The following is a 56,046-nucleotide window of genomic DNA, read 5'->3' as shown; positions in this document are numbered from 1 at the left end:
GGGATTCGTTCCTCGTGGAATTAGCCGCTCGGCGCGTCGCCGGAATCATCCGGCACCATGCCGGAGCCGGGTGTCTTGCTGTTGTCGTTCAACTTGGGATCGCGCGTGGCCTCGCGAGAGGGCGAGCCCTCTCGCTTCGACTTGTGCACCGTTTGCGCGCGCTGCTTGTCCCGCGGCTGCTGTTCACCGCGCTGATCTCTGATCATGCCTTGGTCGGAATGGGCCATGATATGCTCTCGCCTCTCTCGTGTCGTCTCGAAGCGCTTACGCGCCTGAGCCTCGAAGGTTCCGAGAGCAAGAGAGGCTGCGGCTAGCTGTGGGCCGCGTGGACTGCGGCCGATGCATTTTCATGATGCACCTGCCGCATCGTCGTCACCGTCGCAAATGCGACCGAGACGCCAAAGGCGAAAATGAGAGAAAGAAGAGCCAGACGTGGGCGTGTAGCCATCGCAAACCTCCTTCTGGAATTAAATTCCTGGAATCAAAAAATAACGCGATCGACTGCTCCCGAATAATGAATTGGTGGCTTGCGTTCCGTGAGCCGTCTCACACGCAGATTCACGGAAACGAGAGCGTCACGCCTCCTGCCTTTGACGGCTGCGGGCCGCAACGGGCGGCACCTCGCCGTCGAGCCAGTCCTGCTCGTTCGCGAGTGCCGTCCACGCCTCCGCCATGCGCAAGAAGCGGTTGTGAGCCGGCTGTCCTTGGGACCGTTCAGCGAGCTGAAGGCAGTTGTCGGCGTTGTCTCTGAAAGTGTCGGATCGTTTCATGAAGGTAAAATTGGGGACGGAACCTGGGCGCTGCAACAGCCCTTACGAGATCGTAACATTTGCGGAACTTTGGTCACCATCCGCTATTGGCATACATGCGGATTCTTGTCGCGATAGTCCTCGCCTCCATCAGCACTGCAGCGCTTGCCGATAGCACCGCCGAGCACAGTCCGGCCGGCCGCGCGCCGACCGCAACCGAGGTCATCAGCGACCTCTACACGTTCAGCCGCTTCCAGCAGGGTCTGCTGGAGAGCACCGACCTGAAGGGCAATGCCGAGGTCAAGAACCTCGCCGCTCTGCGTGCCGAAGAAGCAGCCCAGCGCGACAAGGCCCTGAAGCCGATCCAGGAGGCGATCGGCACTGAACCGCGCGTCGCCAAGACGACCCCGGCGGGCGCGAGCCTGGTCGAGCCCGAAACCTCGGACGGGCCAACTTTCGTCAAAAGCTTCTATGCCGCGCAGATTCCCGAATATGAATCGGTGATCGACCTGCTGGAACGCTATCTCAAGGCACCCGATGATGCCGCGCTTGCGGCGTTCGCGCGCGAGCAGCTCCCGATGTTGCGCTCGCAGGTCAAGGACGCCGAGCGCACCATGGCGGACAAATAGCCCCTTTACTTGTCGTTCGGATGATGTTGCTGGCTCTCCGGCCGCACCGTACGGTCGCTCTCCGGCATTCTATCCCGGCCGGCATCCCCATTGTCATCCTTGCCGCCCGAGCTCGAGGTGCCGCTACCGCTGGGGTTCGACCGGGTCGACGTGCCCGTGGTCGGCGTATCCGCCCGTGGCGTGGCGGAGCTTGCGGCGGGATCGCCGGTCACGGCGCCGCGACCGCTGGGCGCACCGCTCTGCGCCAAAGCCGATCCGGCAAACACCATCACAGTCACGACGACGGCAAATCCGGCTTTCATATGCGCTCTCCCTGCATTTGCGGGCTAACGGGAGGGCCGCCACTCCGTTCCTGAAGCCAACTGCCCCTTGCAATGGCGCGTTGAAGTGGGGACCTTCGGCCCGAAAATCTCGGAACCCGATGGAACCATTTCGGTCCGTCGCGATTGTTTTCATTGGGCTGAGCAAAGCAGGTTCCATTTCCTGGTGCCGTACGTTGGCGCTTGATTTCGAATTGGGCTGAAGCTCTATCTTGATCAATCGCGTCTTGCCTGGGATTCGGCCGGCGCCTGCGGGGGAATGAGTATGAGCGACGTCGAAACCGGAACTGCATCACGCTCCGGTCGTCGCGGCCCAAAGCCAAAGAACAACGGTATGTCGGAGCCGGATTCCCGGGCAGAATTGCTGCTTGCCCTCCAGGCCATGCGCAACGGCGATTTCTCGGTGCGCATGAGCGGCGACTATCTCGGCATTGACGGCAAGCTCGCCGACACTTTCAACGAAATCATCGCCGCCAATCAGCGCATGGCGCAGCAGCTCGAGCTGGTCGGCCAAGTGGTGGGCCGCGAGGGCAAGACGCGGCAGCGCGTGAAGTTCGGCCTCGCCTCCGGCTCCTGGGCCGATATGGAAGGCTCGGTCAACACATTGATCGACGATTTGTTGTGGCCAACTCGCGAGGTGACGCGCGCGGTCGCAGCCGTGGCGCAAGGCGACCTGATCCAGACCGTCAAGCTCGACGTCGACGGCCGTCCGCTCCGCGGAGAATTCCTGCAGTCCGCGACCATCGTCAACACCATGATCAAGCAGCTCGGCGTGTTCACCTCCGAGGTGACGCGCGTCGCGCGTGAGGTCGGCACCGAGGGCAAGCTCGGCGGCCAGGCCCAGGTGCCGGAAATGACTGGCGTCTGGAAGGATTTGACCGAGAGCGTCAACTCGATGGCGAACAACCTGACCAACCAGGTTCGCAACATTGCCGAGGTGACGATCGCTGTGGCCAACGGCGACTTGTCGAAGAAGATCACGGTGGACGTCCGCGGCGAGATCCTTCAGCTCAAGGAAGCCATCAACACGATGGTGGACCAGCTCCGCTCCTTCGCTTCCGAAGTGACGCGCGTGGCGCGCGAGGTCGGCACCGACGGCAAGCTCGGCGGCCAGGCCATCGTGCCCGGCGTCGCCGGTACCTGGAAGGACCTGACCGATTCCGTGAACGCGATGTGCGGCAACCTCACCGCCCAGGTGCGCAACATCGCCAACGTCACCACCGCCGTTGCGCGCGGCGACTTGTCGCGCAAGATCACGGTGGACGTGCGCGGCGAGATCCTGGAGCTGAAGGACACCATCAACACCATGGTGGACCAGCTCAACTCCTTCGCCTCCGAAGTGACGCGCGTGGCGCGCGAGGTCGGCACCGAGGGCAAGCTCGGCGGCCAGGCCCAGGTGCCTGGTGTCGCCGGCACCTGGAAGGACCTCACCGACAACGTCAACTTCATGGCGTCGAACCTGACGGCCCAGGTCCGCAACATCGCCGACGTCGCGACCGCCATCGCGGGCGGCGACCTCTCGAAGAAGATCACGGTGAACGTGTCGGGCGAGATCCTTCAGCTGAAGGAAACGCTGAACACCTGCGTGGACCAGCTCAACGCCTTCGCCGGCGAAGTGACGCGTGTGGCGCGCGAGGTCGGCACCGAAGGCCGCCTCGGCGGCCAGGCCAACGTGCTCGGCGTCGCCGGCACCTGGAAGGATCTCACCGAGAGCGTCAACTCGATGGCGTCGAACCTGACCGCGCAGGTCCGCAACATCGCCGAGGTGACGACGGCGGTTGCCGGCGGCGACTTGTCGAAGAAGATCACCGTGGACGTGCGCGGCGAAATCCTGGAGCTGAAGGACACCATCAACACCATGGTGGACCAGCTCAACGCCTTTGCCGGTGAAGTGACGCGCGTCGCGCGCGAAGTCGGCACCGAAGGCAAACTCGGCGGCCAGGCCCAGGTGCGCGGCGTCGCCGGCACCTGGAAGGACCTCACCGACAGCGTCAACTCGATGGCGTCGAACCTGACCGGGCAGGTCCGCAACATCGCCGAAGTCGCGACCGCGGTGGCCAAGGGCGATTTGTCGAAGAAGATCACCGTCAACGTGTCCGGCGAAATCCTTCAGTTGAAGGAAACGCTCAACACCATGGTGGACCAGCTCAACGCCTTCGCCGGCGAAGTCACGCGCGTTGCGCGCGAAGTCGGCACCGAAGGCAAGCTCGGTGGACAAGCCGAAGTGCCCGGCGTCGCCGGCACCTGGAAGGACCTCACCGACAGCGTCAACTCGATGGCTGGCAACCTCACCGCCCAGGTCCGTAACATCGCCGAAGTGGCGACCGCGATCGCCGGCGGCGACTTGTCCCGCAAGATCACGGTGGACGTGCGCGGCGAGATCCTTCAGCTCAAGGACACCTTGAACACGATGGTCGACCAGCTCAACCGCTTCGCGGGCGAGGTGACGCGCGTGGCGCGCGAGGTCGGCACCGAAGGGCGCCTCGGCGGCCAGGCCAACGTGCCCGGCGTCGCCGGCACCTGGAAGGATCTCACCGACAGCGTCAACTCGATGGCGGGCAACCTCACCGCCCAGGTCCGCAACATCGCCGAGGTCACCACCGCCGTGGCGCGCGGCGACCTCTCGCGCAAGATCACCGTCGACGTGCGCGGCGAAATCCTGGAGCTGAAGAACACCATCAACACCATGGTGGACCAGCTCAACGCCTTTGCCGGCGAAGTCACGCGCGTCGCGCGCGAGGTCGGCACCGAAGGCAAGCTCGGCGGCCAGGCCGAGGTGCCCGGGGTTGCCGGCACCTGGAAGGACCTCACCGACAACGTCAACTTCATGGCCTCGAACCTGACGGCCCAGGTCCGCAACATCGCCGAGGTCGCAACCGCGATCGCGGGCGGCGACCTCTCGAAAAAGATCACGGTGGACGTGCGCGGCGAGATCTTGCTGCTCAAGGACACCTTGAACACCATGGTCGAGCAGCTCCGCTCCTTCGCGGCCGAAGTGACGCGCGTCGCGCGCGAGGTCGGCACCGAAGGCCGGCTCGGCGGCCAGGCCGTGGTCCCCGGCGTCGGCGGCACCTGGAAGGACCTCACCGACAACGTCAACCTTTTGGCCGCGAACCTCACCACGCAGGTCCGCAATATCGCCGAGGTCACCACTGCGGTGGCGCGCGGCGACTTGTCGCGCAAGATCACCGTGGACGTGAAGGGCGAAATCCTCGAGCTGAAAAACACCATCAACACCATGGTGGACCAGCTCAATGCCTTCGCCGGCGAAGTGACCCGCGTCGCGCGCGAGGTCGGCACCGAAGGCGAACTCGGCGGCCAGGCCCAGGTGCCCGGCGTCGCCGGCACCTGGAAGGATCTCACCGACACCGTCAACTTCATGGCGGCGAACCTGACCGAGCAGGTCCGCGGCATCGTCAAGGTGGTGACCGCGGTCGCCAACGGCGACCTCAAGCAGAACCTGACGGTGAAGTCGAAGGGCGAGGTCGCGGCGCTCGCCGACACGATCAACAACATGACCGAGACGCTCGCGACCTTCGCCGACCAGGTGACGTCAGTGGCGCGCGAGGTCGGCGTCGAGGGACGGCTGGGCGGTCAGGCCGACGTGCCCGGCGCCGCCGGCACCTGGAAGGATCTCACCGGTAACGTCAACCTCCTGGCGGCCAACCTCACCTCTCAGGTGCGCGCGATCGCGGAGGTCGCAACCGCGGTGACCAAGGGCGACCTGACACGGTCGATCCAGGTCGACGCCCGCGGAGAGGTCTCGGAGCTCAAAGACAACATCAACACGATGATCACGAACCTCCGTCTGACGACGGACGTGAACACCGAGCAGGACTGGTTGAAGACCAATCTTGCGAAATTCACCAACATGCTCCAGGGCCAGCGCGACCTCACCACCGTCGGCCGGCTGCTGCTCACCGAATTGTCGCCGCTGGTGAACGCGCATACCGGCGTGATCTATCAGGTCGAAAACGAGGATAGTCCGCAGCTTCTGCTGCTCGCTTCCTATGCCGGCGACGGCATCTATCCGTATCAGCGCGTGCTGCCGCTCGGCGACGGCCTGATCGGCCAATGCGCGATCGACAAGCGTCCGCGCGTGATCGCGGACATTCCGGCCGACGTGGTGCCGATCAATTCGGCACTGCTCCGGGTCGCGCCGAAGAACCTCGTGGTGCTGCCGGTGCTGTTCGAAGGCCAGGTCAAGGCGGTGATCGAGCTGGCCTCGCTCACCTCGTTCACGACCTCGCAGATGACGTTCCTGGAGCAGCTCACCGACTCGATCGGCATCGTGCTCAACTCGATCGAAGCGACGATGCAGACCGAAGGTTTGCTCAAGCAGTCGCAACAGCTCGCCGGCGAACTCCAGACCCAGCAGCGCGAGTTGCAGCAGACCAACGACCAGCTCGAACAGAAGGCGCAGCAGCTCGCCGAGCGCAACGTCGAGGTCGAGCGCAAGAATCAGGAGATCGAGCAGGCCCGCCGCGCACTGGAGGAAAAGGCGACCGAGCTGGCACTCACCTCGAAGTACAAGTCCGAATTCCTCGCCAATATGAGTCACGAGCTGCGCACGCCGCTGAACTCGATCCTGATCCTCGGACAGCAGCTCACCGACAATCCGGACGGCAATCTCACCGGCAAGCAAGTCGAATTCGCCCGTACCATCCACGGCGCCGGCACCGACCTGCTCAATCTCATCAGCGACATTCTCGATCTCTCCAAGATCGAGTCCGGCACCGTGACGGTCGACGCCGAGGAAATTTTGACCGCGAACCTGCTCGATACCGTCGGGCGGCCGTTCCGTCACGAGGCGGAAAACCGCAACCTTTCGTTCAAGATCGACCTCGATCCGAATCTCGCGCGCAGCCTCGTCACCGACTCCAAGCGCCTGCAGCAGGTTTTGAAGAACCTGCTCTCCAACGCCTTCAAGTTCACCGCCGAGGGCGAAGTGCGCCTGAAGGTCGCCGCCGCGGTCGGCGGCTGGGGGACGGATCATCCCGTGCTGAACTCGGCGCCGGCCGTGATCGCATTCGAAGTGTCCGACACCGGCATCGGCATTCCCCTGGAGAAGCAGAAGCTGATCTTCGAGGCGTTCCAGCAAGCGGATGCGGGCACCAGCCGCAAATATGGCGGCACCGGCCTCGGCCTTGCGATCAGCCGCGAGCTCGCAAGCCTGCTCGGCGGCGAGATCCACCTGCGCAGCTTGCCGGGCAAGGGGTCGTGCTTCACGCTATACCTGCCGCTGAAATATTCCGGTCCGACGCTCGCACCGCGCCCTGCGCCCCAGCAACACAGCCAGCCGCCGGCGCTGCAGCCCGCCACGCCCGAACAGCAGCGCGTCATCGAGCAGCTCGCCGACGACCGGCTCAACCTCGAACCCGGCGACAGCATCCTGCTGATCGTCGAGGACGATCCGCATTATGCGCGTATTCTGATTGACCTTGCCCGGGACAAGGGTTTCAAGGTGCTGGTCGCCGCACGCGGCGCGGAGGCGCTGGAGCTTGCAAAGCAGTACCAGCCGCGCGCCGTCTCGCTCGACGTGTTCCTGCCTGATATGCTCGGCTGGACAGTGCTAAGCCAGCTCAAGCACAATCCGCTGACCCGCCACATCCCCGTGCAGGTCATCACGCTCGACGAGGACCGCCAGCATGCGCTGGCGCGCGGCGCCTTCTCCTTCGTCAACAAGCCGACGACGACCGAGGGCGTCTCGGCCGCGCTGACGCAGATCAAGGAATATGCGCGGCCGCGGCGCAAGCGGCTGCTGATCGTCGAGGACAACGAAGCCGAGCAGCTCTCGATCCGGGAGCTCCTGCATCACGACGATATCGAGATCGTGACGGCCGGCACCGGCGCCGACGCGCTCTCGATGCTGCGTGAGTCCCCCTGCGATTGCGTCGTGCTCGACCTGCGGCTGCCCGACATGAGCGGCTTCGAGGTGCTGGACCAGATCCGCAACGACGAGGCGCTGTCGAACGTCCCGGTCGTCGTCTTCACCGGCCGCGAGCTGTCCGCCGAGGAAGATGCGGAACTCCACACCATGGCGCGCAGCATCGTGGTCAAGGGCGTGGAATCACCGGAGCGCCTGCTCGACGAGACCGCGCTGTTCCTGCACCGCGTGATCACGGAATTGCCGGTCGAGAAACAGCGCATGCTCGAGAAGCTGAACAGTTCCGACGACGACCTGATCGGCAAGACCGCCCTCCTCGTCGACGACGACGCCCGCAACATTTTCGCGCTGTCGAGCGTGCTGGAACGGCGCGGCATGAAGGTGCTGACGGCGACCACCGGCAAGGAGGCGGTGACGCTGGTCGAATCCAATCCGGAGATCGCCATCGTGCTGATGGACATCATGATGCCGCAGATGGATGGCTATCAGACCATCGGCGTTATTCGTGAAGATCCGGCCTTCGCCCGTGTTCCGATCATCGCGTTGACGGCCAAGGCCATGAAGGGCGACCGCGAGAAATGCCTCGAAGCCGGCGCGTCCGACTACCTGGCCAAACCCGTCAACACCGATCAATTGCTGCTTGCAATCCGCATGTGGCTGCACCGCTGAGTTGGATGCCCGTATGGACCACCAAAAGGTCAACATCCTCCTCGTCGACGACCAGCCGGCCAAGCTGCTCGCCTATGAGGTGATCCTGAAGGATCTGGGCGAGAATCTCGTGATCGCCTCGTCGGGTCGGGAGGCTCTGGAGGTGCTGCTCAAGACCGAGATCGCGGTGATCCTGGTCGACGTCTGCATGCCCGAACTCGACGGCTTCGAACTTGCCGCGATGATCCGCGAGCATCCGCGCTTCCAGAAGACCGCGATGATCTTCATCTCGGCCATTCAAGTCAGCGACATCGACCGCCTGCGCGGCTACGAGATGGGCGCGGTCGACTACGTCCCGGTGCCGGTCGTGCCGGAGGTGCTGCGCGCCAAGGTCAAGGTGTTTGCCGAACTCTACCGCAAGACGCGCGAGCTCGAACGGCTGAACCAGGATCTCGAGGACCGCGTGCGTGCACGTACCGCCGAGCTTGAGAATTCTACCGCAAAGCTGCGCGAGAGCGAAGAGCGGCGCAGCATGGCGATCGCCGCCGGCAAGATGGGCTCCTGGGACTGGGACTGGATTACCGGCGACTGGATCTGGGACGAGGGGCAGTATCGCATCTTTGGCGTTGGCCCGGAGAGCTTCGAGGTGAACCCGGCCAACGTTCAGGCGCTGTTGCATCCTGATGAGGTCGATCAGTTGCGCAAGGCGATCGGCGAATTCAACAAGGGCACGCGCGCCTATGAAACGGAGTTCCGCATCGTGCGGCCTGACGGCGATGTGCGCTGGTGTGTCGGCACGGCCGCCGCCACGGCCGACGATAGCGGTCGGGTTCTGCGCGTCAGCGGCGTGACGGTGGACATCACTGAACGCAAGCGCGCCGAGGAGCGGCAGAACCTCCTGGCGCGGGAAGTCGATCATCGCGCCAAGAACGCGCTGGCACTGGCGCAATCGATCGTGCGCCTCACCCGCGCGGACGAGGTCAAGGCCTATGTCAACGCCGTCGAGGGGCGGATTAATGCACTGGCGCGCGTGCATACGATCCTGTCGCTGTCGAGTTGGCAGGGCGCCGAACTCTCGAAGCTAATCGACGAGGAGCTTGCGCCCTATTCCCTCGGCGGCCAGATCAAATTGGCAGGCTCCGAAGTTCAGTTGCTGCCGGCGACCGCCCAGACGCTGGCACTGGCGCTGCATGAGCTTTTCACCAACTCGGCAAAGTATGGCGCGCTCTCGACGCGGTCGGGACGGCTCGCGATCGGCTGGCAGGCCGAGGACGAGCTGCTCACGCTGACCTGGGAGGAGACCGGCGGCCCGCTTGTCAGGCCCCCGAAGTCCCGCGGCTTCGGCACGCGGAGCCTGCTTGCGAGCGTCGAGTCCCAGCTCGGTGGACAAGCGCATTTCGATTGGCGCGCCGAGGGCCTGCTGTGCCGCCTGGAGGTGCCGTTGATTCGCAAGACTGCCGCGACAACGACACCAGGCAAATTCGAAGACGCCAGCTCCGCCGAATTGCAGCGCGCATCCGGCTAGCCGGAGGACGCATTCGTCATGCGCTGCGCCGGACGCGGTTCGCGCGCGACGCGTCCTTCGAGCCAGGCTTCCGTTCGGGCGAGCTCGCGCAGCGCTTTTGCATAGCGGCGAGCAGCACTTCGCTCCGCGCCGCGGGGCAGCTTGCGCGCTTTGCCCAGGATGTCCGCGGCGGCGTTGCGATAGGCCAGCGAGCGGTAAAGAAAGACCACCTTATCCATATCGAATGTTCCCGTGGTGTGACGTGTTCATCCTCGCAAAGCCGGCATGAACGTCGGATGAAGCGGGCAATGACAATTCCTTCATCCGGATGGAACCGGCGAGCGTCGCAGGCGTTGGATGCGAGATCGGGATAGAGTTCCATGCGCACGAAAAAGTCGTCGGACCTGATCTCTCCCAGCGGCCTCGTCAAGCTGATGACGCATGCGATGATGGGCGCAGCCCTCGGCCTCGCTTTCAGCCTCGTGCTCGTTCTGACCAATCCAGCCGTCGCCAACCTGCTCAGCCACGGCGGAAGCCAGGCCGCTGTCGCTTTCGCCCTCACATTGGCGACGACATTCGCGATCGGCGCGACACTCACCGGCGTCGTCTTCATCCTCGCAGAGGACAAGGAATCTTGAAGGGTGCGTGATGCAGCGGAGCTCCTGTGTTCGGAACTCCTGTGACCGAGCGCGGTTGGCTGCCTGCGTCAATTCAACTCAGGGAGTTCCCCCATGAAGACAACCAAGCTCGCCCTCGCCGTGATGTTGGCAACCGGCCTCGCCGCCGCGCCGTTCGCCGTGCAGGCAAAGTCGCACAAGGCGAAACATGGATCCTCCATGTCGTCGTCGCAGACCACGGGCGCCAACACCAAATCCTCCAAGGGCGCCGATCCCTCCGGTCAGGGCGGCTCCGGCCCCGGCTCCGACCAGGGCGGCACCATGACGCACAACAAGGGTGGCATGAGCAACACCAAGTAGCTGCTCGGCGAAATTCAAGGAGGCCCCGCCATCGCGGGGCCTTTTTGCTTTGCTGAACCCTTCTCAGGCCGCTTCGCCAACCTCCGGCATCGACAAGCCCGCATGTCGCCCTGCGCGCGTACGCTTCAACGACGGCCGCCGGTGAGGTCGGGATGACAGCCCGCACGATCTGATTTCACGAGATGATCGAGCTGTCCGCTCTTGCGCACGATCAGGAGCTGGGCCGCGGCGTCGTCGAGCCCCTCGCGTTGCAGCTGCCGGATGGCCGAGCCCAGTTCGAGAATCTCGGCGCGCAGTCTCAAGATCCGGTACGTCGCCGGGTCTTCTTCCACGGCACACTCCCAAAGCTTTCAATGGCGCGCGATAGCACGCACGGGATTGCCGGCTTTCTTCGCGGAACGAAGGCGCATCCTGTCGCGGACATCCGGCAGGACATCGCCGCCACCTGCAGCCTTCCATTCGCCGATCAGAAGATTGATTTTCCAGCGCAGATCCATTTGCGCCAGGGCCTTCTCCGTGCAGTCGCGATCGCGGTCGACGAGCTCGCGCACGGACGCCTCGACATCGGCCATTTCCAGCCTCAACGCACTGATTTTACGTCGAATTTCATTAATTCTGTTGTCCATGACTTGTTAGAACAAAATAAGAACATATAGTCAAGTCACGATTTCAGGTCCGGAGAAGCGACATGCAGGTTCAGGGTAAATACGATGCCAGGGCTTTCCTCACAGAGCAGATGACCCGGACACAGGGCCTCAGGCTGAAACGGCTCAGCGAAGAGGCCTATCAACCCGCGCAATATGCGCGGGACCTGTCCTCCAGTGAGGCAGCACGGCGCATCCAGGTGCTGGAAGCGGAGATCGAGCTGGCGAATTCGTTCTAGGGTCTGTTGGGATTCAGGATTCTCATCGGGGCTTGGTTGTGATTCAAGCTTGGGATGGACCGATTCGTTTTGACTGACGCCCAATGGGCGAAGATGGAGCCGCATTGTCTTGGCAAGCCGGGAGATCCGGGCCGCAGCGGCAAGGACAACCGACTGTTTGTCGAGGCCGTTCTGTGGATCGCCCGAACCGGCAGTCCCTGGCGGGATCTGCCGGCGATGTTCGGCCACTGGAATAGCACATTCACGCGCTTTCGCGACTGGGTGAAGGCGGATGTCTGGAAGCGGCTGTTCGAGGCCATCTCCGACGATCCCGACATGGAATACGCCATGGTCGACGCCACCATCGTCAAGGTCCACCGCCACGGTCAGGGCGCAAAAGGAGGGACGCAAAGCCAGGCGATCGGCCGCTCGAAAGGCGGCATGACCACCAAAATTCTGGCGCTCACCGATGCGCTCGGCAATCTCGTGCGCTTCGTGCTCCTGCCGGGACAGCGTTTCGATACGGTGGGCGTGCCGCCGCTCATCGAGGGATTGGCCTTCAACGCGCTGATCGCTGATAAGGCCTTCGATAGCAACGCCATCATCGCCGAACTCGAAGCGCGTGGCGCCAAAGTCGTCATCTCCCAGCATCCGCGCCGTGCACAGCCTCTCGCCATCGACAAGGAGATGTACAAATGGCGGCATCTCATCGAGAACTTCTTCGGCAAGCTCAAGGAATTCAAGCGCATCGCAATGCGCGCCGACAAGACCGACCAGAGCTTCACTTCAATGATCTATCTGGCCGCGGCCGCGATAAACTCCAGATGAATCCCAACAGACCCTAGGCTGTCCGCTCAATCCAGGACGTTGCCTGCCCGCTTTCGGAACCATGCCTGTCGCGGATGGTTCTCCCCGGCCAAGGGAGAACATGCATGGCACGCAAGGCAAAGAAGCGCCGCTACTCGCGCAGCTCCGGCAGCGATGTCGAAAGCGAGGTGAAACGCTACAAGAAGAGCAGCGCGAAGAGCGGACCTGGCGGTCGAGGCGGACGCGTGAAGAGCCGCAAGCAGGCAATCGCGATCGGCCTGTCGAAGGCACGCAAGAAGGGCAAGAAGGTCCCGAAGAAGGCCGCGAAAAAGACCTCCAAGAAGAAGACCTCCAAGAAGACGAAGAAGACTTCGAAGAAAACGTCCAGGAAAACTTCGAAGAAAACGTCGAAGAAAACATCGAAGCGCAAATCCTCCAGATAGTCGCGCTGAACTCTGTCAGGTCATGCTGCCCGGCATGAAGCAGCGGATCGAAACGCCAAACGCGGTCTTCACCGGCCACACCATGGTTCGGCCGGCCCGGTTCGGCTCGGTGATCACGGCTTCGTCCGGGACCTCCACCCACTCCCCGTCGAAGCCGCACCCGATAATGCCCGTTGTGCGAGTCCCAGTCGGGATCGGCGACGGCAAACCCATCCGCATCCGAGCAGCACGGACCGAGATGGCTGCGCAGGCCGTCGAACCACGGCTTGAGGGGTGAGTCCGCGTAGCGGCCGTCGTCGCGCCCGAGAGCGTTTCCACCCCACAGCACGAATGGCGCCACGAGCAGCGCAGTCCTCAGCGAGAGCTTCAATCGATCCATGTCGGCACCGATCAAATGCGAACTGCCGGCCAGCTAGCTCAGCGGCGGCAAGTTCGAAGTTCCACGCTTGCAATCGTCCCGGCGGCTTCATTGCCGCCGACTCCATACGAGATCCGCAATTGTGATGAGCGAACACGGCTTTTTCGGACGAACCGGGTCATCCTCTCTGCCGTTAACGAGAATGTTATCGGCGGCCATCCGGAATCCTGAAGGCAATCGGGATAGGGGGACGCCTCGCGGCGTCGCCCCTCCCACACCACCGTACGTACGGGTCCGTATACGGCGGTTCGGTGGATTATTATGCGGGTCTCGGAGCCGCGATGGAAGCCAAGCCGAGTGACCTGAAGAAGACAGTTTGCAAGGCAATGTTAAGCGCAGGGCTCGCCGCCAACCGCCAAGGGCCATGTGGGCTGCCGGCAGTTTGAGCCGCCAGATCCCGGCCGACACCACGGCGTCGCAGTTCGGCAAAGCGAGTGCGACCACGCTTCCACTGCTTCCAGGCGATGGCGCGCAACCGCCGCCTGATCCACTGATCGAGTGCGCTCAACACCGACGGGGTTTGGCAGAAGCCGAAGTATCCGCGCCAGCCGACAAGGTAAGTGGACAGCTCCTTGGCGATCTGTTCGAGGCTTCGTCCGCACGTGCGTCGCGTCAGCTCCCGGACTCTCGCTTTGAAGCGGGTAATCGCCTGCGGTGCGATACGCCGCCGCGGCTCCTTCCCGCCTGTGAAGCTGAAGCCCAGGAACTTGCGGACGCTCGGCTTGGCAACCGCGCTCTTGGCCTTGTTGACCTTCAGCTTGAGGCGCTTTTCGAGGAACTTCTCGATGCCGGCCATCACCCGCTCGCCGGCCTTTCGACTGCGCACATAGATGTTGCAATCATCGGCGTAGCGCACGAAGCGGTGGCCGCGCTTCTCCAGCTCCTTGTCCAGCACATCCAGCATCAGGTTCGACAACAGCGGCGAGAGCGGGCCGCCTTGCGGCGTACCTTCCTCCGTCGCGCTGACCAGTCCCCCTTCCAGCACGCCCGCGGTCAGAAAGCCGCGGATCAGCTTCAGGAGGCGCTTGTCAGCAACCCGCTTGGCAACCAGCCCCATCAGGATGTCGTGGTTGACCCGGTCGAAGAACTTCTCCAGGTCGATGTCCACGACAAAGCCGTGCCCGGACGCGATGTACGCCTGCGCCTGTTCCACAGCCTGATGCGCCGAGTGCTTCGGCCGGAAGCCGAAGCTCGTTCCGGAGAACGTTCCGTCCCAATCCGCCTGCAGCACCTGCAGTACCGCCTGTTGGATGAAGCGATCGAGCACCGTGGGGATGCCGAGCGGCCGAGTGCCGCCCGATGCCTTCGGTATCTCGACGCGTCGTACCGGTTGCGGCTTGTAGGTGCCCTCCAGCAACTGGGCTCGGATCGTGGGCCAGTGCTCCTTCAGGTAGGTCGGCAGCTCATCAACGGACATGCCGTCGATGCCTGCCGCACCTTTATTGCGCTTCACTCGCGCCAACGCTTCCTTCAGATTCTCACGCTCGACCACTGCTTCCATCAACGGCCCTGCGACCGCCGGGCGTTCGAGACTGGCTTTCGCCGCACGTGCTTCGGCCTCTTGGGCGGCGGCCTTCGGGGCTTCACCCCTCGCTCCGGTGCCCAAGTTCAGTTCGATCTGTTTCTTCTGCCGCATGGCTCGCACGAGATTACCGCTCTACTGGCCTCTTCCACCGTTCAGGCCTTCGGCAGCGCGCCGCCGCCTACTATGCCCTCGGCTGACTTCTGCACTGCGGTCAGGCCGCCTTGCGACGGCCTCAGTCCCGTTGCCGGGACACAGCACAGACCTCCCGAGGTAAGACCGACCGCCTTCACCGCACCCCCGCCGGATTTACCACCCCGGTCCTTGATGACTGTGGACTTCGCGATCAGTTGCTCGCTCGTCCGGCCGGGTAGGCCTCGTTATCCGGTGCTTGTCCATCGGGCCGCGGCTTTGCTCCACGCTGTCTTCAGACCCCACCTCACGATGACGCCCTTGCGCTTCGCTAATCCTTCGCCGCCATCAGGCTGGATAGAGGACTTCCACCTCCAAGCTGTCGTTCATACTCGGCACACAACAGGAAAGGCGGCCCGTGGGCCGCCTTTTTGGATTTGCGCGGATCGACGTTCGACTTATGCGAGCGGCACCGCGACGAATCGGGTCGCCTGCGCGTTTCTGATCTGCAGCAGCACGCTGCGCTTGCCGGACGATTTCGCCTGCGCCAGCTCCGAACGGACATCACCGATATTGGCGACGGCCTTGCCGCCGACGTTGAGGATGACGTCGCCGGTCTGGATGCCGCGCTGCGCGGCCGGCCCTTGCGGATCGACTTCAGTGACGACGACGCCCTTCTGGCCGGCGCCCTGGACGTCGCCGGCCGGAGCCAGGCTGAGCCCGAGACGCGGCGTGCCGGCATCCGGCTGCGCCTTGCCCTCGTCGGCCTTAGCCTGCCGCTCGTTCGGCAATTCGCCGAGCGCCAGCGTCACCGTCTTGCTGTCGCCCTTGTGGACGACATCGAGCTTCACGGACGTGCCCGGTGCAAGCGTAGCGATAGTGCGGGCGAGATCGCGGGAGTCCTTGATCGCGGTGCCGTTGACGGCGGTGATGACGTCGCCCGCCTCGATGCCCGCCTTCGCTGCCGGGCTAGCGTCCTGCGGATTGTCCACGATCGCGCCGCGAGCCTCCTTGAGGCCGAGGCTGTCGGCGATATCCGATGTCACCGGCTGCACCTGCACGCCGAGCCAGCCGCGTGTCACCGCGCCCTTGTCCTTCAACTGTGCGACGACGAGCTTTGCGGTCGAAGCCGGAATGTCGAAGCCGATGCCGACCGAGCCGCCGGAGGGCGAGAAGATCGCGGTGTTCACGCCAATCACGTTGCCATTCATGTCGAACGCCGGACCGCCGGAATTGCCCTTGTTGATCGGTGCGTCGATCTGGATAAAGTCATCGTAGGGACCGTTGCCGATGTCGCGGCCGCTGGCCGAGACGATGCCGGCGGTCACGGTGCCGCCGAGGCCGAAGGGATTGCCGACCGCGACCACCCAGTCGCCGATGCGCGGCTTCTGGTCGGAGAACTTGACGAACGGAAAATCCTTCTTGCCCTCGACCTTGATCAGCGCGAGATCGGTCTTCGGATCGGTGCCGACCACCTTCGCGGTATAGGTCTGGCCGTCATCCATCGTCACCTGCACCGACTCGGCGTGGTCGACGACGTGGTTGTTGGTCACGGCATAGCCGTCGGCGGAGATGAAGAAGCCGGAGCCCTCACCCGTGATCGTCTGGTGGCGCTGGCGCGGCATTCCGTTCATGCCACCCGGACCACCGAAGCCGAATTGCCGTGAGAATTGGTCGAACGGCGTCGCCTCGTCCGAATCCATCCGGTTCTGTTGCAGCATCGCGCTCTTCTCGCTGTCCTGGTCGATTTTGACCCGCACCGAGATGACGGCGGATTTGACCTTGCTGACGAGATCGCCGAAGCCCTGCGGTGTCGTGGCGGTCTCCGCGGCCTGGGCGGGCGCAATGAAGGAGGTCGCGCTGAACGGCGAAGAGCCGGGAGCAGTCGCCAGCACGGCCAGGCCAAGCGCGGCCACGGTGCCGAGCAGCGCGAGCCGGCGCGGCCTCAGGATCTTGCGGGACGTGGTGGTGTCGGAATTGACGCGATCGTTCATGTCGATATGTCCATGTTGGGTAAGTCGCCTTGCACCCAACATGGCGGTCGCCACCTTACGGCGTCCCGTCCACGCGATTAAATCTTGGCAAAGAAGACACGGAGGCCGGACGAAATGTCACGCCGCGGCAGGCCTCTCCCACGCCGTGGCCGCGACAGCGTCCTCGTCATGTTGCGCATTGCACGCATCGTAATGTGCCTTGAGTTCGACTTCGGCGAGATATTCAAAATGTTCGGCCTGGCCGAGCAGTTCCCAGTTCTGGAGCGGCCGGTAGGCGGCCTGCTGACGACAGAGGGACGCCAGCGCGCGGTAACGACGTACGTTCTCCATGAGAGCCTCCCTCGCGTTCACAGGGGTTATGGCCCTTATTTGCGTCAGGGCGATGGCGGTCGTGCAAAACATTTGCTGCGCCCGCAGCGCGCCCGGCTCGGTTGCGTCTAGGAAATGCGTATTCGAGCGAAAGTTCCAATCAGCGCGGACTTGACGCTCGAAATCCTGTCGCAGGCCAACGGCTAGGCGTAGAGGCGCCGCTCCACGGTCACGCCGACGACGTCGAGATAGCACTCGATCAATTCGGGCCGGCCGATGAGATAGCCCTGCATCTCCTCGCAGGCCTCGCGCGCCAGGAAGGCGCGCTGCGCTTCCGTTTCCACCCCCTCGGCGACGACCGGGATATGCAGAGCGTGCGCGAGGCTCAAAACCGCGCGGACGATCTCGGCCGATTGCGGGCTCGCCTCGAGATTGGAGATGAAGCTGCGATCGATCTTGATCTTGTCGAACGGAAACGACTGGAGATAGGACAGTGAGGAGTAGCCGGTGCCGAAATCGTCCATCGCGATGCGGATGCCGAGCGCCTTCAGCCGCCGCAGCAGATTAAGCGCGCGGGTGAAATCGCCGATCAGCACGCCCTCGGTAATCTCGACCTCGAGCCGCGTCGGGCTAAGCCCCGTCTCCAGCAGGATCTGGTGGATCGAGCCTTCGAGATCGCCAGCCTGGAACTGGACCGGCGACAGATTGACCGCCACCTGCAACGGCCGCGGCCACGACGCCGCCTCGCGGCACGCTTCCCGCAAGGCCCACTCGCCGATCTGGATGATCAGACCGTTCTCCTCGGCGAGCGGAATGAACTGGTCGGGCGGCACAAAACCCCGCGTCGGGTGGTTCCAGCGCAGCAGCGCCTCGAAGCCGATGACCTCGCCGTTGATCCGCGCCTGCGGCTGGAAGTAGACGAAGAGCTGGTTCTGCTCCACCGCCTGCCGCAGGTCGTGCAACAGCAACCTGCGGTCGCGCAGCTCCCGGTCCATCTCGGATTCGAAGAAACGCACCGTACCCCTGCCCTCGCGCTTGGCGCGATAGAGCGCGGAATCGGCGTTTGCGAGCAGCGTGGCCGCATCCACGCCGTCATCCGGGTAGAGCGCGATGCCGACGCTCAGGCCGACATGGGAAAGATAGTCGTCGACCTCGAGCTCGTTACCGATCGCCTCGACGAGACGCTCGCCGAGCGTCAGCACCTCTTCGCGGCAGACATCGTCCGGCACCAGGACCATGAACTCGTCGCCGCCGATGCGGGCGACGAAGGCGCTATCGGCTTCCGCTGCAAGGCGCTCGGCCGCCGCGCGCATCAACATGTCGCCGACGGGATGGCCGAACACGTCGTTGACTTCCCTGAAGCGGTCGAGATCGAGGCTGAGCACCGCAAAACTGGTCGACGCCTCCTGCGCCCGTTCCAGCCGCTCGCTCAGCGCCGCATTGAACGCGCTGCGGTTCGGCAGATCGGTCAAGGCATCATGACGCGCGAGGTGGCTGATCCGTTCCTGAGTGGTGATGCGCTCGGTGACATCCTCGATGACGCCGACCAGATATTGCGGATCGCCGGCGCCGTCCGTGATCAGCATCTTGCGCGAATTGACGACGCGATCGTGGCCCTTGACGCCGACTTCAAGCAGATGCTCCTCGAGGAACATCGGCATGCCGCTGGCGACGACGCGACGATCCTGCTCGTTGACCATTCGGGCGACGTCGGCCGGAAAAATCTCCTCAGGTGTCCGGCCCAACATCTGTTCGCGCGGCACGCCGTAATAGTCCTCGCCAGCGCGGTTGAGCAGGATATAGCGCGAATCCCTGGCGCACTTCGCAAACACGGCGATCGGGATATTCTCGACGATGGTGTCGAGGAACTCCTGGGTCCGCAACAAATCCTGCTCGACTTCGTCATGCGTGTGTGCTCGCGCGTCGGTCATTCGCTGGCGTTCGCGGTCGCTCACCTCATAGGCAGCGCTGACGAGCTCGCCCAGCTTGGCAAGATCGACCCGTCCGGTTGCGTCGGTGGCGCAGCGGAGCTGCTCGGCGAACAAGCGATGCATGCTCATGCCATCGCTCCCCGCCGCGTGCAGGCCTGATGCCCGCAGATATCTTCGATCCGCATCCCCGCGCTCTCTCAGCGTTTCCAACCGCAGATTGAGACGCATAGCATTGCGCGGGCGTTAATCGAATTTTCGTCTCGATGCGTTGGTTAGCCCGGCCTGAAACGAGCTGATCATTTGGTCCGTCATCCTCCGTATTTCTCCGGAGGAAAGTGGCACGCCTTGGCACAACCAGACCGGCGCCGGATCGGCCCCGCCTGTATACCGTATTTTACCGGATGAGCGCGGTCTCGCCGAGACGCGCCGGCCTTCCGGAGACATCCTGCAACTTCGGAACTCTGCCGGCCTCCGCCGCGCCGCGAATGGCCGCGATGTTCGCGGCATAGTCCGCGCTGCTCTTGCCGCGAAACACAGCGGAACCCGCCACAAGCGTATCGGCGCCCGCAGCGGTCACGGCAGCGGCATTGTCGCGCGTGATGCCGCCGTCAACCTCGAGCCGGATTGGACGGTCGCCGATCAAGCTTCGAATGCGCCTGATCTTCTCGAACTGGGACTCGAGGAAGGACTGGCCGCCAAAGCCCGGATTGACCGTCATCACCAGCACGAGATCGACACGATCGATCACGTATTCGATCACGGCTTCCGGCGTCGCTGGACAGAGGCTGACGCCGGCCTTCTTGCCGAGCGCGCGGATGGCCTGGAGCGAGCGGTCGAGATGGACGCCGGCTTCGGCATGCACCGTGATGACATCCGCACCGGCCTTCGCGAACGCTTCGAGATAGGGATCGGCCGGCGCGATCATCAGATGAACGTCAAAAATCTTCGCCGTCAGCGGCCGGATCGCCTTGATGACGTCGGCGCCGTAACTGATGTTCGGGACGAAATGCCCGTCCATGACGTCGCAATGAATCCAGTCGGCGCCCGCCGCGTCGATCGCAGCGATCTCCTCGCCGAGGCGCGCGAAATCCGCGGCCAGGATCGAAGGCGCGATGAGGATTTCTTTCGTCATGGCTTCGCACTCCTCTGCGCGTCCGCACCGCCGCTGAAAACGCGGCTCGCCAGGACGTCCATGGGATCGATCGTTTCGAGGTCGGCGATATCGAGCATGCGGTCGAGATCCGACACCAGGCGATCCGCCTGCCGCAGCCGGATGCGGTCGACGGCGTTGCGGATCGAGCGCGCATTGGAGAAGAACGGCTGGGTCCGGCGCAGCGCGATGTACTTCTCGAAAGCTTCACGCGCCGCCGCCGAGAGGCGATAGCCGCGCTCCCTCAGCATCAACTCGGCAATGACGAGAAGCTCTTCCTGCGCATAGTCCGGGAAATCGATGTGGTGCGCAATGCGCGAGCGGAAGCCGGGATTGGAGGCAAAGAAGGTCGTCATCCGCTCGCCATAGCCGGCAAGGATGACGACGAGGTCCTCGCGCTGGTTCTCCATCACCTGGAGCAGAATCTCGATCGCCTCCTGGCCGTAGTCGCGTTCGTTGTCGGAGCGATGCAGATAATAGGCCTCGTCGATGAACAGCACGCCGCCCATCGCCTTCTTCAGGATCTCCTTGGTCTTCGGCGCGGTGTGGCCGATATACTGACCGACGAGATCGTCGCGCGTCACCGAGATCACCTGCCCGCGCCGCACGAAACCGAGACCATGGAGGATCTTGGCCATGCGAAGCGCGACCGTCGTCTTGCCGGTGCCGGGATTGCCTGTGAACGACATGTGCAGCGTCGGCGGCGACGAAGCCAGTCCCGCACGCTGCCGGATGCGTTCGATCAGCAGGAGCGACGCGATCTGACGCACCCGATTCTTCACCGGTTTCAATCCGATCAGCTCCTGCTCGAGCTGTTGCAGCGTGCCGGTGATGCCGGCTGCTTCGGCCTCCTTGCGGAGATCGAAATTGGTCTCGCCGGGCTCAGTGGTCATTACGTGGGGAACATCCAGCATCGGCACCTCGAAGAAAAGGGCTTCGCCGCGGGGGGAGCGGCGAAGCAGTGGTCCGCCAAGGAAACGGAGCAGGGAGTGCTCCGCGCGGAGGAGAATGATTTAGGTTTGCGCGTGCGCGGCCGGCCGGCGCACGGTGGTGTAGCGGATCGCGCGTCCCCCCACCTCCTGCCGCACCAGCTCGAACTCGGCCTCCTGCGGCGGGCGGTTGACGAGGAACGAGATCCGCACCGATTCCCAACCAGGGCTGGAGTCGAAGCCGTTGAGGCGGATGTAACGGTCGCCATACACTCTGCGGCATTCGGCGAGCTCCATCATCACGCCGGCGGCGTCCTGGAGATCGAACATGGGCAGACCCCACATCTCCCAATAGGTGTTGCGGGGATGCGGATCGTCGGTGAACTCGATGTTCACCGCCCAGCCTTTGGTCAGGCAATATTGCACCTGCTTGGTGATCTGGTCGTCGGTCAGATCGGGCAGGAATGAGAAGCAGCCTTGGGTCAGCTTCATGTCAAGTCTCCTCAAACGGTTTCGAGCGCGGTCGGCACGAAGTCCGGCGTGTCGGTGGATTGATAATTGAAGGAGACGTCCTTCCAGACCTCGAGCGCAGCTTTCAGCGGCGTGCAAGTCTCGGCCGCCCTGGCCAGGATCTCCGGACCTTCATGGACGTAGTCGCGACCCTCGTTGCGGGCGAGGATCATCGCTTCCAGCGCCACGCGGTTAGCGATCGCGCCGGCCGCGATGCCCATGGGATGGCCGATGGTACCGCCGCCGAATTGCAGCACGACATCCTCGCCGAGGAGATCGAGCAGCTGGTGCATCTGGCCGGCATGGATGCCGCCGGAGGCGACCGGCATCATCTTGTTCAGGCTCGCCCAGGACTGGTCGAAGAACAGGCCGTGTTCGAGCTTGGTCGGGTTGAAGTCTTCGCGGCAGACATCGTAATAGCCACGCGTGGTGTTCGGATCGCCTTCGAGCTTGCCGACCACGGTGCCGGCATGGATGTGGTCGACGCCCGCGAGCCGCATCCATTTGGCGATGACGCGGAACGACACGCCGTGGCTCTTCTGCCGCGTATAGGTCGAGTGACCGGCGCGATGCAGATGCAGGATCATGTCATTGCGCCGCGCCCATTTCGCCATGGACTGGATCGCGGTGTAGCCGATCACGAGGTCGATCATGACGATGCACGACCCGAGTTCCTTCGCGAACTCGGCGCGCTCGTACATGTCCTCCATCGTTCCCGCGGTGATGTTCAGGTAGGTGCCCTTCGCCTCACCGGAGGCCGCCTGTGCCCGGTTCACCGCTTCCATGCAGTAGAGGAAACGGTCGCGCCAGTGCATGAAGGGCTGCGAGTTGATGTTCTCGTCATCCTTGGTGAAGTCGAGCCCGCCCTTCAGCGCTTCGTAGACCACGCGGCCGTAATTGCGGCCCGAGAGGCCGAGCTTGGGCTTGACGGTCGCGCCCAGCAGCGGCCGGCCGAACTTGTCGAGCCGCTCCCGCTCGACCACGATACCCGTCGCCGGTCCCTGGAACGTCTTCACATAAGCGACTGGGAAACGCATGTCCTCCAGCCGCAACGCCTTCAGCGGCTTGAAGCCGAACACATTGCCGATGATCGATGCCGAGAGGTTGGCGATCGAGCCCGGCTCGAACAGGTCGAGGTCATAGGCGATGTAGGCGAAATACGAGCCCGGCGTGCCCGGCACCTGATCGACGCGGTAACATTTTGCGCGATATTTTTCGGCGGCGGTCAGGCGATCGGTCCACACCACCGTCCAGGTCGCGGTCGAGGATTCACCGGCGACTGCGGCCGAAGCCTCGATCGGGTCGACGCCCTCCTGCGGCGTGACGCGGAACAGCGCGATGACATCGGTGTCCTTCGGCACATAGTCGGGCTCCCAATAGCCCATGCGCTTGTATTCCATCACGCCAGAGCGATATCTTTCCTTGCCGCGGACGGTTCCTGCGTGTGCATTCATGGCTCTCTCCTGCTCTTCTCTCTCTCTGAATGATTAGGCCGCGACGGGCTCGCGGGCGTCGACGCTCGGATCGAGTTCGCCGGCGCGGTAGCGCCGCGCCATCTCGCTCAAGGGAATGACCTTGATCTGGCTCGCGTGTCCCGCGGTGCCGAACTGCTCGAAGCGGTCGCGGCAGAGCTCGCGCATGGCGTCCATCGCGGGCTTGAGGAATTTGCGTGGATCGAACTCGGATCGTGTTTGCGCTGCAACTTTGCGAAACACCGCGGTCATCGCCAACCGGCAGTCGGTGTCGATATTGACCTTGCGCACGCCGCTCTTGATGCCGCGGACGATCTCCTCAACCGGCACGCCCCAGGTCTGCGGCATCTCGCCGCCGAACTCGTTGAACATGTCCTGGAGCGGCTGCGGCACCGAGGAAGAGCCGTGCATCACGAGATGCGTGTTCGGCAGCCGGCGATGAATCTCCTCGACCACCCGCATCGCCAGGATGTCACCGTCCGGCTTGCGGCTGAACTTGTAGGCGCCGTGCGAGGTGCCCATCGCGATCGCGAGCGCATCGACCTTGGTGGCGCGGACGAAGTCGACCGCCTGGTCGGGATCGGTCAGCAACTGGTCGTGGCTGACTTTGCCCTCGACGCCGTGACCATCCTCCTGCTCGCCGCCGCCATGCTCGAGCGAGCCGAGTACGCCGAGCTCGCCTTCGACGGAGGCACCGACCCAATGCGCGAGATCGACGACGCGGCGGGTGATCGCGACGTTGTAGTCGTAATCGGCCGCGGTCTTGGCGTCGGCCTCGAGCGAACCGTCCATCATCACCGAGGTGAAACCATGGGCGATCGCGGATGCACAGGTCGCCTCGTCGTTGCCATGGTCCTGGTGCATGCAGAGCGGGATGTCTGGATAGGTTCGCTCCAGCGCGTCGATCATGTGCGAGAGCATCATGTCGCCAGCATAGCTGCGCGCGCCGCGCGAAGCCTGGATGATGACCGGCGCATCGACCTCGGCCGCCGCCTGCATGATCGCAATGCCCTGCTCCATGTTGTTGATGTTGAACGCCGGCACCGCGTAGCCGTGACTGGCGGCGTGATCGAGCAGCTGACGAAGGGTGATACGGGCCACGACAATTCCTCCTGTTATTGCTTGCCGGCGCGGGCAATCGCCCGCCGGGCCGCTTCCGCAACGCTTTGCGGCGTGATGCCGAACTCGCGGTAGAGCACCGCTGCCGGCGCCGAAGCACCGAAGCCGCGCATGCCGACGAATTCGCCGTCAGTGCCGATCCATCGATGCCAATCGCCGGCGACTGCCGCCTCGATGCCCACCCGTGGCACAGTGCCGAGCACGGCAGCGCGGTAGTCCTCCGGCTGCTCCTCGAACAACGCGAAGCAGGGAGCGGAGACCACGGCCGCGCGGACGTGCTCGGTGGCCAGCAGGCGAGCCGCTTCCAGCGCGATGGACACTTCCGAACCTGTTGCGATGAGCGTCACGTCGCGGCCGCCGTCGGGCGAAACGATGAGATAGGCGCCCCGTGCGACGCGGTTTCTACCGCGGACATCGCTGCGGAAGGTCGGCAGCGCCTGACGCGACAGGCACAGCACGGAGGGGCGATTTTCGGATTCGAGCGCGCAATCCCATGCTTCCAGCGTCTCCACCGCGTCGGCCGGACGGAACACGAGCAAGTTCGGAATGACGCGGAGCGCTGCGAGATGCTCGACCGGTTGGTGCGTGGGGCCGTCCTCACCCAGGCCGATGGAGTCGTGGGTCATCACATGAATGACGCGGATCCGCATCAAGGCCGCAAGGCCGGATCGCCGGACGGCTGTAGTCGGAGAAGGCGAGGAAGGTGCCGCCATAGGGAATGAAGCCGCCGTGCAGCGCGAGGCCGTTCATCGCGGCCGCCATGCCATGCTCGCGGATGCCGTAATGGATGTAATCGCCTGCGAACGCGTCGCGCGTCACCGGAGCCTGCGCCTTGGCATGCGTCAGGTTCGAATGCGTCAGGTCTGCGGAGCCGCCGACCAGCCCGGGAATCGTCCCGGCGATGCCGTCGAGCACTTGTTGCGAGGCCTGCCGCGTCGCGAGCTTGGGACGCTCGGTGGCAAAGCGTTCGCGTAACTTCGCCAAGGCCTGGGCATAGGCGTTCGGCAGGGCAACCGCCTTGCCCTCGACAAACAGGTCGCGCTGCTCGGGCGTCGCGCATTCATAGCGATCGAGCCAGGCGAGACGCTCGACCTGCCCGCGCTGCCCGATCATCCGCCATGCTTTCATGATCGTGACAGGCACCACGAAGGGTTGATAGTCCCAGCCGAGCGTTCGCCGTGCTGCCGCCATCTGTTCAGCACCGAGCGGAGCGCCATGCGCCTTCTCGGTGCCCTGACGATCCGGCGCGCCATAGCCGATGATGGTGCGGCAGGCGATCAGCGAGGGCTTTGCGCTCTCACGCTCCTCCGCAATCGCCTGCGCAACTGTTTCGGGATCATGCCCGTCGACACGGCGCACCGACCAGCCGGAGGCGGCGAAGCGCGCGAGCTGGTCGTCGGAGGTCGCGAGCGAGGTCGGGCCGTCAATGGATATGCCGTTGTCGTCGAACAGCACGATCAGGCGCGCAAGCTGGAGATGGCCAGCGAGCGAGATCGCCTCCTGGCTGATGCCTTCCATCAGACAGCCGTCGCCGACGATCACATAAGTGAAATGATCGACAAGGCCTTCGCCGTGCCGCGCATTGCCCATTCGCTCGGCGAGTGCCATGCCGACCGCGGTCGCAATCCCCTGGCCCAGCGGACCGGTCGTCGTCTCGACGCCCGGCGTGTGGCCATATTCCGGATGGCCCGGCGTCTTGGAGCCCCATTGCCGGAACGCCTTGATGTCGTCGAGGCTGACGTCGCCGCCGGTAAGATGGAGCAGTGCATAGAGCAGCATCGAGCCATGGCCCGCCGACAACACGAAGCGATCGCGGTCCGGCCAATTGGGGTGAGCCGAGTCGAATTTCAGGAATCGCGAGAACAGCACGGTCGCGACATCGGCCATGCCCATGGGCAGGCCGGGATGGCCGGACTGCGAGGTCTCGATGGCGTCGACCGCAAGGAAGCGAACCGCGTTGGCGAGATCGTTGTGCGCGACCGCCGAGAGGTCGGCTTCGGCGTGGACGGAGATGTTCATCGGATACTCCCCTTGTTCACTTCAGGTTTCGCTTGCGCTCGATGAGCTGCATGATCAGCGGCGTCAGGATCAGCTGCATCGCGAGGTCGAGCTTCGCGCCGGGGCACACGATCGAATTGGCGCGAGACATCCAGCTTTGCGGCAGCATCGAGAGCAGATAGGGGAAGTCGATGCCGCGCGGGTTCTTGAAGCGGATCACGACCATCGATTCGTCCGGCGTCGGGATCCAGCGCGCGATGAACGGATTGGAGGTGTCCACCGTCGGCACGCGCTGGAAGTTGATGTCGGTCTCGGAAAATTGCGGGCAGATATAGTGGATGTAGTCAGGCATCCGCCGCAGAACGGTGTCGGTGACGGCCTCGGTCGAATAGCCTCGCGCACTACGGTCGCGGTGCAGCTTCTGGATCCATTCGAGATTGATGACGGGCACGACACCGATCTTGAGGTCGGCATAACGCGCGACGTTGACCTTGTCGGTGACGACGGCGCCATGCAGGCCCTCGTAGAACAGCAGATCGGAGCTCTCCGGCAGCCGTTTCCATTCGGTGAAGGTGCCTGGTGCGGCGCCATGCAGCGCGGATTCCTCGGCGTCGTGGACATAGTGCCGCGTCGTCGCCGTGCCGGTCTCGCCATAGTCGCGGAACGCCCGCTCCAGTTCCTCGAACAGATTGGTCTCGGGGCTGAAATGGCTGAAATGCCTGTTGCCGCGATCGGCCTCCTTCGCCATCTGCGTGCGCATCTCCGCGCGATCGTAGCGATGGAAGGCGTCGCCTTCGATGTAGGCGGCGTTGACCTTCTCGCGGAAGAATATCTGTTCGAAGGTCTTCTTGACCGAAGTTGTGCCGGCGCCGGAGGAGCCGGTGATGGAGATGATCGGATACTTCCTGGACATCGGATGCCTCGCTCACAACCGGAAGAAGCCGCGCCGCGCGAACAGCGGTGCGGAGACGCTGGCGACCAGCAACGGATCGCAATGCAGTTCCTCGACGCGCTGCACCTCGTTGCTCGAGCCCATGATCAGCGGCACGCGCTGGTGCAGGCTCTGTGCTGAGAGCTCGAGGATGCGCTCGCGCCCGGTCGTGGCCGAGCCGCCGGCCTGCTCGATGATGTAAGCCATCGGGTGCGCCTCGTAGACGAGGCGCAGGCGGCCGTCGCCATAGCCGGGCCGTGCATCGGAGGGATAGAGGAACACGCCGCCGCGGGTGAGGATACGGTAGGCCTCGGCGACCAGCGAACCGATCCAGCGCATGTTGAAATTGTGGTTGGCCGGCCCTTCCACACCGGCGAGGCATTCGTCGACGAAGGCGCGCACCGGCTGTTCCCAATGCCGGCGGTTCGAGGCGTTGATCGCGAACTCCTCGCACGTCTCGGAAATCTGCACGGCGCTGCGCGCGAGACGGAAGCAACCGGACTTGCGGTCGAGCGTGAAGATCTCGACGCCGTCGCCGAGTGTCAGCACCAGCGAGGTCTGCGGACCGTAGGTGACGAACCCCGCCGCAAGCTGCGCCGAACCGCGCTGATGGAAGGCGAGCGCGAGATCGTCGGGCGCGGGCAGGATCGAGAAGATCGTGCCGACGGTCATGTTGACGTCGATATTGGAGGAACCGTCGAGCGGATCGATCGCGACGCAGATCTTGGCCTCGCGATCGCCGATCTGCGGTTCGCGCATCTCTTCCGACGCCAGTGCCGCGATCGGCAGCTTGCCGAGGCAGCGGCGCAGGATCGCGTCGGCCTGGACGTCGAGATCGCGCTGGACATCACCGTCGCTGTTGCGGCCGGTGGTCAGGCCCGAGGCGTCTGCAAGGTCTCCGGTCGCGATGAGATCGGCGATCTCGATCGCGGCCGCGGCAATGGCATCGACTGCGGCCGCCACGGCCAGCGCATGGGGTGCGGTCTCGGAGTACCGTTGAAGGTGGTCGTCCAGCCTGAGTTGCCCTGTCATCTGCGTCCATCCCTTTGCTGGTGCCGCATCCAGTCCCTCCCCGCTGGAGGTTGGTGCAGTCAGTCCCAACAATGAGGAGATTGACAGGGGCGGCTTAATAAGGAAAATTTCTATTCATAATGAGTGCCAAAGAATTATCTTATAATGTCCACTCGGCAGCGCAGCTCCGGCATCTGACGATCCGGCAGCTCCGCTCGCTTGCGGCGCTCTCTGCCAAGGGCAGCGTGACGGCAGCCTCGAGCCAGCTCGGACTGACGCAGCCGGCAGTGACCCAGCAGCTGCGCCAGCTTCAGGATCTCGCCGGCCTGCCGCTGGTGCAGCGGACCGGCGACGGCATGCTGCTGACGGAGGCGGGCAAGGAGGTGCTGACGCTCGCCGAGCGCGTCGAAGCCGCGATCGCCGACTGCCAGGGCGCGCTCGACCTGCTTGCGGGGCGAACCGGCGGCACCGTCCATCTCGGCGCTGTCTCGACCGCCAAATATTTCGTGCCGCATGCGATCGCGGCGTTCTCGAAGCGGTATCCGAAGATCGAGATCAAGCTCACCGTCGGCAACCGCGAGGAGATCCGCGAGGCCATGCACGGCTACGACCTCGATTTCGCGGTGATGGGTCGGCCACCGGCCGACGTCAGCGTCGACGTCCGTCAGCTCGGGCGCAATCCGCATATCATCGTCGCGCGCAAGGGACACTGGCTGGAGAAGGATTCCGGCCTCAACCTGACGGACCTCGTGCACGAGACCTTCCTCACCCGCGAGCCCGGCTCGGGCACGCGGACGCTGATGGAAGGCATGTTCCAGAGGTCGGATCTCGAGCCGGTCATCGGCATGGAGATGAGCAGCAACGAGACCATCAAGCAGGCCGTCATCGCCGGGCTCGGCATCGCCTTTATCTCGGCGCACACCGTGGCGCACGAGCTCACCGAGGGCCGGCTCATCGTGCTCGACGTCGCGGGCCTGCCGATCGTGCGGCAATGGTACGTGATCCGCCGCAGCGACAAGGTGCTGTTGCCGCCGGCGCAGGCGATGTTCGATTTTCTGGGCTCGGAGGGGTCGAACTATCTGCCCGACGTGCCCGAACTCGGCGCGCGATAGCCCGCCGAAATTCAGCCCATCAGCTTCATTGCGACCGTCGCGGCCAGAATGACGATGATCTGGAGCAGGCGCTCGGTCGTGAAGATGCGGTTGAAGGTGGTCATCGCTTGCCCCGGAATATCTCTGTGCGGACTTTGCTAGCATATGCCGGCATCGAGATAACTCCGTAATCGCCACGAGTCCTGTCGCCACCAGTCCTGTCGGCGCGCCAACAGACGTCAGCGCCGGAACTTCCAGGACGTTAACGATCAGGCCGCGAGCTGCGTAGCGTAGTCCATCCGCGCGGCGAAATAGGTTTCCAGCTCCGTCAGCGCCCGCGCTTCCCAATCCCTCGCCTGCTCGAGCAGCGACCAGCTCTGGCCCGGGCGGAATGCAGCGGTCTGGCGATAGAGCGATGCGATCCCGCGGTAGCGGCGCACGTTCTCCAAGATGGCGTGACCGGTTATTTGGCCGTTCATGTCCGAAAACTCCGTCGTCATTCCCGGGGGAGAAATTGCCGCCAAATCTTTTTCGAAAAGTTAGCGCCGCGCGGCAAGCGTCCGAATGGTTTCCGGACTGTTGCGCGCGCGCAACGCCCGCGGCCGTGCAATGCCGACCTATTGCGAATTCGTTGCCGCGCTCTCGCCCCGCGGCTTCAACCCGCCGCGGCTGATGATCGCCATCGTCTCGCGGCAGAGGTCGGCAAGGCCGATCACCAGCACTGCGAGCAGGCAGAACAGATTGATGGAATCGGCATGCGCGCCGGTCAGCGAATTGAACTTGAAGAAGGGCGGCATGAACGCCCACCACACCACCGGAATGGTGAGCAGCGCGGCGAACCCCGCCGCCGGCGCGCCCGCGACAATGCCGAGCACGAACAGGCTGGGCAGGAACGCCGCGAAATAGAGTTTTGCGCCGAGCGCGACACAGATGCCCTGGAGCGCAGCCGACATTGCGACAACGACGAATCCAAGCAGAAACGCCTGCCACGACCATGGCCGTACTCGCGGTACGCCAAACAGCCCCGCACTCCTCATCAGCCTCCCCCTGCCGCCCGTTAACCAGGCCCGCTTGCGACCAAAGTACTACAGCGGCAGGGAAACCGCGAGGTGGAAATTGCCATCCAGGTTGCTTGCAGGCGGCCTTGGTAAACGGGCCGCATCGCACAATTTCCGGCCACCCCGGCGGCTACTCGGTGGCCGCATAGGCCAGGCCCGCGACGGGAAGCGCGAGGCCAATGGCCGATGCCAGCGTCCAGCCGCCTTGCGCAAAGGCCCAGGCGCCAAGTGCCGAGCCTGCGGCAGCCGCGCTGAAGAACGTCGCCATATAGAGGCCGTTGAGGCGGCTGCGATGCTCATGCCCCAGCACGAAGATGGCGCGGAAGCCGAGCACGACGTTGCCCTGCACGCCGAAATCGATCGCGATGGCGGCGACGACAAGGCAGGCCAGATTGAGCGTCGAACCGGCCGCGCCGATCTGCGTGATCAGGAAGCCCACGGCAACCAGCAGCATCGCGACCAGGGTCGCGACGCGGCTATGGCCGCGATCGGCAAGCCGTCCCGCGATCGGGGCCGCGAACACGCCGGCGACACCGGCGAGCGCGAACAGCGCGATGCCCCGCTGGCTGAAGCCGAACTCGTTCGCGAGCAGCAGCGGCGTCACGGTCCAGAACAAACTGAACGCGCCGAACAGGCTGGCCTGGTAGAGCGCGCGACGCCGCAGCAGCGGGGTGGTCCGCACCAGATGCGGCATCGACAGCAGCAGCTCGCCATAGTGCATGCGCGCGACCGGCTTGCGCTTCGGCAGCGTCATCCAGAGCACGGCTGCGAGCACGATCATCAGCGCGGCGGACAAGAAGAACACCGCGTGCCACGACAGCACTGCCGTGACGAAGCTCGACACCGGGCGCGCCAGCATGATGCCCAGCATCAGGCCGGTCGAGACGTTGCCGACGACGCGGCCGCGGATCGCTTCCGGCGCCAGATGCGCCGCATAGGGAATGATGATCTGCACCGCGACCGAGCCGAGCCCGATGAACAATGCGGCGATCAGGAACGGCAGCGCGTGGGAGGCGAACCCCGCGGCGAGCAGCGCTGCGGCGCCGAGCGTGATGACGGAGCAGATCAAGGTGCGGTTCTCGACGAGATCGCCGAGCGGCACGATGAAGAGAAGCCCCACGCCGTAGCCGATCTGCGTCATGGTGACGATCAGCCCCGCCGCTTCATGCGACAGGCCGAGCGCGGCGCTGATCGGGGCGATCAGCGGCTGGGCGTAATAGATGTTGGCGGCGACCATGCCACAGGCCGCGGCAAGCACGAAGGTCAGTCGTTGCGACACCGCATCCGGCCCGGGCGCGGTCTCGATCGTGGCATTCATCGTCATTCACGCAGTCTCCAGATATAGGAAACGCTCGTTTCCTAATATGACAAAAAATTCAGGCGAGCAGTTTCATCGCGACGGCGACCAGGCGCTTGCCGTCGAGCGAAAGGCGCGCCTTGCCGACGACGCGCAGACCCTGCGTGATGCAGATCATCAGCCGCGCGGTGTCGTCGGCGGCGACATGGCGGGGAATCGAGCCGTCGGCCTGCCCCTCGCGAATGAGGCCGGCGATGAAGTTTTCGTTGGTCTCGAGCCGCGCGCTGACGAGGGCGGCGACCACCGGGTCGACCGCCGACAATTCGACCGCGCTGCCGACCACGAGGCAGCCGCGCCGCCCCTCGCTGCCCTGGGAGTGCTCTACGTACGAGAGAAGCATGTTGCGCAACCGCTCGCGGCCATTGGCGCCTTGCGCCGCGGCGCTGCGCGTCTGCTCCTGGCGCAGCGCGGCGTAGCGCTCGAAGGCGGCGAGAAACACCGCATGCTTGTCGCGAAACGCCTTGTAGACGCTCCCCGTCGCCAGCCGCATCGCCGCGGTGAGATCGCCGATCGAGGTCGCATGATAACCGCGCTCGCAAAACACGCGCACGGCGCGGTCAAGCGCAGTGTCCATGTCGAACTCCCGGGGACGGCCGGGCCGGCGAGCAACGGGCTCGGATTTGCGGGCTGCTTTCTGCATTGCGGGATAATAGGGAATGACTGTTTCCGAATAAAGACACTTGGTTGTGATGGGGGGTAGGTTGGCTTGTGACGGGGAGGAGCAACGGTACCGCTCACGTCCGTGTCCCGGACGCGCTGCAACGCGCAGCGTTGCTGCGCAGAGCCGGGACCCAGAAGGCGACACGGCGTAATGCGGAGAGATGGGCCCCGGCTCAGCAGCGCACCGCAAGAGCGCTGCGCAGCGTCCGGGGCACGAGCAGTACGCTGACACGCACACTCTCTCCGCATCGTCATTGCGAGCGCAGCGAAGCAATCCAGAATCCCTCCGTGGAAAGACTCTGGATTGCTTCGCTGCGCTCGCAATGACGGAGAAAGGGGCGGCATCGCCATCCTCCAATGTACACTTCAACCTGCAGACACAGCTTGGCAATCTCGCGGCGGATTTCGCCCGAGCTTTGCTTCATCGCTTCACCCTCTTGTCCAAGAGGGTGCAGGGAAGGCCGGGTGCCGGCTGGCACCCGCGGTCCGCTGCGCGAAGATGTAGCGCAAGGAAACCGCACAGCAGCATACAGGTGTAGCCAATCACTCGGCCTTCCCTGCGCAGTGGTTTTACGGCTTATGCCGTGCTCTCCCGGGAGCCGAGTTCGTTTTGGCCTCCCTCGCCTTCACGAAAGTCGCGGACACAGCGCCGGTTGACGCGAATGCCGCATCCGCAAGAGCTTGACCGTAGCAACGACGGCCAGGACCACACGGTTTTGCCGTACGCACGGCTCGCTTGTCGCCACCGGTTTCGACGACGTTGTGCACGTTGCCGCCGACCTGATGACGAGACGAACCTGACAGCGCCGCTCGTCGACACGAAGCCTCGGGCTCACGGAGAGCAATCCGCCCTGCCCGCACTTTCGCGCCCGACGCTGTCGCGTCCACCGCAAGCCCGGCTCTACGACCATCACGACACATGGTCGCCCCTCAAGGGTGAGCCGGGATGGGCGACACATACGTCAATTCCGAATTTCGGTAAAGTGGAATATTTTCGCGCTGGCGGATTGACAGGGAAGCGACACAGGCGCGGTCGCTGCTGAAATCCAGGAACTTCCGTGGCTAATCTGCAACGGTTCCCCGCGATCTAAAGCCGGCCAAAACAAATTCCCATTCCGGCCACGAACCGCTCTCACAACGCCGTGAGATTAGCAGGGGAACTACGATGCGTGCACAACGCGTTTGGAAAGTGAACGGGGCCGCCAGCGCCGGGCAGCTCCAATCGAGACTGGACGATCTCAACAAGCGTCTCGGTCATCTCGAAAACCAGCATCCGGATAGCTGGAAGGTCGAAGAACTGAAATCGAGCGCACTCAGCCTGTCGCGCGAGATCGACGACATCCGCTGCGCCGAGGCGACCGCAGCGCTGAGCGAGTTGCTGCGGAAGTAGCGGGAGTTCGCGATTGGCCCGTCGCGCAAGGAACCAACGCCGCCTCCCCGCCATTGCCATACCGAGCATGGAGCAAGATCATGACCAGGCACCTGACGCGAGCCCATCTCGCACGCGGCGTGGCCGGCGCGATATCCACGCTGGTCCTGTGCGCGACGGCGGCATTCACCATCGCGCGCCACTTTGCGATGTGAGGAATTTGGCGCTGTGAGGGTTTTCGCATGACGTCCGATCCCGAAGAATCGGTAAGGCTGCAAGGCTACGGAGAGATGACGTTGCGCACGGCCATCACGACGATGATGTTGCTTGCGCCACGAGAGCGAGCGGACGCCGCGATCTTCCGCGTCCGTGACGGCGTGCGACTGGCATCGAGCGAGATCGCCGAACTCGCGTCGAATTGGGGGATCGAGCCGACCGGTGATATGCGATCGCCGAGACTCGCCCCGGATCAGCACTGGCCGGAGATCGTCCGCGGCATGGTTCGCGAAGCCCCGTTGCCGTCGCTGGTGGTGGCGTTCATGCTCGGTGTGCTGGTGGCGAGGCGGTAGTCCTGCGACTTGGCTCGCAAAGCCGAACCATCGATACCGGTAAATGCAGAGCCATGCCGCCGCAACAAGCCGCCCTGCCCGACCGGCCGTGGACCCGCCCTGAAAATCGTTGCAATAGGGCGCTCCCGAGGCGCTGGCGGCCGGTCCGCCAAGCCTTTAGGAAAACGTCGACTTTTGGAAGAATGGTCGGAGTGGCAGGATTCGAACCTGCGCCCCCTGCGTTCCGAACGAATTTTTCTTCTAGAAGGCCTTTGAATTAGCAGCATTTTTCCTTGTCGTTTGCGATCAATCTTCTTCGTTTGTTCACGGTATTGTTCGGGGGACGATTTTTTCTCACCGGTCACATTCCTGTCCGATGGTGACGGGCACACTCGATTGTGGATTGGTGCCTTTTGTGATGAGGGAGTCTCGATCGACTCAGCGAACCTATCGTGGGGGCTTAGCCAAAGGAGACCTCTGATGAGCGAACGCGATTGGGAAGAAGAAAAGCGTACCGTTCTTGGTCGGCTGTTCGATGCTGCATTCGGACGCCGGGAAGCCTCTGAAGAAGAGATGGGCCAGGACATCCATTGGCTAGGTACCGTCAATAGACGCCTACGCGACGATGACGATTAGCTTCCGTCGTTCTCTGCTCCACAACGTTATGAGGCCGCCTTAGTTGGCGGCCTTTTCGCATCATCACCAAACAGGGAAAGATTCGCTTGGCCGCAAAACGGGCCGAACCTGCCACAGCCGAGCACTCAGTTTACAATGACATTTTCAGAAGATATGCTACGAACGCCGCCGAAAAGCGATCATTTGTCGGCGGGCTTCAACCCGCGAATCTTGCGTTCTTCGGGGGATAGAAAACGCACTTATGCTAAGTGCTTGATATTCTTGGTCGGAGTGGCAGGATTCGAACCTGCGACCCCTGCGTCCCGAACGCAGTGAACAATTTCTAAGTTGTTGATTTTTATAGCTATGGCAGACATTTCCGTCCCGTTTTGTTCACGGTCGTTTCACCCAATTCGTTGCGATTTCGTTGCGACCTTCGTAGACGAGAACGAGAGCTGCTGAGGACCTTGGGATCGGATACGCGGCGGGATTGGTTAGATCCTTCGTCGCCGACGGCGGGGCCATTTCCAAATGCCCGTTCCAAATGAACAACGGAAGCCGGGCGCAGTATCTTAGATTTCACTGGCAATCTTTGGTTTGGACCAACGTCAGAATGGCGGAATCAAAATCAGTCTGATTGTTCAACGATTTCAAGCCGCATTTGGAAAAATGTGCGAACTCGCCCCTAGTGAGAATCAATTGCTTAGCAGGCTTTTCCAAATGGGAAAGCGGCCAGCGCGGATCACAACCGGGCAGCCAACCCGCGACCTAGACCCTTGGTAGTTCGTCAAAAGCCGCCGTTGAAGCAGCGGCTTGACAGCTCCTAAACGAGTGCGGCGAGAGACCAAAATCGGGACCCGCTGTCGCGCTGGCAAATTCAACGTTCGCGCACAATCTTAGGGAGCGCCGCAGCTTCCATCACGCAGGCTCCCACACACGATCGCCGAGTTTGCTTGACCCCACGACTACATCAACCGCGTCGTGAGAGGGTCAAAAGATAAACGCCACAAGGCGGCCCAACACGGCGACCGACAAAGCTGCGAGAAGGACGATAAGTTGCCCAAACTGGACCTCTTCCATGTCGATGTCCGGCATCGTGATCATGGCGTATGCGATCATGTGGCAATTCTCCATGGTAGTTCCTCCCCTAGCTATTGTTCTGCCGTCTTCCGGGCAGTACCACCCGTTCGTCGCGGATCGCTCGAGGGGCGACTCTTCGCTTAACGCGCGCGGATCAGGCCGCCCTGCTTTCAAGCTCCGTCTGATGAGATGCCGCAATCGTTCCGACGCACACTCCGAAGCCGATGGATGCAAAGCCCTCACGAGTGCAGCGCCCCTCAAATCGGATCTCGTCACCGTCGTGTAGAAAGCCGCGACGCTCTCCGTTGGGAAGCGTAATGGGGCGGGTTCCGGCAGAAGTGAATTCGAGCATGCTGCTCAATTCAGCGTCGGTAGGTCCGGAGATCGTGCCGGTGCCGATCAGGTCCCCCGGTAGAAGGTTGCATCCATTGATCGTGTGGTGCGCAACCATCTGCGCCGGTGTCCAATATAGATATTTGGCGTTCGAGCTGAGAATTTCGACAGGAACGTCCCTTGCGGCCCGCATCTTTTCGGTCGTGAGAAAAACCTTCAGGCTTATGTCCAGCCCGCCACTTTTCTGATCGTCCTCGTCGAGCAGGTATTTCAACGGCTGGGGGTCCCCGTGAGGACGAACCATCGCCGGAATGCGGAACGGAGCCAACGCGTCAGTAGTGACAACCCACGGCGAGACGGACGTTGCGAAACTCTTGCTGAGGAATGGTCCGAGTGGATACATCTCCCAGCGCTGGACGTCCCTCGCCGACCAGTCGTTGAGAAGTGAATAGCCGACGATCTGTTCGCTTGCGCGCGCAACCGGGATCGGACTTCCGAGCTCGTTGCCGCCACTGAGATAGAACCCCATCTCCAGTTCGAAATCGAGTCGTTCGCACGGACCGAAGCCAGGACTGCCCCCGTCAACCGACGGCGTCCGCTGTCCCATGGGTCTGCGGACAATTCCCTGCCCGATTTGCACCGAAGACGCCCGCCCGTGATAGGCAATCGGCACCCATTTGTAGTTGGCGGGCAGCGGATTTTCAGGCGTGAGGAGTGCGCCGGCCGCCTTCGCGTGATGTATGCCGGCATAAAAATCCGTGTAGTTCGGCACCGCAGTCGGACGATACATCGTGCAAGCGCTCAATGGGACCAGCAGGTCCGACGCACGGCGGCGCGCAGCCTCACCGCTTGAACCCGCGTCAAGCGCGGCACTGACTGCCTTTCGTAAGTTGTGCAACGCGCGAGGTCCCAACGCAAACAGCGAGTTGAGCGAGGAGTCGGCGACGGTCCACTCGGGAATTTCTGCCGGCAGGAGACCGGCGCTGTGCGCCGCATGAAGATCGAGGATCTGGTCGCCGATCCCAATCCCCGCGGATCGCTTTCCGTCCTTGCCACGGCTGAAGACACCGAGCGGCAGGTTCTGGATGGGGAAGTCGCCGGAGGGGTCATTGGCGGCCGCCACAAAACTGCGGCGCGCCGGATCGTGGGTCTCGTCGATCATGGCGTTCATCCTGCAGCTCCCGCCAGCGCGTTATTGCCCTCAGAGGGTCCGATGCCGATCTCGGATTGCACAAACTGAGCATCAAACGCCCGCCGCTCGGCCGCGGCGCGGGCCGTTCGGTCACTCAGCGAACCGAGCCAAATCACCAGAAATGCCAGGGGCATCGAGAAGAGCGCCGGATTGTCGTAGGGAAATAACGGCGCCGCGAAATGGAATACCGCGACCCAGACTGTCTTGCTCAGCACGACGAAAAGGAGAGAGCTGAACAGGCCGACCAGGCCACCGGCAACGGCGCCGCGCGTGGTGGTACCGCGCCAAAAGATCGCCATCGCCAGCACTGGAAAATTGCAGCTTGCCGCGACCGAAAGCGCTAACCCCGCCATGAACGCGACATTCTGGTTCTCGAAAGTGATGGCAAGGCCCACCGCGACGATGCCGGTCGCCACCGCGGCAATCTTCGCAACCATCACCTCACGTGCCTCTGGCGCGTTACCCTTCGCAATCACCTGCCCATAAATATCGTGGCTCACCGCCGAGGCGCCGGCGAGTGTCAATCCGGCGACCACGGCGAGAATGGTGGCAAACGCGACGGCCGAGATAAACCCAAGCAGGATTGGTCCGCCGAGAGCGCCCGCCAGGTGCACCGCCGCCATATTGGGACCGCCGATCAGATCGGTAATCTTGTTGAACTGGCCGCCCGCGCCGACGTTGAAGAAACTCGCATCCGGCATAAGGACCACCACCGCAGCAAAGCCGAACAGCGGGATGACTAGGCAGAAGTAAGCTACACAGGTCGTCGCATAGAAAACCGACTTCCTTGCGCCTGCGGAATCGCTGACGGTGAAGAACCGCATCAGGATATGCGGCAATCCCGCGGTACCGAACACCAGCGCGAGTCCAAGCGAGATCGCGGAAACCGGCTCAGCGAACAGCCCGCCTGGAGAGAGAACTGAGGCCCCCTTGGGGTGCACCCGGCTCGCCTCGGCGAATAGGCGTCCAAGACTGAAATCGAAGCGCCACAGCACCACCAGCGCCATCAAGGTGCCGCCGATCAGCAGCAGCAGCGCTTTGGTGATCTGAACCCAGGTGGTTGCCTGCATGCCGCCGACAGCCACATAGACGATCATCAGAAGTCCGACGCCGGCGACTGCGAACAGATAGTTCACCCCGAACAGAAGCTGAATGACCTTGCCGGCACCGATCATCTGCGCGATCAGGTAAAACAGCACGACGACGAGACTGCCGGTGGCGGCGACCAGACGGACCGAGGTCCGATCGAGGCGAAACGACGCTGCGTCGGCGAACGTGTAACTGCCGAGGTTGCGCAAGCGCTCCGACATCATGAACAGCACGATCGGCCAACCCGTCAAGAAGCCCAACGCATAGACGAGGCCATCAAAGCCGGTCGCATAGATCAGCGCCGAGATACCGAGGAAAGCCGCGGCCGAAAGAAAATCCCCCGCAATCGCCAGGCCGTTCTGGAGCGGCGTGATCTCATGTCCCGCGGTATAGAAGTCCGCCTTCGATTTGGTTCTGCCAGCCGATCGATAGGTGATGAGGAGCGTGACGGCGACGATCAACAGGAACATGCCTATGGCAACCCAGTTCAGATCGCGGCCCGCTACAACAGCGGTCGCCTGCGCATGGGCCGAAAAGGACACCGTCGCCGCAATGGCGGCCAGCAGAATGCGCATGATCATCGGCCACACTCCCGGCGAACGAGCTGTGTCAGGCCGTCGAAGTAGGTGTTGGAACGGCGTACATAGTAACCGGTCAGGGCAACGACCAGGGCGATCATGCCAAGCGCGATCACCATGCCCAACGGAACGGCTCCGCCTGCCATGCTCTTCCCGAGCGCTGACGACGCCGCCGAAATCAGCCCGATGAAGCCGAAGAACATCAACAACGTGACGATCGAGAGCCCCCACCGCAACCTTGCCCGTGCGGCGGTCAGTTCCCGAAAAGACGGATTAGACAGGATTTTTCGCGTTTGTTCCGACGACAACGACATGATTTCCCTCCCCCATTTCTTGATCAGTTGGTTTCGACGCAGCTAGGACGCCTGCTTCAGGACATCGTCACTATCGGGCGGCGCGGATGCTTCTATCGACGGCGAGGGTCGCGGCGGAATGTTCGTCAACAGCACGCCCGAATTGGTAAGGGCTGCGATCTCCTGGTCGGAGTAGCCGTATTCCTTCATCACTTCGACGTTGTGTTCACCGCGAAAGGCGGCTTCGCGCGCAGCGGCCAGCGGCGTCTTCGAGAAGTGCCAGGGCTTGCCGGGGATCCTGACCGCCTTGCCGCGGCGGTCGGTAACCTCTTCTATCGCGCCCCACCATTTGACCCAGTCCGAACCGGCGAAGTCCTTGACCGAGCGAACCACGCCGAACGCCAGCTTCACTTCGTCGAGCTGTGCATCGAGTTCGCCGGCCGTGGCAAAGGAAAGAATCCACTGCTGGATGATCTGGTAAAGGGCGTTGAGATTCTTCCGGCGCGCCGCCGGCGTGGCGAATCTGGGATCTGAAGCGAGATCGGGGCGACGCATCGCCGCGATGTAGTTCGGAAACGTCAGGCTGCTGACGACACTGGTCGCGATTGTGATGACGTCACCGTAGCTTGTCTTGAAGAACGGCGAGTCAGCAGGTCCGAGCGCCGCCGGTTCGGCGCCGAGATCCACGCCGGAGAGATCGGCATGCACCCGTTCATTGACGGCAAGCATGGTGGCGGCCATCGCAATATCGACATATTGGCCCTCGCCTGTCTGGTCGCGGTGATGCAGTGCTGCCAGAATGCCGATGATCGCTTCGAGGCCCGTATAAATGTCGGCATGCGAGTAGGCATCATGCCTCTTGACCGTGAGATCCTCGCCGAGATGGTCGATCATCCCGCCGACAAAGCCGGATTCGGCATGGACGGTCGGCGCGTAGGCGCTGCGGTGTGACAGCGCGCTGCCCTGGCCGTAGCCGCTGATTGAGGCGTAGATTACTTTCGGGTTGCGCGCGGCGACGGATTCATAATCGAGGCCGAAGAATTTCAATGTGCCGGCGCGAAAATTCTCGACGATAATGTCGGCGCTATCGCACATCTTGCGCACGACTTCTCTTCCTTCGGGGAAGTTCAGGTCGATGCTGATGTTCCGTTTCCCGACGTTCTGTTGGATATAGTAGTAGGACATGCTCGCGGTTTCGTCGCCAGGCAGGGCGTACCGTGAGATGTCTCCGCGCGGCGGCTCGATCTTGATCACGTCGGCGCCGAGGTCCGACAGGGCCCTGGTGCAGTGGGGACCAGCAAGGACGCGCGAGAAGTCGACGACCTTGATTCCGGCAAGGGGTGTACGATTTGTCATGACAACGTCCCTCAGCGGCCCGAGAAAATGGCGTGACCAGGCCCGGACTCGCGGAAGGCCTTCAGGCCGACGACGAGATCGTTGCTCTGGAAGATCGGACGCTGCGCGTCAGACATTGCGCGGTCGGCTTTCACGACGCTGTCTTCCATATATTCCCGGACCAGTCGTTTGGTGGCGCCATGCGCCACTGTCGGGCCCACCGCAAGCTCGAGCGCGAGGATCCGCGTCGTTTCTTCAAGCTGGGCTTCGGGCACGACGCGATTGACGATATTCCAGCGCTCCAGCGTCGCCGCATCATAGCGACGTCCGAACAGAGCCATCTCCTTGGCGCGCGCCACGCCGGCGCGCGATGCCACACGTTGTATGGCGCCCATCAGCGGATGCAGGCCCAGCGTCACCTCGACCATGCCGGCCTTCGCGGAGTCCGCGGCAACGATGATGTCGCAGGCCAGCGCCAGCTCGAATCCGCCACCGAGGGCCAATCCGTGCATGCTCGCGATGATCGGCACAGGAACCTGTTCGAGCGCATCCAGGCAGGCGCACACATCGATTTCGGGCATCCGTTCGCCGCGATTGTCGAATAGTTCTATTTCAGCACCGGCCGGAGAAGTGTCGCAATCCGCTCCGCAGGATGATGGCACGCGCGCCTCCCTTATGAGCCTGTTCGACTGCATCCAGCAGCGCGGTCAGCAGCGGCTTGGCCACGAGATTGTAGGGAGCGAAAGTCATCGTCAGGGTAACGAGATCGCCCTCCCGACTGACGGTAACCAACTCGTTTGGTGTGGTCATTGAATTCCTCCGGATTTTTTTTGAGTCAGTCGTTCGGTTCGATAATGGAACGGTATCTGAAAAACTCATACGGTCAACATAAAAAAGATATTATTGGATTCATCTTGTATTCCTCCGAATCCTTGTGAAAATGCCAGGGATGCCTCAGGACGCGACCAGCCTTACCGTTTCAGCCTATGCTCGACTTCGCTCGGACATCTTGGCCGGCCGCTTGCCGGCCGACGGAAAGCTGAAAATTCAAGATCTGGCTCAATATCTTGGGGTCAGCCCGAGCGTTGTACGGGAGGCCCTGTCGCGTCTCTCTGCCGAGGCGCTGGTCATTGCGGAGCCCCAGCGAGGTTTCCGGGTGGCGCCCATCAATGCCGCCGATGTTTCGGATCTGACGGCCGTCAGAATCGACATCGAACTGAAATGCATGCACCGCGCGATGAAACTCGGCGGCCTCAAATGGGAGGCTGCTATTGTCGCAGCCGATCATGAACTCTCGCATACGCCCCACGACATTCACGACCTGGGCGACGACTGGATGATCGCGCACGCGAAATTCCATGCCACCCTGGTGGCGGCCTGCGATAGTCCCTGGCTGCTGCGAATCCGCGAACAACTCTTCGTCCAGGGCGAACGCTATCGCCGCATCAATGTGCGAATGTCGCGCGCCGATCGTGATCTGCGCGCCGAACATTCGGCACTGGCCCAAGCCATTCTTGGCCGGCATGTGAAACTCGCCACCGATTTGATGACGGAACATCTGCGCTTGACCGAGGTGCTGACGCTTCAGTCGCTCAAGTCGCAGGACGCAGCGGTCGCCTAGCAAAAGCGTCTCCCGGCCCGATACGTTCAATTCGGCCAACCACGCTCAATTGACCATCCGCTCGTATCCTTCCCAATAGCGCTCTCGCAGCAGCCGCTTGAGGATTTTCCCGGACGGATTGCGGGGAAGTTCGTGAGCACGAATTCGATCGACTTCGGGATCTTGAACCCCGCCAGCCTTCCTCGCGGGAAATGCAGTATGCCCGCCGGGTCCGCCGTACGATCCGGTTTCAACACGACGAGGGCCTTGACCGCTTCACCCCACCGGTCGTCAGGCACGCCGATGACGGCGACGTCGGCGATATCCGCGTGTCCATACAAGGCACTTTCGATCTCGGCGGGGTAGACGTTCTCTCCGCCGGAAACGATCATGTCTTTCAAACGATCATGAATGTACAAATAGCCGTTTTCATCGAGGAATCCGGCATCGCCGGTATGCAGCCATCCGTTCCTGAGAGTCCTCGCGGTGTCCTCTGCCCGATTCCAGTATCCCTTCATATTTTGCGATGAGCGGCACACGACTTCACCCACCTCTCGGGCTGGTAGCGGTTTGCCCGACGCGTCGATGACCATCAGTTCAATGCCTTCGACCGGACGGCCGCATGACCTCAGGATATCCCTATTGTTCGAGGAATGGTCTGCAGCATCCAGAACCGTGATGACGCCGGTCGTTTCGGTCAGGCCGTAGACCTGGAAGAACCCCGTATGCCTGAACACCCGGAGCGACTTCCTGAGAAGCTCGAGCGGTATCGGGGAGGCTCCGTAAAGAATCTGTCTCAGTGAGGAGAGATCGATTTTTTCAACGTTACGTTCGGCCAGCATCGCCAATAGCATTGCCGGAACGAGGAACGTGACCGTAGCTCGTTCGCGCTGTATCGTTTCAAGCGCCACCGATGGAACGAACTCGCGAAGCACGATCGTCTTGAGGCCGGCGACCAGACCGAATACGCCGGTACCGACCCCTGCGATGTGGAACAACGGCATTGCGAGCAGCATGACATCGTCGGACGACCACGCCTTCCAGTCGTCAAGCGCGTGTAGTGGAAAATTGGCGTGAGAAAGCTGCACGCCCTTCGGATAGCCGGTCGTGCCGCTGGTGTAGAGCTGCAAGCAAACGTCATCGGGGCTGACTGGCAGGCTCGCCTCGGTCGTCGGGTGGGCATCGCGCCACTTGAGGTAACGAGAGTCCAACACAATGATTTGGTAAACAGTTTCCAGCTGATCCTGGATTTCAGTGGTAAGTTTCTCGAACGATTCCCCGACGAAGAGAATCTCGGTTTTGGCATCGTTGACCGCGAAAACGATCTCGGGAGGTGCCAGCCTTGCATTGATGGGAACCAGGACGGCGCGGGCCTTGGCTGCCCCGAGAAGCACTTGAAAAAAGATATCCGAATTCTTGTCGAGTATCGCAATTCGGCTGCCCGGTCGCACACCCCCAGCCATGAGGCCATTGGCGACTTGATTGGATAATTCCTCCAAAACCCGATAGCTTGTCTCGCGCCCCTCGAAGCTCACGGCGACGGCGTCGGGCGTGATGGCCGCGTAACGTCGCGGAATTTCCGCGATCGTCTGGATCGGCGTTGACAGCAAGGCCCCTTCCGATTTGGACATCCATCCCTCCCGTTATGATTTTTGAGATGGAGGATGACCGGCCCGGCGCCCGGCAAGTATCTAAATTCTGAACTACCGCTATTCAGGCGCAGAATGACCACGGCCTCTTCGCGTGTCTTACCGCGATATTTCCAGATGCGGCGAAGGCAGCATGTGAGACGGCCTCAGGCCTTGCGCTTGGTCACTCTCGCATTTCGAGGGTTGCCCGCGAGCCATTCCCTGGAAGCGGTGAATTCTGCTTCCAGGAATCGCCTGACTTCACGAGTCAATTTTCTCAGGTCGCTCTCGCGCCGGCGCAGCAGCCATACGTTCATCGTAACTGTCTCTTGCGGCAAGACCTGAACCAGTCCCTCGGCTTGCGCGAATGGTACAGCAAGAAGCGCAAGCCCGAGACCGCAACCGGCGGCGGCGAAATGGTTGGCAATTGGGTTGACCCGAACAACGCTGCGGATGCCCGCCGCTTCCGAGAAATACTCCAACAAATCCCTCTGATTGGGCCGAACGTTGCGGAAGGAGACAAAATCGGCAGTATGGCCGATGATGTCGTGATCCCTCAGCTCTGACAATGACCGAGGCGCGGGGCGTCCGGCAAGGTACCGCTCGGAGGCAAAAATCCCCATCGGCACGTCCGCGACCCGCTTTCCAATGAGATCGTTCTCGCCGGGATCTCCCATCCTGATGACGTAGTCCAGATCGCTCGTTGCCAAGCTCTGCTGGTTCACCGTGGAGATGATTTCCAGGTAGATTCGACTATCGCGCCGTCGCAGCTCCGCAACCCGCGGGAGAAGCCAGTGCTTGGTCATGCCTTCGGTCGCCGATATCCTGACCACTGACGATCGTTGCCCGACGCGCGAACGCAGATCGCGATGAAACGACTCGAATGCGAGCATCATATCGCCGGCCGAGCGTTGCAGGTCCTCGCCTTCCCGCGTCAGCTTCACCCCGGACGAGGCGCGAAAGAACAGGGGAGCGGCCACGTAGCGCTCCAGCTCCTTCAGACGCCTGCTCAATGTCGGTTGGCTCATTCCCAGTTCGTGTGCGGCACGGTTGACGCTTCCAGTTCTCGCCACCACGGAAAACAAGCGAAACAAATCCCAGCTTGCCTCGGTCATGCTCTCGTCCTTTGCGCAAGCGCTTTTGGTTCCTGATCGCCGAGTGCGAACGACGTCGCAGGACCCGGAAACACAAGCGAAAAAGCCATCAAAGCCTGGCCGCTATTCAATATTGCGTTCCCCGTTCAACAAAATCGACATGGCCTTCCTCGCAGTTTGGGGAAATATGCCAAACGGTCGAACAACGGACACAGCGATGGCACAGATTAAGCTCGAGGCGATCAGGGATTTCGTGGGCCAGAATCTCGGAACATCCGACTGGGTCACCATCGACCAGCCCATGATCGACCAGTTCGCGGCCTGTACTGGGGACAGGCAGTGGATCCACGTGGATGCGGACCGCGCGAGCAAGGAAAGTCCTGTAGGCGGCACCATTGCCCACGGCTTCCTGAGCCTGTCATTGATTGCGCCACTTGGCATGGACCTGGGGCTCGCTCCGGTCGACGCATCTGCCGTCTTCAACTATGGTCTGGACAAAGTCAGGTTCCTGACACCCGTAAGATCGGGTAACCGCGTTCGCCTTCAGCTTTCCATGACAAGTGTCGAACCGAAGGACAACGGGCGTATGCTGATCAAGGGCAACGCGGTACTTGAGATCGAGAATAGTCAAACGCCGGCTCTGGTCGCCGAGACGCTGACGCTGGTGGTCCCTTAGCCCTCCACCGCCGCGAACGGTGTCACTACAAAACCGCAGGCCGCCAGACCAAGACGTTCAGGAAGACGATAGCACCGAAGTCAGACCACCATCGACGGCAAGGATCTGTCGGTAATGTGCTTGCCGGCGTCGCTGGCGAACAGAACCGCGGCACCTTTCAGATCGTCCTCATCACCGATGCGGCGCAGCGGCGCGCCAGCGGCGAGCTTTTCGACCCCGACCGCTTCGATCGTTCCCTTTGTCACCTTCGATGGGAAAAAGCCAGGCGCCAGAGCATTGGCCGTAATTCCGTAACGCCCCCAGCTCCCCGCCAACGCCCGCGTGAAGTTGACGACAGCGCCTTTGCTTGTGTTGTAGGCGACCGTCTGCATATCCCCGGAACTTCCGAACAGGCCCGCGATCGAAGCAAGGTTGACGATGCGGCCATATTTGTTCGGTATCATCGAACCCTTGGCGATCTGTTGGCTGAGCAGGAACAGCGAGCGGATGTTCAAGTTCATCACCTTGTCCCAGGCTTCGATCGGGTGATCTTCCGTCGGCGCGCCCCAGGTGGCGCCCGCGTTGTTCACCAGAATGTCCACCCGTCCGAGCTTCTTGATCGTTTCGTCGGCGAGGCGCTTGACGTCTTCGTCCCTGGAATTATCCGCTGCGATCCATTCCGCCTTGATGCCGAGCCCGGCAAGGTGCGCCTGGGCCTTTTCCAGGTCTGGCGCCTTGCGAGAGGAGATCACGATCCGTGCTCCTTGCTCACCCAGCGCCTCGGCGATCTGCAACCCAAGGCCACGGGAGCCTCCCGTAACAAGAGCATTCCTGCCGGTGAGATCGAATGCCTTCTTGATGCTTCCTATGGTCAAATCCTCTGGTCCGGAGCGAAGTTCTACCAAGCGGTCGTGGGATCTCTATTTCCCGCGGAATACTGCCGAGCGGCGCTCCACGAATGACTGGATGCCTTCTTTCATGTCTTCGCTGCTGAAGACGCGATCCTTGATCTTGGGAATGTAATCGATCGCGGCTCTCTCGCCGGCCTCGATGTATTTCAACGCGGCCTCCTTCGTCACCTGAATGCCGATCGGCGCGTTCTTGGCGATCAGATTCGCAATCTCCATCGCGCGCGCAATCTGCTGGCCGGGAGCGACGACTTCCTGAACAAACCCGATCTTGTAAGCCCGCGCGGCATCGAACTCGTCGCATAGGAACAGGTGATACATCGCGTCTCCCCAGCCCGCCCGTGTCAGATATCGGAAATGGGCACCACCAAGAGGCGCGATCCCGCGCTTGGATTCCATCTGACAGAACCGTGCGTCGTCGGCCGCCACGACGATGTCGCCAGCGAGCATCATTTCGATGCCAATCGTGAAGCAGATCCCCTGCACTGCCGTCACGATCGGCTTGCGACACCGGCTCTTCAACGCGAACGCATCGATGTTGTCGGGCTTGATCTCGGTATTCTCGGCCTTGGGTCCGAAGAATTTCGGCATATCCAGCCCGGCCGTGAAATCCGGGCCCTCGGCGCAAAGTACCCCGACCCAGTAGTCGTCGGTGCGGTCGAGAAGCGTCATCGCATCCGACATCTGCGCCATCATCTGCGGACTGAACGAATTCTTCTTCGCAACGTTGTCGATGATGATCTTGAACACATGCCCGTGCACCTCGGTGCGGATTTGGCCGACCTGGGTTTTCGTGTCGTTCATTGCCAGTCTCCGAATTGCTTCCAGGCGACTGCGCAAGGACACGCAGGCTCCTCCCGTCGTCGACTGCCGGGCAGCCGATCATTCGTTGCCAGCCAGCTTGGACCGATCGCCGCAGCACCGGCTACCCAACATTTTCGATAGCCGTTATTCAGTAGCGACGAACCCTGCCCCGACACCCTTCATCGCTCGGATTAGCTCAGCGCTGCGAATGCAGTTCGTTCGAAAGCCATCAATTCCTCTGTCCGGCCGTCGCGTATCTTCAGTAGCCACTGCGGATCCTGAAGCAGCGCCCGACCCACCGCGACAAGATCGAACTCCTCGCGATCGAGGCGGCGGATTAACTCGTCGAGGGACGCCGGACGCGAGCTTTCTCCGCTGTATGCAGCGATGAATTCGCCGGTCAGACCGACTGACCCGACCGAAATCGTCGGTACACCCGTGACCTTCTTCGCCCATCCGGCGAAGTTCAAGTCGGAACCATCGAACTCCGGCTCCCAGAAGCGCCGTTGCGAGCAATGCAGAACATCTACTCCGGCGTCGACCAGAGGTTTGAGCCAGGCTTCCAACGCGCGAGGCGTCTCGGCCAGCTTCACTTCATAGTCCTGCTGCTTCCACTGGCTGATGCGGAGCAGTATCGGAAAGTCCGGTCCGACCGATTTGCGAACCGCGTGGATGATATCAGCGGCAAACCGCGCCCGACCCGGCAGGTCCTTGCCACCATAAGCATCCTCGCGGCGATTGGTGCCCGCCCAGAAGAATTGATCGATCAGATAGCCGTGCGCGCCATGCAATTCGACGGCGTCGAATCCCAGGCGCTTCGCCGCAAGCGCTGCATCGGCGAAGGCGCGAATGGCGTCGGCGATGTCCGCTTCGCTCATCGGCTCGCCAAATTTCTTCTCCGGTCGCGACAGACCGGACGGACTGTCGTAAAGCACCCGGAGGAGACCAATCCTGGGCGCGGGTGCGAACGGCTCCGACGTGCCATAGCTGCGGTGCCATCAGGCCACCGGCGGCATGCACCTCGTCGACCACACGCCGCCACCCCGCCAACTCCTTCTCACCGTGAAAACGGGGAACATTCGGATCGTTCAGGGATGCCGGACGATCCACGCCCGTGCCCTCCGAGATAATGAGGCCGACCGCTCCTTCGGCACGCCGACGGTAATACTGCGCGACGTCGCCGGTCGGGATTCCGCCCGGAGAGAATGAGCGCGTCATCGGCGCCATCACGACCCGGTTCGGCAAGGTCAGCCCTTTCAGCTTGGAAGGCCGGAAAAGAACGTCGCTGGACATCCGTGCTCCATGATTCAGTTGATCGCGTGGCTCAAATCACCTGCGCAGCGTGTTCAGACGATACAATTCATTTCCCGTCGGCGCTGAGTACACTACCAAATTGCTCCCACGTGGTCCCATTCCAGCGCTGCAGCTGCAGCTGCGTATACGCCATACTGCTTTCGGGGCCCGTGTTGATGATGACACCTGGTATAACAGTGGGAAGCGACAACCCGCGGATGCTGCGCGATTGCCTGACGATATTCTCCCGCGAGAGATCGTTGCCACATTGCTTGAGTACCTGCTCCAGGATCTGTCCCTGCTGGGTCCCGAACAGATAATTGTTGTCTCCGATATCTGCGCCCGGCAGGTATTTGGCAAAGAACTCGCGGTACCATTTGATGCCGGGATCGTCGGCCCACTTCTTATCATTCGGATCCTTCGTGATTGTCGCGGCGACTATGCCTACGGCCTTTTCCGGTCCTGCGGGGACGATGGTCGAAGAGACCGAGCTCGAAACAAAGTTGATCAGGAACAGCGGCTTCCAAGCTATCTCATCGGCCTTCTTGATGGCCTGCGCTGCGAATTTTGGCGTGCCGGCCACCAAAAACGCCGATGCGCCAGACGATTTCAGCGAAACGACATGGGAATCAATGGTCGGCTCCGTCACTTCGTAGGACGACGCGACGACTTTCTTGTCGAAATCGTCCTTCAAATAGCCCTTGAATGCATTGACGAAGTCCTTACCCAGATCGTCGTTCTGATACAGGATGGCAATCTTCGCGTCCGGCCGGGTCTGGGTGATGTATTTCGCGTAGATTCGTCCCTCGGTGTCGTAGCTCGGCAATCCCGTCGTGGTCATGGGGAATTCAGCGAAGTTCGTGAATTTTGTGACTCCGCTCACAACAAACAGATGCGGGACTTTCTTCGCGTTGACGTACTTGATAGTAGCGCTGATGCCGGGCGTCCCCAGCGGGCCGAACAGGAACGCCACCTCGTCACTTTCCACGAGTTTCCTGGTCTGCTCCACCGTCTTGGGGGGACTGTAGGCATCGTCGTAGGTGACGAGGTTTATCTTCCGCCCGTTGATGCCGCCGCGCTCGTTGATCGAATTGACGTAGGCGATCATGCCCTTTCCGGTATTGCTGAGCGGCGAAGCGGGGCCGCTGAAAGGGAACGTCGCTCCTATCTTTATCTCGGATTCAGTGACGCCCGGCGTCTGCGCATGCGCCCCGGCTATGGATGCCGCGAGCGCGGCTACAATCATGACGCTTCTCAACATTGTCATCTCCCTTCGGCGACAAGTCCGTCGCTCACGTTCTTTCTTAAACCGGCATATTGCCGTTCAAATCATCCTGACGCCCGTCAGCCAGCGGCGGCCGCACGCGACGCCTTCGGGGCGGCCTGTTCGTTCGCCATCTCTCGCAGCTTGTGTTTCAGTATCTTGCCGGTGGAGGCCGAGGGCAGAGCGTCGAGCACGATCAATTCGGTTGGACGCTTGTAGGACGTGAGCAATTGGGCCGTATATGCCTTTAGGTCTTCCGCGCTGATGCTCGCACCGGGGAGAAGCTGAACGAACGCGACGACCTCCTCGTTGCCCTCGACCTTTCGTCCGACGACGGCCGACTGAACGACCTGGTCGTGCGCGTTCAGGACCGCTTCCACCTCGGCGGGATAAACGTTGAAGCCGGAGCGGATGATGAGCTCCTTGGTGCGGCCGGCAATGTAGAGATGCCCCTTGCCGTTCACCCGCGCGAGATCTCCCGTGTTGAACCATCCCTGCTCATCGATCGCCGCCGCTGTCAGGTCGGGCGCACGATAGTAGCCGAGCATGATGTTCGGACCTCGTACGTGCAATTCGCCCACCTCACCGGTCGCCACCTTTTTTCCTTGTCCGTCCACGATCCGGTGCTCGACGCCGGGAAGAAAAGGGCCGACCGACTCGTCCGAGACAGGCTGTTCCGAACGGACACCCGACAGGCCGGGCGAACATTCGGTTATGCCGTAGTTGTTCAACAGCGGGATTCCAAACTCGTCCTCGATCCGCTTCTTGAGATCGAGGTCTAGCGGAGCGCCAGCCACCGCCATGATCCGCAGGCTGCCCCGCTCGAGCCGTTGGATGCCCTTGACCGCCTTGTGCTCAAGCAGCCGCTGATATGTGGCAGGCACGCCGAATAGGCTCGTAATCCCTTGCTCGGCGATGGCATGAGCCAGCGCAGCGGGATCGGCCTTGGCCACGACGTGCAACGTGCCGCCGTGCATCAGCGTCGAAATCAGTAGGATCGCATACCCGACGATGTGCGACATCGGCAGGACGCCGTAAATGCGGTCGCCTGGACTGCTTCGTCGAAGGATTCCCGACGTCCTTGCGGTGAAGAGCAGATTGCGGTGGCTCAGCATGACGCCCTTCGGCGCACCGGTCGTGCCCGAGGTGTATAAAAGGCCTGCGACCTGGCGGGCGCCATCCTTCTCGACGGGCTCTGCTTTCGCATCCGCATTGAGAGGACCGACACCGATTCCACCAAATGGTCCGACGGCGCCGATTTTCGCTCCGACGCGAGTGGCATGATCGGCCGCTTCCTTCGACAGAGCCGAGTTGAACAGAACGCGTCTGGCGCCGCTGTGCGTCCCAATCAGGTCGATCTCTCGGGGCGAAAGGGCGGGGATTGACCGGAATACCCCAGGCATCGAGCTTGCTCGCTGCGAAGAGCATCACGCCGAGGGCCACGCTGTTCTCACTGGCAATCATCACGCGATCACCGGGCCTGATGCCCAACCCGGCGAGATTCTTTGCAGCAGCGTCGACAACATCCGAGAACTGCCGGTAGCTCCAGGAACGCCCGCCTTCCACGAAGGCCGGATGATCCGGAATATCCCGCACGAACGGCGCGTAAACCTCGTGCACTCTGGACGGCAGGCCGTCCAGCAGTTCGGCTGCGGTAAGCTCGTCCACGCTCCTCATGCCATCCTCCCTCGCGCCTTGTTTTCGGCAGCGTGCGCGGCCTCCTTCAACCGGGAGGTCCGCACCCTTCATTCATATCGGCCCGCGGAGTAAACCGTTCTAAAATAGAACTGTCAAGACGAGCAGACGTCAATGTGCCAGAGAATGGCGGAATTCTTGGTGCAGAAATCGAATTCCAATTTAGAATTGGCGATCTCCGCGCACTTGTTCGGAGGGATCAGCTGAGCGTAATTACCATTTCTCGACCCACGGCCGCAGCACGACTTCAAAAGCCCAGGTCGACCGATGCTGGCGGTGCAGCTGCAGATAGGTTTCCGCAATATGGACAGGGTCGGCCATGTTGTCTTCCACGGTCGTCCCCGCCAGACGGTGCGCGCGGGTCCCGTCTTCCTGAGTCCAACCGATCGCGGCATCGATCGGCACATTCGCCACATGGATTCCCTGCGGCATCAATTCTCTCGCCATGCTTTGCGCGAGTCCGGATTTGGCATGGCACGCCATCGCAAATGCACCACTCGATGGAAAACCCTTGAGCGCCGCGCTGGCGTTCGTAAAGATTAACGTTCCTCTCGTACCATTGACGTCGGGTTCGTTTCCGAGCATGAGCCGAGCTGCCTGTTGACCTACCAGAAACGCGCTGAATGCCGAGTTTCGGATTGTTTCGAGCGCCATTATCGGGTCGGCTTCGAGAATGTCCTTGCGGAAAATGCCGGGAACGCGGCCATCGATGTTATGCACGACAAGCCTCGGCGCTCCGATCTCTCGAGCGACATTCGCGAACAGCTGTGCCACGGCCTCCGGTTCGCTTGCATCGCAGGCGTAGCGACGTACGCCGTGCACCTTTTCGAGAGTCTCAAGGACGGCTTTTTCCGGATTCCTGGCTGCGACGGCGACACGCATTCCGTTTTCCGCGAACAGCCTGGCGCAACTCGAACTGATGCCCGGGCCACCGCCGACAATAAGTGCGACGTCCTGCTGGAAAGGCTGTGTATCGCGGTTGGATTCAGTCATGTCGTTTCCTCATGCACTTGGTGCCGGCCGGCGTATGGCGTCGCAACGCAGGCGGCACCGTTACGGAACTATTGTTTCACCGCGATCACGACCTTGCCCTTTGCGCGCCCGGTCTCGACATAGGCGAGCGCGTCGCCGGTTTTTTCGAACGGGAAAACCTTGTCCACGACCGGACGGATCACGCCGGATTCGATCAGGGACGTGATTTCGCGTAGCTGCTGTCCCTGCGCTCGCATGAACAGGAATGAGAAGCGCACACCAAGTTTTCTGGCTTTCTTCCGCACACCATGGCTCAGCAAACGCAGCACCAGTTTCAGGAAGATGTTCATCCCCTGCTCCCTCGCGAATTCGGGGTCGGGCGGCCCGGAGATTGAGATGAGCAGGCCGCCCGGCTTGAGCACGCGCAGAGATTTTTCAAGCGTCTTGGCGTCCTGGCTGTGCAGGACCAGATCGTAGCCCGACAAGACTTTCTCGAAATCCTGGGTCTTGTAGTCGATGACCAAGTCCGCGCCGAGGCTCTTGACCAGCTCGACATTCTTCGCGCTCGTCGTCGTCGCGACGACCGCAGCGAGATGCTTGGCGAGTTGGATCGCGAAACTCCCCACCCCGCCGGAGCCCGCCTGGATGAAGACCTTCTGGCCGGGCCTCAGCTGGCCCACCTCGACTAGCGCCTGCCAGGCGGTCAGCCCCACCAGCGGGATGGAAGCGGCCTCTTCCATGCTGATGTTCGAGGGCTTCGGCGCCACGTCGGCTTCGTTCATGGCAATGAATTCGGCGAATGTTCCGATCCGATGATCGCGCGGCCGCGCATAGACCTCGTCGCCTGCCTTGAATCGCCTGACATTGCGGCCAACCCTGACGACCGTCCCGGCAACATCGTGGCCCAGAATGAAGGGCGGACGATACGGCAGGATGAGCTTGAATTCTCCATTCCTGAGCTTGGAGTCCAGGACGTTCACAGCAGTTGCGCGAACCCGAACCAGGACATCATCGTCCCGCAACTCCGGTTCTGGCATGGTTGCCGAGCGCAGAGCCCCTTTCTTCTTATATTTGTCGACGACGAATGCCTTCATGATGTCATCTCCAATTTGAAAATATGGTCGCGGCGTCAGGCGTCGAGGAACGACAGCGCCTTCGGCACGAAATCGGCGTGGTACTGGAAAATCCCGCCGTGCCCGGCATCTTCGTAGATGACCAGTTGGGCGCCCGGAACACGCCGTGCCATGTCGGTGCTGTTTGCGGTCGGCACCATGATGTCGTTATCGCCATTCGCGATCAGGACCGGGATGCGGAGGCTGCCGAGATCCTGAGGCGCCTGCTGGCCCCAGCTCTTGATCGCCTTGAGCTGCCGCAACAAGGCCACTGGCGTGGCTCCTTTGTCCCGATTTGACTTACGCTCCTTCAGCCTTTCCAGAAAGGCCTTTGCGGCCCGGCGGCCATTGGCTGTGGAGGTGAAGAACAGATAGAATTTCGGGTCTCGCAAAGTCAGCAAGCCCTTGATCATCAGCGGCCAGGACACCGGCCCGACCTTCTCGATACCTTTGCCGCCTGCCGGGCCCGTGCCGGTCAGAATCAGCTTTCGCACGAGACCAGGGGCCTTCAGTGCGATATCCTGGGCTACGAAGCCGCCGAGGGAAAAGCCGAGCAGATCGACTTTTTCAAAACCCAGCGCGGCGATCAGAGCAATCGTATCTTCTGCCATTTCGCCAACGCTAACAGGCGCTTTCCCGCCTGAAGCGCCGATGCCGCGGTAGTCGATCGCGATCACGCGATGCCTGGTGGCGAGCCCGTCGACGATCGGTGGATCGAAATTGTCGAGAACCGCGCCCCAATGGTTGAGAAGGATCAATGGCACGCCAGTGCGTGGACCGATATCGCGATAGGCAAAAGTTGTTCCTGCAGCACTGATCGAAAGATTCGGCGCATCGACATAGCGCACGACCGATCCTGGGTGGCTGACATAAGTTGACATCACTTACTCCATAGTTCGGCTGACACCGGAATCCCTGAGATCAGAGGGATATCGGATGACGCGGTTCTTCCTGTGCGCACGAAGAGGTGCACGTGTTGATAGGCCGCTATGTTGGCCTTGGCCCGACGCCAGCCCAATGCTGGCGGAAGCACCCGGCATCAGCGCAATTCCGCGTCCTCGGCTCCGGTCTTCCCAATTTGGTGTGGAACACCGACGAATGATCTGTTACTATCAATTTAGTATCAAGTCACTACTAAAATGAGACTTACATGAAAAAACCTTCGGCCCAGCCTTGCCTGATCGCCCGAAGCCTGGCGCTGGTCGGAGACGCATGGAGCATGCTGATCATGCGCGACGCCCATGCGGGACTGACCCGCTTCGACGATTTTCGCAGGAGTCTCGGTATCGCGCCGACGATGCTGACGGGGCGCCTTTCGGCGCTGGTTGACGAGGGAGTGCTGGAGAAGCGCCGTTATTCAGACCGTCCGCCACGGGACGAATATGTGCTGACGGAAGCCGGGCGCGACTTCTTGCCGGTCCTATTCGCGATTGGTGCGTGGGGACGCAAGCATCGCAGCGGAGGCAAGGTGACCCGGTTCTTTGATGCCGAAAACGGAACGGAGATCGATCCCCTCACCATCGACCGCGCGACCGGCGCTCCGATCGGAACGCGTCCCATTCGTATCGCCGCAGTCGAATGAGCAATTAGAGCGTTTCATTGCTTAATTGAATCGGAGGGGATTCCGGTTTCTGGCGGTTTGTGATTCAAGATGCTGACTGGATTGGAGGCCAGCATCGCATGACCCGACCTCTTTCCCTGGATCTTCGCGAGCGAGTGGTGGCGTCGGTTTTGGCAGGCGAGAGCTGCCGGTCTATGGCAGAACGGTTTGGCGTTGCGGTCTCGTCAGTTGTGAAGTGGTCACAGCGGCAGCGGGCGACCGGCTCGGTTGTGCCTGGCAAGATGGGCGGACACCGCAAGCCTGTACTTGATCCGCACCGCGCCTTCATCGTCGAGCGAATCACTCAGACGCCCCACCTGACGTTACATGGCCTGAAGGCGGAACTGGCGGCCCGTGGGGTCAAGGTCTCGCACAACGCGGTCTGGCTGTTCCTGCGCCGGGAAGGGCTGCGGTTCAAAAAAACACTGTTCGCTCTTGAGCAGGCTCGGGCCGACGTCTCTCGTAGGCGTCAGCGTTGGCAATCCTGGCAGGCCGGGCTCGATCCGGGCCGGCTCGTCTTCATCGATGAGACCTGGATCAAAACCAATATGGCCCCTTTGCGGGGCTGGGG

General features: G+C 62.3%; 52 protein-coding genes and 5 pseudogenes (1 of these 57 only partly in view). 16 read left to right on the top strand and 41 right to left on the bottom strand.

Annotated elements, in window-relative coordinates:
- Positions 1–20: 20 nt before the first annotated feature.
- A complete protein-coding gene (locus ACVWW3_RS03375) occupies positions 21–227 on the bottom strand; it encodes a hypothetical protein (RefSeq protein ID WP_247441909.1) in 207 nt (68 codons plus the stop codon).
- Between the two features lie 348 nt (positions 228–575).
- On the bottom strand, positions 576–770 hold the full coding sequence (locus ACVWW3_RS03370; protein WP_247347985.1) for a hypothetical protein: 195 nt from the start codon (positions 768–770) through the stop codon (positions 576–578).
- A gap of 95 nt (positions 771–865) precedes the next feature.
- Here ACVWW3_RS03370 and ACVWW3_RS03365 point away from each other — a divergent pair, with 95 nt between their 5' ends.
- A complete protein-coding gene (locus tag ACVWW3_RS03365) occupies positions 866–1,378 on the top strand; it encodes a DUF4142 domain-containing protein (protein ID WP_354045942.1) in 513 nt (170 codons plus the stop codon).
- A 5-nt stretch (positions 1,379–1,383) separates the two neighbouring features.
- Here the strand turns inward: ACVWW3_RS03365 and ACVWW3_RS03360 are convergent, their stop codons facing one another.
- Positions 1,384–1,680: a hypothetical protein gene (locus ACVWW3_RS03360; RefSeq protein ID WP_354045941.1), complete on the bottom strand. Its 297-nt coding sequence runs from the start codon at positions 1,678–1,680 to the stop codon at positions 1,384–1,386.
- Between the two features lie 283 nt (positions 1,681–1,963).
- Here ACVWW3_RS03360 and ACVWW3_RS03355 point away from each other — a divergent pair, with 283 nt between their 5' ends.
- Positions 1,964–8,254, top strand: coding sequence for a HAMP domain-containing protein (locus tag ACVWW3_RS03355; protein ID WP_247347979.1), 6,291 nt, complete (start codon positions 1,964–1,966; stop codon positions 8,252–8,254).
- 13 nt (positions 8,255–8,267) lie between these two features.
- Complete coding sequence (locus ACVWW3_RS03350; protein WP_354105140.1) at positions 8,268–9,758, top strand: HWE histidine kinase domain-containing protein; 1,491 nt, start codon at positions 8,268–8,270, stop codon at positions 9,756–9,758.
- Here the strand turns inward: ACVWW3_RS03350 and ACVWW3_RS03345 are convergent.
- On the bottom strand, positions 9,755–9,976 hold the full coding sequence (locus tag ACVWW3_RS03345; RefSeq protein ID WP_456650935.1) for a hypothetical protein: 222 nt from the start codon (positions 9,974–9,976) through the stop codon (positions 9,755–9,757). The genes ACVWW3_RS03350 and ACVWW3_RS03345 overlap by 4 nt on opposite strands.
- Before the next feature lie 141 nt (positions 9,977–10,117).
- Here ACVWW3_RS03345 and ACVWW3_RS03340 point away from each other — a divergent pair, with 141 nt between their 5' ends.
- A complete protein-coding gene (locus ACVWW3_RS03340; RefSeq protein WP_247347974.1) occupies positions 10,118–10,375 on the top strand; it encodes a hypothetical protein in 258 nt (85 codons plus the stop codon).
- Between the two features lie 93 nt (positions 10,376–10,468).
- Positions 10,469–10,714 (top strand): hypothetical protein, encoded by a 246-nt coding sequence (locus tag ACVWW3_RS03335; RefSeq protein ID WP_247347973.1) that lies wholly within the window; start codon positions 10,469–10,471, stop codon positions 10,712–10,714.
- A gap of 125 nt (positions 10,715–10,839) precedes the next feature.
- Here the strand turns inward: ACVWW3_RS03335 and ACVWW3_RS03330 are convergent, their stop codons facing one another.
- Positions 10,840–11,046 (bottom strand): hypothetical protein, encoded by a 207-nt coding sequence (locus ACVWW3_RS03330; RefSeq protein WP_247347972.1) that lies wholly within the window; start codon positions 11,044–11,046, stop codon positions 10,840–10,842.
- 18 nt (positions 11,047–11,064) lie between these two features.
- On the bottom strand, positions 11,065–11,286 hold the full coding sequence (locus ACVWW3_RS03325; protein ID WP_247441920.1) for a hypothetical protein: 222 nt from the start codon (positions 11,284–11,286) through the stop codon (positions 11,065–11,067).
- A gap of 116 nt (positions 11,287–11,402) precedes the next feature.
- On the opposite strand from ACVWW3_RS03325, the gene ACVWW3_RS03320 reads away from it, so the two are divergent.
- The 3 genes from ACVWW3_RS03320 (at position 11,403) to ACVWW3_RS03310 (ending at position 12,826) form a co-directional block, all read left to right on the top strand.
- On the top strand, positions 11,403–11,597 hold the full coding sequence (locus tag ACVWW3_RS03320; protein WP_247327823.1) for a DUF3072 domain-containing protein: 195 nt from the start codon (positions 11,403–11,405) through the stop codon (positions 11,595–11,597).
- 54 nt (positions 11,598–11,651) lie between these two features.
- Positions 11,652–12,404: an IS5 family transposase gene (locus tag ACVWW3_RS03315; RefSeq protein ID WP_456671868.1), complete on the top strand. Its 753-nt coding sequence runs from the start codon at positions 11,652–11,654 to the stop codon at positions 12,402–12,404.
- Positions 12,405–12,508: 104 nt separating this feature from the next.
- Positions 12,509–12,826: a DUF6496 domain-containing protein gene (locus ACVWW3_RS03310; protein WP_456650936.1), complete on the top strand. Its 318-nt coding sequence runs from the start codon at positions 12,509–12,511 to the stop codon at positions 12,824–12,826.
- 15 nt (positions 12,827–12,841) lie between these two features.
- Here the strand turns inward: ACVWW3_RS03310 and ACVWW3_RS03305 are convergent.
- The 13 genes and pseudogenes from ACVWW3_RS03305 to ACVWW3_RS03245 all read right to left on the bottom strand — a co-directional run bounded on the left by ACVWW3_RS03305 (position 12,842) and on the right by ACVWW3_RS03245 (position 28,273).
- Positions 12,842–13,205 (bottom strand): annotated as a pseudogene (locus ACVWW3_RS03305) (hypothetical protein).
- Positions 13,206–13,503: 298 nt separating this feature from the next.
- Entirely contained in the window at positions 13,504–14,880 is a 1,377-nt protein-coding gene (gene ltrA, locus ACVWW3_RS03300; RefSeq protein ID WP_247446101.1) for a group II intron reverse transcriptase/maturase, read from the bottom strand.
- 476 nt (positions 14,881–15,356) lie between these two features.
- Positions 15,357–16,892 carry a Do family serine endopeptidase gene (locus ACVWW3_RS03295; RefSeq protein WP_354045932.1) on the bottom strand — a complete coding sequence of 512 codons (1,536 nt, stop codon included), beginning with the start codon at positions 16,890–16,892 and terminating at the stop codon, positions 15,357–15,359.
- A 117-nt stretch (positions 16,893–17,009) separates the two neighbouring features.
- The gene (locus tag ACVWW3_RS03290; protein ID WP_354045930.1) at positions 17,010–17,222 is read right to left on the bottom strand and encodes a hypothetical protein; all 213 of its coding nucleotides are present in this window, start codon (positions 17,220–17,222) and stop codon (positions 17,010–17,012) included.
- 182 nt (positions 17,223–17,404) lie between these two features.
- On the bottom strand, positions 17,405–19,261 hold the full coding sequence (locus ACVWW3_RS03285; RefSeq protein WP_456650937.1) for a putative bifunctional diguanylate cyclase/phosphodiesterase: 1,857 nt from the start codon (positions 19,259–19,261) through the stop codon (positions 17,405–17,407).
- Positions 19,262–19,526: 265 nt separating this feature from the next.
- The gene (gene rpe, locus ACVWW3_RS03280) at positions 19,527–20,264 is read right to left on the bottom strand and encodes a ribulose-phosphate 3-epimerase (protein WP_354045926.1); all 738 of its coding nucleotides are present in this window, start codon (positions 20,262–20,264) and stop codon (positions 19,527–19,529) included.
- Complete coding sequence (gene cbbX / locus ACVWW3_RS03275) at positions 20,261–21,196, bottom strand: CbbX protein (protein WP_456650938.1); 936 nt, start codon at positions 21,194–21,196, stop codon at positions 20,261–20,263. The genes rpe and cbbX overlap by 4 nt, the downstream gene beginning before the upstream one ends.
- A gap of 99 nt (positions 21,197–21,295) precedes the next feature.
- The gene (locus ACVWW3_RS03270) at positions 21,296–21,703 is read right to left on the bottom strand and encodes a ribulose bisphosphate carboxylase small subunit (protein WP_456650939.1); all 408 of its coding nucleotides are present in this window, start codon (positions 21,701–21,703) and stop codon (positions 21,296–21,298) included.
- Between the two features lie 11 nt (positions 21,704–21,714).
- Entirely contained in the window at positions 21,715–23,175 is a 1,461-nt protein-coding gene (locus ACVWW3_RS03265; RefSeq protein WP_456650940.1) for a form I ribulose bisphosphate carboxylase large subunit, read from the bottom strand.
- A 33-nt stretch (positions 23,176–23,208) separates the two neighbouring features.
- On the bottom strand, positions 23,209–24,294 hold the full coding sequence (gene fba / locus ACVWW3_RS03260; RefSeq protein WP_456650941.1) for a class II fructose-bisphosphate aldolase: 1,086 nt from the start codon (positions 24,292–24,294) through the stop codon (positions 23,209–23,211).
- Between the two features lie 14 nt (positions 24,295–24,308).
- A pseudogene (gene tkt, locus ACVWW3_RS03255) lies at positions 24,309–26,331 on the bottom strand (transketolase).
- A gap of 16 nt (positions 26,332–26,347) precedes the next feature.
- Positions 26,348–27,223 (bottom strand): phosphoribulokinase, encoded by an 876-nt coding sequence (locus ACVWW3_RS03250; protein ID WP_456650943.1) that lies wholly within the window; start codon positions 27,221–27,223, stop codon positions 26,348–26,350.
- Between the two features lie 12 nt (positions 27,224–27,235).
- Positions 27,236–28,273 (bottom strand): class 1 fructose-bisphosphatase, encoded by a 1,038-nt coding sequence (locus ACVWW3_RS03245; RefSeq protein ID WP_456650944.1) that lies wholly within the window; start codon positions 28,271–28,273, stop codon positions 27,236–27,238.
- A gap of 119 nt (positions 28,274–28,392) precedes the next feature.
- Here ACVWW3_RS03245 and ACVWW3_RS03240 point away from each other — a divergent pair, with 119 nt between their 5' ends.
- Complete coding sequence (locus tag ACVWW3_RS03240) at positions 28,393–29,364, top strand: LysR family transcriptional regulator (protein ID WP_456650945.1); 972 nt, start codon at positions 28,393–28,395, stop codon at positions 29,362–29,364.
- 248 nt (positions 29,365–29,612) lie between these two features.
- On the opposite strand, the gene ACVWW3_RS03235 is transcribed toward ACVWW3_RS03240, so the two are convergent.
- The 4 genes from ACVWW3_RS03235 to ACVWW3_RS03220 all read right to left on the bottom strand — a co-directional run bounded on the left by ACVWW3_RS03235 (position 29,613) and on the right by ACVWW3_RS03220 (position 32,332).
- A complete protein-coding gene (locus ACVWW3_RS03235) occupies positions 29,613–29,822 on the bottom strand; it encodes a hypothetical protein (protein ID WP_247347946.1) in 210 nt (69 codons plus the stop codon).
- Positions 29,823–29,960: 138 nt separating this feature from the next.
- The gene (locus ACVWW3_RS03230; RefSeq protein ID WP_354107694.1) at positions 29,961–30,380 is read right to left on the bottom strand and encodes a DUF4118 domain-containing protein; all 420 of its coding nucleotides are present in this window, start codon (positions 30,378–30,380) and stop codon (positions 29,961–29,963) included.
- A 151-nt stretch (positions 30,381–30,531) separates the two neighbouring features.
- On the bottom strand, positions 30,532–31,725 hold the full coding sequence (locus tag ACVWW3_RS03225) for an MFS transporter (RefSeq protein ID WP_354045911.1): 1,194 nt from the start codon (positions 31,723–31,725) through the stop codon (positions 30,532–30,534).
- Between the two features lie 52 nt (positions 31,726–31,777).
- Complete coding sequence (locus tag ACVWW3_RS03220; RefSeq protein WP_247347941.1) at positions 31,778–32,332, bottom strand: TetR/AcrR family transcriptional regulator; 555 nt, start codon at positions 32,330–32,332, stop codon at positions 31,778–31,780.
- A gap of 1,251 nt (positions 32,333–33,583) precedes the next feature.
- Here ACVWW3_RS03220 and ACVWW3_RS03215 point away from each other — a divergent pair.
- From ACVWW3_RS03215 to ACVWW3_RS03205, 3 genes are all read left to right on the top strand, one after another.
- Positions 33,584–33,808, top strand: coding sequence for a hypothetical protein (locus ACVWW3_RS03215; RefSeq protein WP_247347940.1), 225 nt, complete (start codon positions 33,584–33,586; stop codon positions 33,806–33,808).
- Positions 33,809–34,029: 221 nt separating this feature from the next.
- Positions 34,030–34,356 (top strand): hypothetical protein, encoded by a 327-nt coding sequence (locus ACVWW3_RS03210; protein WP_247446417.1) that lies wholly within the window; start codon positions 34,030–34,032, stop codon positions 34,354–34,356.
- Between the two features lie 459 nt (positions 34,357–34,815).
- A complete protein-coding gene (locus ACVWW3_RS03205) occupies positions 34,816–34,971 on the top strand; it encodes a hypothetical protein (RefSeq protein ID WP_456650946.1) in 156 nt (51 codons plus the stop codon).
- 969 nt (positions 34,972–35,940) lie between these two features.
- Here the strand turns inward: ACVWW3_RS03205 and ACVWW3_RS03200 are convergent.
- From ACVWW3_RS03200 to ACVWW3_RS03170, 7 genes are all read right to left on the bottom strand, one after another.
- Entirely contained in the window at positions 35,941–36,069 is a 129-nt protein-coding gene (locus ACVWW3_RS03200; protein WP_256467653.1) for a hypothetical protein, read from the bottom strand.
- A gap of 115 nt (positions 36,070–36,184) precedes the next feature.
- Positions 36,185–37,534 carry a fumarylacetoacetase gene (gene fahA, locus ACVWW3_RS03195; RefSeq protein ID WP_247341851.1) on the bottom strand — a complete coding sequence of 450 codons (1,350 nt, stop codon included), beginning with the start codon at positions 37,532–37,534 and terminating at the stop codon, positions 36,185–36,187.
- Positions 37,531–39,225, bottom strand: coding sequence for a cation/acetate symporter ActP (gene actP, locus ACVWW3_RS03190; protein ID WP_247348285.1), 1,695 nt, complete (start codon positions 39,223–39,225; stop codon positions 37,531–37,533). Before actP ends, fahA begins: the two co-directional genes overlap by 4 nt.
- Positions 39,222–39,536, bottom strand: a complete 315-nt coding sequence (locus ACVWW3_RS03185) for a DUF485 domain-containing protein (protein WP_247341845.1) — start codon at positions 39,534–39,536, stop codon at positions 39,222–39,224. The genes actP and ACVWW3_RS03185 overlap by 4 nt, the downstream gene beginning before the upstream one ends.
- A 42-nt stretch (positions 39,537–39,578) precedes the next feature.
- A complete protein-coding gene (locus tag ACVWW3_RS03180) occupies positions 39,579–40,871 on the bottom strand; it encodes a CaiB/BaiF CoA transferase family protein (RefSeq protein WP_247341842.1) in 1,293 nt (430 codons plus the stop codon).
- 11 nt (positions 40,872–40,882) lie between these two features.
- Complete coding sequence (locus ACVWW3_RS03175) at positions 40,883–41,431, bottom strand: enoyl-CoA hydratase/isomerase family protein (protein WP_456671867.1); 549 nt, start codon at positions 41,429–41,431, stop codon at positions 40,883–40,885.
- Between the two features lie 31 nt (positions 41,432–41,462).
- On the bottom strand, positions 41,463–41,660 hold the full coding sequence (locus ACVWW3_RS03170) for a hypothetical protein (protein WP_456671866.1): 198 nt from the start codon (positions 41,658–41,660) through the stop codon (positions 41,463–41,465).
- A 139-nt stretch (positions 41,661–41,799) separates the two neighbouring features.
- On the opposite strand from ACVWW3_RS03170, the gene ACVWW3_RS03165 reads away from it, so the two are divergent.
- Positions 41,800–42,471 (top strand): GntR family transcriptional regulator, encoded by a 672-nt coding sequence (locus tag ACVWW3_RS03165; RefSeq protein ID WP_247341835.1) that lies wholly within the window; start codon positions 41,800–41,802, stop codon positions 42,469–42,471.
- Positions 42,472–42,516: 45 nt separating this feature from the next.
- Here ACVWW3_RS03165 and ACVWW3_RS03160 read toward each other — a convergent pair.
- Positions 42,517–44,081, bottom strand: a pseudogene (locus ACVWW3_RS03160) (fatty acid--CoA ligase).
- Positions 44,082–44,245: 164 nt separating this feature from the next.
- Entirely contained in the window at positions 44,246–45,193 is a 948-nt protein-coding gene (locus ACVWW3_RS03155; RefSeq protein ID WP_247341829.1) for a LysR family transcriptional regulator, read from the bottom strand.
- 196 nt (positions 45,194–45,389) lie between these two features.
- On the opposite strand from ACVWW3_RS03155, the gene ACVWW3_RS03150 reads away from it, so the two are divergent.
- Entirely contained in the window at positions 45,390–45,848 is a 459-nt protein-coding gene (locus ACVWW3_RS03150; RefSeq protein WP_247453169.1) for a MaoC family dehydratase, read from the top strand.
- Between the two features lie 80 nt (positions 45,849–45,928).
- Here ACVWW3_RS03150 and ACVWW3_RS03145 read toward each other — a convergent pair whose 3' ends face one another.
- The 9 genes and pseudogenes from ACVWW3_RS03145 to ACVWW3_RS03105 form a co-directional block, all read right to left on the bottom strand.
- A complete protein-coding gene (locus ACVWW3_RS03145; protein WP_456671865.1) occupies positions 45,929–46,702 on the bottom strand; it encodes an SDR family oxidoreductase in 774 nt (257 codons plus the stop codon).
- 45 nt (positions 46,703–46,747) lie between these two features.
- Positions 46,748–47,539, bottom strand: coding sequence for a crotonase/enoyl-CoA hydratase family protein (locus ACVWW3_RS03140; protein WP_247341820.1), 792 nt, complete (start codon positions 47,537–47,539; stop codon positions 46,748–46,750).
- 191 nt (positions 47,540–47,730) lie between these two features.
- Positions 47,731–48,832: pseudogene (locus ACVWW3_RS03135) on the bottom strand (NADH:flavin oxidoreductase).
- A gap of 67 nt (positions 48,833–48,899) precedes the next feature.
- Positions 48,900–50,078 (bottom strand): ABC transporter substrate-binding protein, encoded by a 1,179-nt coding sequence (locus ACVWW3_RS03130; protein WP_247341813.1) that lies wholly within the window; start codon positions 50,076–50,078, stop codon positions 48,900–48,902.
- Positions 50,079–50,176: 98 nt separating this feature from the next.
- A complete protein-coding gene (locus ACVWW3_RS03125; protein WP_456671864.1) occupies positions 50,177–51,499 on the bottom strand; it encodes a class I adenylate-forming enzyme family protein in 1,323 nt (440 codons plus the stop codon).
- Between the two features lie 37 nt (positions 51,500–51,536).
- Positions 51,537–51,773, bottom strand: a pseudogene (locus ACVWW3_RS03120) (AMP-binding protein); the annotation flags it as partial.
- A gap of 231 nt (positions 51,774–52,004) precedes the next feature.
- Positions 52,005–52,784, bottom strand: coding sequence for an SDR family oxidoreductase (locus tag ACVWW3_RS03115; protein WP_247341810.1), 780 nt, complete (start codon positions 52,782–52,784; stop codon positions 52,005–52,007).
- Between the two features lie 68 nt (positions 52,785–52,852).
- Positions 52,853–53,857 (bottom strand): NADP-dependent oxidoreductase, encoded by a 1,005-nt coding sequence (locus tag ACVWW3_RS03110; RefSeq protein ID WP_456650950.1) that lies wholly within the window; start codon positions 53,855–53,857, stop codon positions 52,853–52,855.
- A gap of 35 nt (positions 53,858–53,892) precedes the next feature.
- On the bottom strand, positions 53,893–54,756 hold the full coding sequence (locus tag ACVWW3_RS03105) for an alpha/beta fold hydrolase (RefSeq protein WP_247446426.1): 864 nt from the start codon (positions 54,754–54,756) through the stop codon (positions 53,893–53,895).
- Between the two features lie 269 nt (positions 54,757–55,025).
- On the opposite strand from ACVWW3_RS03105, the gene ACVWW3_RS03100 reads away from it, so the two are divergent.
- Complete coding sequence (locus tag ACVWW3_RS03100; protein WP_247341799.1) at positions 55,026–55,457, top strand: winged helix-turn-helix transcriptional regulator; 432 nt, start codon at positions 55,026–55,028, stop codon at positions 55,455–55,457.
- 98 nt (positions 55,458–55,555) lie between these two features.
- A protein-coding gene (locus ACVWW3_RS03095; protein ID WP_247341796.1) for an IS630 family transposase occupies positions 55,556–56,046 on the top strand; the annotation gives its coding sequence in 2 pieces (ribosomal slippage) (positions 55,556–56,044 and position 56,046; 948 coding nt in all); it runs 458 nt beyond the window's last position.

The sequence above is a fragment of the Bradyrhizobium sp. LM2.9 genome (assembly GCF_054056555.1).
This window is presented reverse-complemented; position numbering and strand designations above follow the sequence as displayed.

Excerpts from the sequence above, each read along its gene's own strand:
- ACVWW3_RS03375 (WP_247441909.1), bottom strand. The coding sequence starts at position 227 with ATGGCCCATTCCGACCAAGGCATGATCAGAGATCAGCGCGGTGAACAG.
- ACVWW3_RS03370 (WP_247347985.1), bottom strand. The coding sequence starts at position 770 with ATGAAACGATCCGACACTTTCAGAGACAACGCCGACAACTGCCTTCAG.
- ACVWW3_RS03365 (WP_354045942.1), top strand. The coding sequence starts at position 866 with ATGCGGATTCTTGTCGCGATAGTCCTCGCCTCCATCAGCACTGCAGCG.
- ACVWW3_RS03360 (WP_354045941.1), bottom strand. The coding sequence starts at position 1,680 with ATGAAAGCCGGATTTGCCGTCGTCGTGACTGTGATGGTGTTTGCCGGA.
- ACVWW3_RS03355 (WP_247347979.1), top strand. The coding sequence starts at position 1,964 with ATGAGCGACGTCGAAACCGGAACTGCATCACGCTCCGGTCGTCGCGGC.
- ACVWW3_RS03350 (WP_354105140.1), top strand. The coding sequence starts at position 8,268 with ATGGACCACCAAAAGGTCAACATCCTCCTCGTCGACGACCAGCCGGCC.
- ACVWW3_RS03345 (WP_456650935.1), bottom strand. The coding sequence starts at position 9,976 with ATGGATAAGGTGGTCTTTCTTTACCGCTCGCTGGCCTATCGCAACGCC.
- ACVWW3_RS03340 (WP_247347974.1), top strand. The coding sequence starts at position 10,118 with ATGCGCACGAAAAAGTCGTCGGACCTGATCTCTCCCAGCGGCCTCGTC.
- ACVWW3_RS03335 (WP_247347973.1), top strand. The coding sequence starts at position 10,469 with ATGAAGACAACCAAGCTCGCCCTCGCCGTGATGTTGGCAACCGGCCTC.
- ACVWW3_RS03325 (WP_247441920.1), bottom strand. The coding sequence starts at position 11,286 with ATGGCCGATGTCGAGGCGTCCGTGCGCGAGCTCGTCGACCGCGATCGC.
- ACVWW3_RS03320 (WP_247327823.1), top strand. The coding sequence starts at position 11,403 with ATGCAGGTTCAGGGTAAATACGATGCCAGGGCTTTCCTCACAGAGCAG.
- ACVWW3_RS03315 (WP_456671868.1), top strand. The coding sequence starts at position 11,652 with ATGGACCGATTCGTTTTGACTGACGCCCAATGGGCGAAGATGGAGCCG.
- ACVWW3_RS03310 (WP_456650936.1), top strand. The coding sequence starts at position 12,509 with ATGGCACGCAAGGCAAAGAAGCGCCGCTACTCGCGCAGCTCCGGCAGC.
- ltrA (WP_247446101.1), bottom strand. The coding sequence starts at position 14,880 with ATGCGGCAGAAGAAACAGATCGAACTGAACTTGGGCACCGGAGCGAGG.
- ACVWW3_RS03295 (WP_354045932.1), bottom strand. The coding sequence starts at position 16,892 with ATGAACGATCGCGTCAATTCCGACACCACCACGTCCCGCAAGATCCTG.
- ACVWW3_RS03290 (WP_354045930.1), bottom strand. The coding sequence starts at position 17,222 with ATGGAGAACGTACGTCGTTACCGCGCGCTGGCGTCCCTCTGTCGTCAG.
- ACVWW3_RS03285 (WP_456650937.1), bottom strand. The coding sequence starts at position 19,261 with ATGAGCATGCATCGCTTGTTCGCCGAGCAGCTCCGCTGCGCCACCGAC.
- rpe (WP_354045926.1), bottom strand. The coding sequence starts at position 20,264 with ATGACGAAAGAAATCCTCATCGCGCCTTCGATCCTGGCCGCGGATTTC.
- cbbX (WP_456650938.1), bottom strand. The coding sequence starts at position 21,196 with ATGCTGGATGTTCCCCACGTAATGACCACTGAGCCCGGCGAGACCAAT.
- ACVWW3_RS03270 (WP_456650939.1), bottom strand. The coding sequence starts at position 21,703 with ATGAAGCTGACCCAAGGCTGCTTCTCATTCCTGCCCGATCTGACCGAC.
- ACVWW3_RS03265 (WP_456650940.1), bottom strand. The coding sequence starts at position 23,175 with ATGAATGCACACGCAGGAACCGTCCGCGGCAAGGAAAGATATCGCTCT.
- ACVWW3_RS03250 (WP_456650943.1), bottom strand. The coding sequence starts at position 27,223 with ATGTCCAGGAAGTATCCGATCATCTCCATCACCGGCTCCTCCGGCGCC.
- ACVWW3_RS03245 (WP_456650944.1), bottom strand. The coding sequence starts at position 28,273 with ATGACAGGGCAACTCAGGCTGGACGACCACCTTCAACGGTACTCCGAG.
- ACVWW3_RS03240 (WP_456650945.1), top strand. The coding sequence starts at position 28,393 with ATGAGTGCCAAAGAATTATCTTATAATGTCCACTCGGCAGCGCAGCTC.
- ACVWW3_RS03235 (WP_247347946.1), bottom strand. The coding sequence starts at position 29,822 with ATGAACGGCCAAATAACCGGTCACGCCATCTTGGAGAACGTGCGCCGC.
- ACVWW3_RS03230 (WP_354107694.1), bottom strand. The coding sequence starts at position 30,380 with ATGAGGAGTGCGGGGCTGTTTGGCGTACCGCGAGTACGGCCATGGTCG.
- ACVWW3_RS03225 (WP_354045911.1), bottom strand. The coding sequence starts at position 31,725 with ATGACGATGAATGCCACGATCGAGACCGCGCCCGGGCCGGATGCGGTG.
- ACVWW3_RS03220 (WP_247347941.1), bottom strand. The coding sequence starts at position 32,332 with ATGGACACTGCGCTTGACCGCGCCGTGCGCGTGTTTTGCGAGCGCGGT.
- ACVWW3_RS03215 (WP_247347940.1), top strand. The coding sequence starts at position 33,584 with ATGCGTGCACAACGCGTTTGGAAAGTGAACGGGGCCGCCAGCGCCGGG.
- ACVWW3_RS03210 (WP_247446417.1), top strand. The coding sequence starts at position 34,030 with ATGACGTCCGATCCCGAAGAATCGGTAAGGCTGCAAGGCTACGGAGAG.
- ACVWW3_RS03205 (WP_456650946.1), top strand. The coding sequence starts at position 34,816 with ATGAGCGAACGCGATTGGGAAGAAGAAAAGCGTACCGTTCTTGGTCGG.
- ACVWW3_RS03200 (WP_256467653.1), bottom strand. The coding sequence starts at position 36,069 with ATGATCGCATACGCCATGATCACGATGCCGGACATCGACATGGAAGAG.
- fahA (WP_247341851.1), bottom strand. The coding sequence starts at position 37,534 with ATGAACGCCATGATCGACGAGACCCACGATCCGGCGCGCCGCAGTTTT.
- actP (WP_247348285.1), bottom strand. The coding sequence starts at position 39,225 with ATGATCATGCGCATTCTGCTGGCCGCCATTGCGGCGACGGTGTCCTTT.
- ACVWW3_RS03185 (WP_247341845.1), bottom strand. The coding sequence starts at position 39,536 with ATGTCGTTGTCGTCGGAACAAACGCGAAAAATCCTGTCTAATCCGTCT.
- ACVWW3_RS03180 (WP_247341842.1), bottom strand. The coding sequence starts at position 40,871 with ATGACAAATCGTACACCCCTTGCCGGAATCAAGGTCGTCGACTTCTCG.
- ACVWW3_RS03175 (WP_456671867.1), bottom strand. The coding sequence starts at position 41,431 with ATGCCCGAAATCGATGTGTGCGCCTGCCTGGATGCGCTCGAACAGGTT.
- ACVWW3_RS03170 (WP_456671866.1), bottom strand. The coding sequence starts at position 41,660 with ATGACCACACCAAACGAGTTGGTTACCGTCAGTCGGGAGGGCGATCTC.
- ACVWW3_RS03165 (WP_247341835.1), top strand. The coding sequence starts at position 41,800 with ATGCCTCAGGACGCGACCAGCCTTACCGTTTCAGCCTATGCTCGACTT.
- ACVWW3_RS03155 (WP_247341829.1), bottom strand. The coding sequence starts at position 45,193 with ATGACCGAGGCAAGCTGGGATTTGTTTCGCTTGTTTTCCGTGGTGGCG.
- ACVWW3_RS03150 (WP_247453169.1), top strand. The coding sequence starts at position 45,390 with ATGGCACAGATTAAGCTCGAGGCGATCAGGGATTTCGTGGGCCAGAAT.
- ACVWW3_RS03140 (WP_247341820.1), bottom strand. The coding sequence starts at position 47,539 with ATGAACGACACGAAAACCCAGGTCGGCCAAATCCGCACCGAGGTGCAC.
- ACVWW3_RS03130 (WP_247341813.1), bottom strand. The coding sequence starts at position 50,078 with ATGATTGTAGCCGCGCTCGCGGCATCCATAGCCGGGGCGCATGCGCAG.
- ACVWW3_RS03125 (WP_456671864.1), bottom strand. The coding sequence starts at position 51,499 with ATGCCTGGGGTATTCCGGTCAATCCCCGCCCTTTCGCCCCGAGAGATC.
- ACVWW3_RS03115 (WP_247341810.1), bottom strand. The coding sequence starts at position 52,784 with ATGACTGAATCCAACCGCGATACACAGCCTTTCCAGCAGGACGTCGCA.
- ACVWW3_RS03110 (WP_456650950.1), bottom strand. The coding sequence starts at position 53,857 with ATGAAGGCATTCGTCGTCGACAAATATAAGAAGAAAGGGGCTCTGCGC.
- ACVWW3_RS03105 (WP_247446426.1), bottom strand. The coding sequence starts at position 54,756 with ATGTCAACTTATGTCAGCCACCCAGGATCGGTCGTGCGCTATGTCGAT.
- ACVWW3_RS03100 (WP_247341799.1), top strand. The coding sequence starts at position 55,026 with ATGAAAAAACCTTCGGCCCAGCCTTGCCTGATCGCCCGAAGCCTGGCG.